This window comes from Psychrobacter sp. UBA5136 (assembly GCF_002414005.1).
GTDB lineage: Bacteria > Pseudomonadota > Gammaproteobacteria > Pseudomonadales > Moraxellaceae > Psychrobacter.
The window spans coordinates 1-55,858 of the sequence record NZ_DHYG01000011.1; the positions used below are offsets into that span (position 1 = coordinate 1).

Sequence of the window (55,858 nt, forward strand, 5' to 3'; positions counted from 1 at the left end):
TGCTTGCTGTGTGACTTTGTCACGTCAGAGGCTGCAAAAAATTCATCCCAGTAGCGCTGTGTTTATTTTGTAGTAAATCGACTACAGGAATAATTTTTAAAATAAGAATAATAAAGCGCGTGTTAAATATTCAATTTTAAAGTAATCGAATACATAAATTAGGAAGTGTCATGCGTAACAAAAAAGACCGAATTCGCCACGCCCTAGGGTTTGAGATTATAGGTCTGCTTATCTTTGCGCCGCTAGCAAGCCTAGTGTTTGGTTTTGAGCTACATCTGATGGGTATCATGGCACTGGCGGGCTCTATCGTCGCTACTTTTTGGAACTATTTTTACAATATTTTGTTTGACCGCGCCATGCTGAGGCTGCGCGGCGCCGTGCAAAAGACCGTAGCGATACGCGTGCTACACGCTGTTTTATTTGAAGGCGGGCTATTATTGCTATTTTTGCCCGTTATCGCGTGGTATTTGAATATTAGCTTGTGGCAAGCGTTTAAGATGGATATTGCGATGTCGACCTTTTATCTGACTTATGCCTTTGTTTATAATTGGGTTTATGACAAGGTGTTTCCTATTCCTAACAGTGATTAGACATTTATCATTAAAGTCGCATTTACATTCAAAGCGAACTTAGCAAGCTCTATTTACTAAGGCTAAATGGATTAGCACGTAGCAAATGCTTTAAAATTAAGGACTTAGATTGTTCTGTTAAAGCGGATAAATATTAAGGCGAAAAGTAGAAGCACAAAGGAGCGCAGTGATATGGCAATTTACGTAGATTTTATGCAAATAGAATTTAAAGGCTACAAATGGTGCCATATGCTCGCAGATACACTGCAAGAATTGCATGATTTTGCCGCATTGATTGAAGTGGATAAGCGTTTGTTTCACCGCAACGCCAGTTATCCGCATTATGATGTCACGGTGCAAATGCGCGAAACAGCGCTTGAGTATGGCGCCATCCCTGCCGATCGCAAGAAAATTATCGAATGTGCAAAAAAGCTAAAGGCGGAGTTAAATGCGCAAATAGCGCGGACGAAATCTGCCAAATAGGCTTTTTTTACTAAATATATCGTTATGCGTGGCTTTTTTTTCTGCCTTGATCCTTTAAGACAGCATTAGTACTTTAAGACTGCATTGATATTTTAAGATGCTATTTCAGGCGTTCTGTCAAATAATCCACCAGCAGTCGAATTTTTGGCGATAAATGACGATTGTGCGGATAAATTGCCCAAATGCCTTCTTCAGGCTCTCTATAATTGTCCAATACGCTCACCAGCGCACCGGACGCTAGATGTTTTTGTACGTAATAATCGGGCAGCTGCACGATACCCAAACCTTTTAGCGCGGCATCGACTAAGCTGTGACCACTGTTATATTGCACGCTACCAGAAACGCGCAGATTTTTTTCTGTATCAACGTTGCTGCTGTCTTCTATAAAGTGCCAATAATCACGCGTGCCAAGTAAGCAGTTATGTTGTTTCAAATCAGAGAGAGAATGCGGTATGCCATATTTTTTGAGATAAGCGGGCGCGGCGCAGACAAAATTGGTACGGCGGCTCAGCTTTTTTGCCATCATGGTTGAGTCGCTTAATTTGCCAATCCGAATCGCCAAATCATAGCCGCCTTCAACCAAGTCGAGCTTTTGATTGCTCAAAAAAGCCGTCACTTCGATCTCGCGGTACTGCACCATAAAATCATTGATAAGGGGCAATAATTGCTGCTCGCCATAGGTCACAGGCGCGGTCAGTTTAATCCTACCTTGCGGTTTTGCTTGTAAATTGCTCACTGCTTGCTCGGCAGCGCCCAAACCATCGAGGACACCGCGGCAATGCTGATAAAATACGCGGCCTTCTTCTGTTAGCGACACCTTACGCGTCGTACGATATAGCAGTTTAATATTAAGCCGCTGCTCTAAAGCGCTTATCTGCCGACTGACCTGCGCGGTAGAAATGCCCAGCTCCTTTGCCGCACGGGTAAAACTCTCGTATTCTGCCACATAGACGAATTCGCTAATGCCATCCCAGCGCATGATTATTACCACTGTGAAAAAGATATTTGCAAATATAGCATATTGTTATCACAGCAGAAACAACTATAATGGTAGTTATAAAATTAATGCTCTACAGACTGGCCAAATATAGACTGCTCAAACTAGCGCTTGCCTCTATCAAACAAGCACTATAAGCTAAATTGGCCTGAGCTTAATCGAAGATACAACTTATTAAAAGAGAAAATACTATGTCAGATAAATTTATCAAATCCAAAGCCGCCGTTGCGTGGGGCCCAAATCAGCCACTGTCTATCGAAGAAGTGGACGTTATGCTGCCAAAAAAAGGTGAAGTACTGGTAAAAATCGTTGCTAGCGGCGTTTGTCATACCGATGCGTTCACCTTATCTGGTGCAGATCCAGAAGGCGTCTTCCCAGCGATTTTAGGCCATGAAGGCGGCGGCATTGTCGAGCAAGTCGGCGAAGGCGTCACCAGCGTGCAAGTCGGCGACCATGTCATTCCTTTATACACGGCAGAGTGCGGCGTTTGTAAAATGTGCCGTTCAGGTAAAACCAACCTGTGCTCAGCGGTGCGTGAAACCCAAGGTAAAGGCTTAATGCCGGACGGTACGACACGTTTTTACAAAGATGGTGAGCCGATCTATCATTACATGGGCTGCTCAACCTTTTCTGAATATACGGTGTTGCCAGAGATTTCTTTAGCAAAAGTCAATAAAGAAGCGCCTTTAGAAGAAGTGTGCTTACTTGGTTGCGGCGTGACCACAGGTATGGGCGCGGTGATGAATACGGCAAAAGTTGAAGAAGGCGCAACGGTGGCTATCTTTGGTCTCGGCGGCATTGGACTGTCAGCAATTATTGGCGCGCAAATGGCAAAAGCTGGCCGTATCATTGCCATTGATATCAATGAGAGCAAGTTTGAGCTGGCCAAAAAATTGGGCGCAACTGACTGCATCAATCCAAAAAATTACGATAAGCCGATACAAGATGTCATCGTTGAATTGACCGATGGCGGCGTTGATTACTCGTTTGAATGTATCGGTAACGTCGATGTTATGCGCTCAGCGCTTGAATGCTGTCATAAAGGCTGGGGCGAGTCAATCATCATCGGTGTTGCTGGTGCTGGGCAAGAAATCTCAACCCGACCATTCCAATTAGTGACCGGTCGCGTTTGGAAAGGTTCAGCATTTGGCGGCGTCAAAGGTCGCAGCGAGCTACCAGCCTACGTTGAGCGTTACCTAGCGGGCGAAATTCCTTTGCAAGATTTCATTACCCACACCATGCCATTAGAAGATGTCAATGAAGCCTTTGATTTGATGCATAAAGGCGAGAGTATTCGCTCGGTGGTACATTTTGCCGAGTAATGTTTAGTTAAAATATCAAGTTTTAAAATAAAAATGCCGTTCTTAATGAGAGCGGCTTTTTTATTGTGAATTCTCTTTTAGTCTTTTTTAAAACTGTGCATGTCTTCTAAGATAGCGGTAAATCTATCGTATAACCAAGGCTCATTGTCATCGATCATTTGATTGTATAAATGCGGTCCTATGGTTTCGATAATGAAATCCAATAAGAACTTCGCTGGCAAATTGCCAATATCGACATCGAATTCATCATTCATATAACCCCGCAATTCCTCTAAGACGAGGGTTTCAGCTTCATCTGACAGCGTTAGCAATTTATCTTTACTCATTGACTCCAATCCTATTAGCAAAGCCTTATTCACTCTTGCATCGTTGCCAATTGCTCTAAAATACCGACGTAATTATCAACGCCTTGCGCGCCGCTCACCAAATACCGCTCATTAAAAATTATTGCTGGTACGCTTTGAATGCCCTGCTGCTGCCAGTGCCGCTCTTCTGCGCGCACCTCTTTAGCAAAACGCTGATCTTCTAAAACTGCTAGCGCCTCACTACGATCAAGTCCAACCTCGGCAGCGATATCGGCAAGAACGGTCTTATCTGAAAGATTGCGCCCATTGGTAAAGTGAGCGGCAAACAGCGCTTGCTTTAAGTCATGCATCGGTTTTTGTCCTTGCTGACCGGCCCAGTACAGCAGCTGATGCAGATTAAAGGTATTGTGCATCCGAAGTTCATCATTAAAGTTAAACTCAAAACCAACCTCCGCGCCTGAATCCGTGATTCTGGCGCGGCTCGCATCAGACTCTTCTTTACTTGAACCATATTTTTCTGTGATATGTTCACGCATGTTTTGACCAGTACTTGGCATGTTGCTGTTTAGCTCAAACGGATGCCAATGAATCTCATAAGGTGTGTCGGTTTGTTCAAGCGCTTGTGCCAACTGTTTATAGCCAACAACACACCAAGGACAAACGACATCGGAGACAATGTCTATACGCAGTGGTTTTTTCGAATTTTTCATGATTTTTTACCTAAGTTATGATTTATATTTTGGCTGAGCTGTCTGTTATTTTATATGGCAAATAAAGACATGCCTTTTTATCAATACTAGGATAAACAAAGAGCGATTACAACGTGCGCTCAGTTAACAATAAAACGTATCCGAAAAACGAATCTAAAATTACTGTCGGAAATATTCAAAATACAGCTTGGAAGACCTAATTTTGGTTAAAAAACTACACTGCAATGACTACAAAGTGAAAACAAAGCCGCGTTTTTGATAAGCCATAATGAAGTGATTGACGCATGTTCCAAAGCGTTTACCAATATCCTTTCACGATCAACTGCCAGCGAGAAGCCAGCATGTCTACCTTGACGTTAACGATTAATCAGCAGGATTATCAGCTCGATAATCTGGATCCGCGCACGACATTGCTTGATGTCTGTCGCCAACATCTGCAAATTACCGGTCCCAAAAAAGGCTGCGACCACGGTCAATGCGGCGCTTGTACCATGCTCATTAATGGGCGACGGGTCAATTCTTGTCTGGCCCTTGCGGTCATGCATGACGGTGATGAGATTACGACAATCGAAGGCATTGGCATGCCTGAGTCGCTCTCAGATTTGCAACAAGCTTTTAAAGACCACGATGCGTTTCAGTGTGGCTACTGTACGCCGGGGCAAATTTGTTCGGCAACGGCGCTAATAGAAGAAATCAAGCAAAATTGGCCAAGCTATGTGACCACCGATTTGCAAAACCCTGATGGCTTGCTGGTACAAGAAATCGCTGAGCGCATGAGTGGCAATATTTGTCGCTGCTCGGCTTATCCAAATATTGTTAATGCCATCTCGCAGGTTTTGGCAAAGGAAGTAAAAGACAAGGCCGCTGCTAAAGATATCACCACAAAAGGGTCAGATGTCACGGGAATATGGTCGCCGCCGCCCAGTGAAACCCAGCTTAGCAAGCCGTCACAAAACCAGCCGTCACCAAATAAAAACCATACCGCGCAAGCAGGAGGTCGCTCATGAAACGCTTTGACTACATTCGTGCTGAGGCGCCCGAGCAAGCCGCAACCTCTGCCAGTCCAAAGGAAGCAGCATTTATCGCTGGTGGCACCAATCTCTTAGATTTAATGAAGTACGAGATTGAAACCCCAACCAAACTGGTTGATGTGACCCGTCTTGAGCTTGAACAAGTCGAAACCACGGCTGACGGCGGATTACGTATCGGTACGCTGGTGACCAATAGCGATTTGGCCGCGCATCCTGAAGTGATTGCCAATTATCCGGTATTGTCTCGCGCTATTTTGGCGGGCGCTACTGGTCAGCTGCGCAACAAAGCCACGACTGGCGGTAACTTTTTGCAGCGGACGCGTTGCTACTACTTTTATCAAACCGATAGCCCATGCAATAAACGCGAGCCCGGTAGTGGCTGTCCAGCGATTAATGGTGAGAACCGTACCCTTGCTGTTCTAGGTACAAGTGATGCTTGTATTGCCCAGCACCCATCTGATATGGCGGTTGCCATGCGTTTGCTTGACGCCGTTATTGAGACCGTGAAAGCGGATGGTTCAACGCGCGCCATTCCTGTCAAAGATTTTTATTGTTTGCCAAAAGACACGCCGCATATTGAAAATGTCTTGGAGAGTGGCGAGCTTATCACCCATGTCGTTTTACCAGCACCCATTAAAGGCATGCATACCTATGACAAAGTCCGTGACCGCGCCTCTTACGCATTTGCCCTAGTATCCTGCGCGTCTGTCATAGAGGTGGATGATGAGAGTAATTTAGCGACCGTACGTTTGGCATTTGGCGGCATCGGGGTTATGCCGTGGCGTAATGAGGACGTTGAAGCATTACTAACAGGGACGGCGGGCGATGACGATACGATTAATCAGGCCGCAGAGTTATTATTAAAAGAGGCCAAAGGCCATGGTCAAAACGATTTTAAAATACCACTGACGCGTCGCCTACTTAAACAAGTTATTCAGCGCGCACTAGCGGGCGAGGGAGCATAATCATGTCATTATTGGATTCAGTAATTCCAGCAGAACCGACCAAAAAAGTGACCATGAATGAGCCTGTCGAGACCTTATTTAATAAAACGACAAGCAATTTGGTTGGCAAGCCCATTAACCGTGTTGACGGTTCGTTAAAGGTCAGCGGACAAGCGCCTTATTCGGCAGAGATTTATCGAGAAAATCAAGTTTATGGCGTTTTGGTTGGTGCAAAGATTGCCAAAGGACAAGTCGAAAATATTGATAGCAGTGCGTTAGATAACATTCCTGGCATCATCAAAGTGGTGACCGACCCCAAGCACTTTTTGCGAAACTCTCAGCAAGGCGGTGAGACCGAGGCGCCAACCCAAGGCGTAAGCGAGGTTTTTTATCATGGTCAGCCGATCGCTGTGGTGGTCGCTGAGACCTTTGAAGCGGCCACAGAAGGTGCAAATGCGCTGAATGTCACTTATAAAGATGAAACCGAAAAAGCGGCGTTAAACTTTACGCAAGAGCTTTCAAACGCGCATGAGATTAATGAGAAAGAAGGCGCCGATAAAAACGCCGTACATGGCGATCCTGAGCAAGGTTTGGCGGATTCAGAAGTGACCCTTGATCGCTTTTATCATACGCCAAGTCAAAGCAATTCGCCCATGGAGCCGCATGCTACTTTGGCGTATTGGGAAGATGACAAGCTCATCCTATACACTTCTAACCAAAAAGTTGCGTCTTGCAAACAGCAAGTCATGGATGCATTGGATCTAAACAAGGATCAAGTGCAATTAATCTCCTATTTTGTCGGTGGCGGTTTCGGTAGTAAGCTCGGTATTGCGCCCGAATCCATTGCCGCGGCTATTGCGGCAAAAGAGCTTGGTCGTCCGGTACTCATCAATATGACGCGCCCGCAAGTGATGGAGGCGACGGTTAGGCGTTCAAACACGCGGCAACGTATCGCCATTGGCTGTGATAAAGACGGCATTATCAACACCTTTATCCATGATACGACGAGCAGTAACTTGCCGGGAGAGGGGTTTTTTGAACCAACGGCGTTATCTACTCACTACCTGTATCGCGGTGAGAATCGCCGAGTTAGCTATAAAATGGTAGACATGAATTACGTGCTATCTGGCTCTATGCGCGCCCCCGGTGAGGGGGTAGGTATGATTGCGGTTGAATGTGCGATGGATGAATTGGCCACGCAACTGGATATCGATCCGCTTGAGCTGCGCCGCCGCAATGAGCCTGAGCAAGACCCCAGCAAAGAGATTCCGTTTTCAACGCGTCACTTGCTTGCCTGCCTAGAACAAGGCGCCAAGCAATTTGGTTGGGATAAGCGCAACCCCAAACCTGCCAGTCAATTGGAAGGCGACTGGTGGATAGGAATGGGTATGGCAGCGTCTGCTCGCGGTAACCAACTGGAAAAATCTGAAGCTCGCGCGACCTTGCAAGTCGATGATACAAAAGCGCTTGGCGTCAAAGCCGTCATTGAAACCGATATGACGGACATTGGAACTGGCTCTTATACGGTGTTATCTCAAGTGGCCGCTGATTTACTTGGCTTACCGATAGATCACATCGAGATGAAGTTGGGTGACAGTGCGTTTCCGCCTGCCGCAGGTTCAGGAGGCAGTAAAGGGGCGGCCAGCTCGGGTAGCGGCGTGTATCTTGCCTGTGAGCAATTGCGTGAGATGATTGCAGAAAAAGTCGGACTGTATCCTGACACCATTCAATTTGATAAAGGCCACATCAAGCAAGCAGGTGAGCATGATCCAAGTGTGACAGAAGCGGCTGTAGAAAAGGTTAAAGATAAAGCGACGGACTTAAAAAACCAAGTCTCTGATAAGACGGGCTTAGCACTACCTGAGTCGGCTACAGAAAAGTACGATTTTAGCAATTTTCAGTCTTATGCGTTGGCGGATATTATCGCTCAGTACGATGAGCAAAAAGTCAGCGCTAAAGGTCAAATCAAACCAGGTAAAAACGCTAAAAGTCACCGCCAAGCGTCTTTTGGGGCAAATTTTGCCGAAGTTGCTGTCCATAGAGTCACCGGCGAGGTTCGTCTTAAACGTATGACGGGCGCCTTTGCCGCTGGTCGTATTTTGAATCATAAAACCGCCACTTCGCAGTGCTACGGCGGCATGGTGTTTGGTATCGGCTCAGCCTTAATGGAAGAAGTCATCCATGATAAACGCGATGGCCGTATATGTAATCATGATCTCTCTGAGTATCATGTGCCGGTCAATGCCGATGTGCCGCAATTGGAGGTGATATTGGTAGAAGAAGACGACCCTTATACCAACCCGATGCATATTAAAGGTATAGGTGAAACGGCTATTTCGGGCGCCGCGGCGGCTATAGCCAATGCGATTTATAATGCGATCGGCGTACGGGTTTATGATTTCCCAATCACGCCTGATAAGCTGCTTTATGAGCTTCCAGAGTAGTTAGCTTAAAAAACAGGATAACGGACAATTAATATAAGAAACCCGCTAGCGGCTATTACTAGCGGGTTTTTAAACACTAAAAGTCCAGTAGCGCTGTATTATTTTATAGTGAATCGACTTAGAGATAAGAGGAATTATGAATCACGTTGCCGACATTCTTAAGCTTGCAGCCGAGGCGCAGCAGCAAAACATCGATGCCGTGCTAGCAACGGTGGTGCGTACTGAAGGCTCTGCCTATCGCCGCGCGGGCGCAATGATGCTTATCTGCGCGGATGGGCGTTCAGTGGGGATGATTAGCGGCGGCTGTCTTGAGCCGCACATAATCAAACGTGCTTTTTGGTTGACGCGTAATGGCGCAAACGTGCAGATTTATCAAACGGGTAATGATGAGGCGGACACAGATGATGACGTTGAAAATAGCGTAAATAAAAATGACGATTTAGACAACGAGTTAAATTTTGGTTTGGGCTGTAATGGACGCGTGCACGTATTATTTGAGCGTTTGACAGCTGCAATGCCGCTTTTAGAAACTTTCCGTCACGTTCGCCGTAGCCAGCAGCCAAAAATAATAGCAACGTTGATTCGCTCAAACGCTGATAAGGCTCATTTATCAATTGGACTGCGCCTAGATTTAGAAGATTCTATTGCCAACAAGAACATCCCTTCTATCAGCGACGACAACTTATCTAACCAACCCTTGATTGATAACTCGAGTGCTCCTACTCCTGAGATTAAAGCGATAATTACAGCGCTATCAACCTATCAAGTTTCTGATAAAAATTCCGAATACGCTGTGTTAGAAAACGATGATATAGCTACAGAATGGCTTATTCAGCGCCTGCAGCCACAACACCGTTTGCTTATTTGCGGCGCCGGCAATGATGTGATGCCGCTTGTGACCATGGCGAAATTGCAAGATTGGCATGTTACCGTTATCGATAGCCGCGCCCAATATGCCACGCGGCTGCGGTTTCCTCAAGCGGATGTCGTGATGCCCGTTTCATTAGACGAGACCGAAAAACTGCTTAAATTAAGTCATAATGCGGCAGTTGCTTTAATGTCGCACAGCTTAACCCAAGACCGCGCCCGTCTTGCGGTATTGCTAGAGCATCCGACCCATTATAAGTATCTTGGACAATTAGGGCCAAGTTATCGCACCGAGCGCTTAGTGAATGAGATTCGCGCTGTCAAAGACCATCCCGAACGCTTAAACGACGGTGTGAAAAAATTACATTATCCAATAGGCTACAAATTGGGCGGCGATGGCCCTGAAGCCTTAGCGCTTGGCATCATGGCCCAAATAAATGCTGTCATGCATGAGCAAACGCCGCCAGCTGATTTTTTAGCAAATAACGACAGCAGGCCAGCAGTGCTGAGCTGTGTATGAGAAAAAATACAGCGAGGTTAGACGGCAACAAAACCACAAAACAAAACTCCCATTTCAACCAGCAAAACTTTCAGCAAAACAACCATGCCGTCATTATTTTAGCCAGCGGGCTTAGTCGCCGCCTTGGAGAGACTAAGCAGCTGCTTTGCAAAGATGGCGAACCTTTGATTGGCTACATGCTAAAACTGGCAGCAAGCACAATTCCGCAAAGCATTATAATTGTCATCCCTGATAACGCTCCTGATATAAGCAATGCTATTGATAAAGTGGCCTTTTTACCTTCAATGGTTCAAATTGTTATAAATCCGGCTCCTAAAATGGGTATGGCTCATAGTCTAAGTTTGGCTATCGAAGCAATAACCAACCTTGCAAGCTCATCGATTGAGCGCATACTAATCATGGGCGTTGACCAAGTGTTATTGAATAAAAAACATTTAATGGCATTATTAGCAGGCAACCATGCCGTGGTGGCAAGTCGCTATGCAAAAGCTAATCACGGGCAGAAGGTAGAGAATAAGAACACGATTGAACAGCCCAAAAAAAATATCACCGGTATGCCATTAGTGATTGATTATCACCTACTCAAACAGTGGCAACCTACTTTAAGTGGAGATAAAGGCCTACGTCATCTAATCAGAGCGTTACCGCCGCATCAGCTGTCAGCGGTGATCAATCCTAAGCTCAGCTACGATATCGATACCCCAGAGCAGCTTGCTTATGCCAGACAACAGGGCTGGGTTGACGCTGCGCTGTGTGACAATGCATAGTTGCCGTATATGTATTTTAGCGAGAAGTTTTCTGCTTTAATATCGCACGGATTTTAAAGCAGAAAACTTCTCGGTTCTTTGATTTAGGTGTCAATCCAACCACGACGTATGGCAATATTGAGCGGTACATGCGTACACCTCGAGTAAAAAGAGCGGTAATAATGACTAAATCAAGGATGATGACATGGCGATCGAACGTTTTAAGCCAAAATGGATGGACGAAGAAATTAAGATGCTGCACGAGAGCGCATTAAAGTTTTTTAACAGCTGGGAGCAGCACGACGAGATGTGGCGTAAAAATGGCATGCTCGATCGTGAAGCATGGTTAAAAGCTGGCGAGGTAGGATTTTTATGCGCCTCAATGCCAGAGGAGTACGGCGGCGCGGGCGGTGACTTTCGCCATGAAGCGGCTCTTATTTATGCCCAAATGGAAGCCAATCAATCAGGCTTTGGTGGCTTTTTGCACTCCGGTATCGTCGCGCCTTATATCCTCCATCATGGTACGGAAGCGCAAAAGCAGGTGTGGCTACCTAAAATGGCGACTGGTGAGCTAATCGGGGCAATTGCCATGACGGAGCCGGGCACAGGCTCAGATTTGCAAAACATCAAAACCTACGCGGTCAAAGACGGCGACGATTATATTATCAATGGCTCAAAGACTTTTATTACCAATGGTCAATTGGCCAATTTGGTCATTGTTGCCTGTAAAACCGACAGAGAGCAGGGCGCCAAAGGCGTTTCTCTTATTGTCGTTGAAACAGACAACGCTCCAGGCTTCGAGCGCGGGAAAAAGCTTAAAAAGCTTGGTATGGCGGCGCAGGATACGTCTGAGCTATTTTTTAATGATATGCGCGTGCCGCAAGCCAATTTGCTAGGCACTGCCGAGGGTTTGGGCTTCACGCAATTGATGCAGGAGTTGCCGCAAGAGCGTTTGATCGTGGCACTGGTCGGAATTGGTGCTATGAAGTTGGCGCTTGATTTGACCATTGACTATACCAAAGAGCGCACCGCTTTTGGTAAGCCTATTTGGAGCTTCCAAAATACCCGCTTTAAATTGGCCGAATGTAACAGCCATTATATTGCTTCGAGCGCCCTTTGCGATGCGGCAATTGAAGCCTTAGTCGAAAAGAAGTTAACCGTACAGCACGCTGCTTTAATCAAATATTGGGTAACCGAAAAACAGTGCATCGTCATGGATGAGTGCGTGCAGTTATTTGGTGGTTATGGCTATATGATGGAATATCCGATTGCGCGGCTTTACGCTGATGCGCGGGTACAAAAAATCTACGGCGGTACTAATGAGATTATGAAAGAGCTAGCGTCACGCTTTATGTAGTGGCGGCTGGCTTTTTTATTATCAGCATTTCTCATTTACACAAATCTCTAAGACTATAAGGACATAGCATGTTTCAGACGGCTTATATTTATGACGCCATTCGTACCCCGCGCGGTAAAGGCAAAGCAGGCGGTAGCTTAAATCAAGTAACGCCCATTTGGCTGGTTCGCACCTTACTTAATGCCATGCAGCAGCGCAATGATTTAGATACCAGTCTGGTCGATGACGTGGTGCTCGGCTGCGTGACCCCAATCGGTGAGCAAGGTGCAGACATTGCTCGTATTGCGGTGCTTGATGCCGGCTGGCATGAAACCGTCGCTGGCGTGACCTTGTCGCGCTTTTGCGCCTCAGGGCTTGAGTCCATTAACTTGGCGGCAAGTAAAATCATGTCTGGCATGGAAGATATGGTGGTTGCAGGCGGGGTTGAATCGATGAGCCGCGTACCGATGGGTTCAGATGGCGGCGCGTGGGCAACCGATCCGCGCGTAAATGCCGCCACGGGATTTGCGCCGCAAGGGGTTGGTGCTGACACTATTGCGACCCTCGAAGGCTTTAGTCGTGCGGATGTCGATGCTTTTGCAACCAAATCGCATCAGCGTGCTGCTAACGCATGGGCTGCTGGCTACTACGATAATGCCGTGATACCTGTCTATGATTTAAATGGACGTTTGCTACTTGATAAAGACGAAACCATTCGTCCTGACACCACGGTTGATACGTTGACAGGATTGAAACCGTCTTTTGCTCAGCTTGGCGCGATGGGCTTTGATAGTGTTTTACTGGACAAATACACTAGTATTGAGCGTATCAATCACGTCCATCATGCGGGTAATTCTTCTGGTATCGTCGATGGCTCCGCGCTTTGCTTATTGGGTAGTGAGGAAGCTGGGGAAAAAGCAGGATTACGTCCACGCGCCAAAGTCATTATGGCCTCGGTCATCGGTTCTGAGCCGTCTATTATGCTGACTGGTCCGACGCCTGCTTGCCAAAAAGCGCTGAAAAAAGCCGGTATGAGCGCCGCCGATATTGACCTATGGGAGATTAACGAAGCCTTTGCGGCGATACCGATGAAAACGGCAAAAGATTTGGGCATCTCACTCGATAAAGTCAACGTCAATGGCGGCGCGATTGCCATGGGTCATCCATTAGGGGCAACCGGTGCGATGCTGCTCACTACCGTTCTTGAGGAGCTTGAGCGCCGCGACCTAAAAACGGCCATGATTAGCTTATGCGTTGGCGGTGGTATGGGCATCGCGACCATCATTGAGCGTGTTTAAGCTATTTGTAGAAAGTGATTAAATAAGACATTTGAATATAAAAAGGAAGAATAATGAGCATGGATTGCACCCAAATAATTAGTGAGTTAGCGCACTTTTCTGCTGAACGCGACAATGAAGGTATCGTGACCGTCACCATAGTTCAAACTGATCGAAAGATGAATGTGATTGATGATCATTTTAATCACTCGTTTGCTGCTTTAAGCGACGCTTTTATCAATGATAAATCGGCTACCGGTCTAATCATCACCTCGGGTAAAGACAGCTTTATCGCGGGCGCTGATATCGATCAGCTGGTCAATCTTCAAACCCATGAGCAAGTATTTGAGTTGGTTGAAAATCTAAAATCAAGTATGCGTCAGCTTGAAAAATGTGGCAAACCTATCGTTGCTGCCATGACTGGCACCGCGCTTGGCGGCGGCCTTGAGATAGCATTAGGCTGTCATTATCGACTGGCTATCGATGCGCCTAGTGCCAAGTTTGGCTTACCGGAAGTAAAGCTGGGATTATTGCCGGGCGGCGGCGGGACTCAGCGCTTGATGCGCCTCATCGGTATGCAAAAGTCGCTTGAGATGATGACCCAAGGTCAGATGGTCAGTGCCAGCCGTGCAAAGGAGCTGGGCTTTATCGATGCCCTTGCGAGTGATAAAGCGGATATGCTCAGCCAAGCTAAAGCATGGATTAACGCCCATCCTACCGCCCAGCAGCCGTGGGATGTCAAGGGTTTTAAAATCCCGGGTGGCAATGGCAACAATCCAAAAAATGCGCAAATGCTCTCCGTTGCCCCAGCGATGGCCTATCAAAAATCGCACGGCAACTATCCAGCGATTATTCATATTATGTCTTGCGTTTTTGAAGGCAGCTTACTTGATATCGATGCTGGGCTTGAAGTGGAGTCCAATTACTTCGTCGCTTGCGTACTGTCGCCAGAATCGAAAAATATGATTACCTCGATGTGGTCGCAGCTTAACCACATTAAAAAAGGCCAATCGCGTCCTAGCGGTTTTGAGCGCCAAAAAGTAAATAAGGTTGCGGTACTTGGTGCTGGCATGATGGGCGCGGGGATCGCTTACGTCGCCGCCAAAGCTGGTATTGATGTGGTGCTATTAGATACTAGCATCGAAAATGCCAATAAAGGTAAGCAGTATTCAGAAATGCTATTAGATAAAGTCATTAGTCGCGGCCGCTCAAACGACAGCAAAAAACAAGCGCTACTAAATAAAATTCAAACTACGACCGCTTATGATGACATTGAAGACTGCGATTTGGTCATTGAAGCAGTATTTGAAAACCGTGATATTAAAGCTAAGTGTACCGAGCAGGCCGAAGCAATTATCCCTGAGTCTGCCGTTTATGCGTCTAACACCTCGACCATTCCTATCACTAGCTTAGCGGTAGCAAGCAAACGCCCGACGCAATTTATCGGGCTGCATTTCTTCTCGCCCGTTGATAAGATGCCTTTGGTTGAAATTATCATGGGCGCGCAGACTGACGATGCCACTTTGGCCAAAGCCTTTGATTTTGTGCTGCAAATTAGCAAAACGCCAATCGTCGTCAATGACAGTCGCGGTTTTTATACCTCGCGCGTGTTTGGCACCTATGTATCAGAGGGTATTGCGATGTTAGGCGAGGGCGTGCATCCGCGCCGTATTGAAGTGGCAGGACTTAAAGCCGGTATGCCGATGCCACCACTGGCGCTAGAGGACGAAGTCGCGCTTGATTTGTCGATGCTGATTATGGCGCAGTCTAAAAAAGACACCCTTGCTGAAGGTAAAGACTGGGTCAGTCACCCAGCAGAGGCGGTGCTTACGACACTGGTCAAAGATCATGAGCGCTTGGGTAAAAAGGTTGGCAAAGGCTTTTATGATTATACGAAAAATGCTGAGGGTAAAGGTAACAAGCAGTTATGGCCCACGCTGACTGAACTATATCCTCCCGTTACTGAACAGCCCGATATGCAAGAATTAATTGACTGTCTGCTTTATATCCAAGCCAACGAGGCGGCGCGCTGCTATGAAGAAGGGGTTTTGCGTTCGGTTGCTGAAGCTAACGTCGGCTCCATCTTTGGTTGGGGCTTTGCCCCGCATCAAGGCGGCACTTTGCAATTTATCAATGCCACAGGTATCGAGCAGTTCGTTGAGCGTAGTTGCGAGCTTGCGGCAAAATATGGCACGCGTTTTGCGCCTGCCCAGATTTTGGTTGAAATGGCAAAAAAGGGCGAGGTGTTTACAGATGGTTAACAGCGCTCAAATACCACAAAATCCATTATCAAATATAACAAAAAATATAATGGCTGATTGCTTAAAGGGGCTAAAGGTAGTGGACCTCACGCGTAATCTACCCGGTCCATTTGCTACCAGATTACTTGCGGATTTGGGAGCAGAAATCATTAAGATTGAACCAAAAAATGGCGACCCGGGACGGGCGTTTGGTGAATTGTTCGAGGCTCTAAATCATGGCAAACACTGCGAGAAAGTTGATTTTCGCAGTGCAGAAGGTATCGACACTATCAAAGCTTATATCAAAGACGCCGACGTCATGCTTGATAGCTTTCGCCCTGAAGTACTGGCAGGTATGGGTTTAGATGCCGCTACTTTGCACGCCATCAACCCAAAGCTTGTCATAGTATCCATCACAGGATATGGCATCGCTGATGCTCTTAACGAGTCAGCCGCGCCTTGGACGGCTAAAGCGGGTCACGATATCAATTTTATGGCGATGAGTGGTACATTGGCACAATTAACAACCGCTTCAGGCGAGCAAGCCATGCCCAATATGCAGTTTGCCGATTTGGCAGGGGGCAGTGATACCGCGGTGATCGCCTTACTAGCAGCAGTATTTGCCGCCAAAAACACTGGGCGCGGACGCCATATTGCCGTTAGCATGACGCACAGCTTGTACCATCACTTAGTAATGCCAAAGGCCACGGCTAATATGATGCAGGATATCAGCGGTCGCTATCCAGCGCCGCAACAAGACTTTTTGGGCGGTATATTACCCTGCTATCGGTTATACAAAACCCAAGACGGTCGCCACATGGCAGTCGGTTCATTAGAGCTGAAGTTTTGGCAGCTATTATGCAGGACATTAGATTTGACTGAGTACGCCGATGCGCATTGGCAGCGCGGCTTTATGCCTCATACAGCTGCGAGTAAACTGGCTGAGCAAGCCATGACAGATAAGTTTGCCAGTCAAACCTTAACGCATTGGCAAGCTGTCTTTAGCGATGTTGATGCTTGCGTGACGCCCGTACTGACACTGGCAGAAGCACAAAAGCATCCGCTATTTGCCCATCAAGATAAGTATCAAGCAACGGCTGGCTGGCAAGTGCTTGCGGGGGCGTAACGTTATAATCAATCTACTATAAAAGACGGATTGCTGATTTAATTAACAAATCTAGGCCCCGAATCTAGGCCCCGAACCTAAGCCCCGAAGTTTTGAGTGCCCATACCAGCTCAACAAAGGCACGATTGTTGGTCAACGGCTCGCCATCGATGATAAGCACGTAACCTGAGCCGTCAATCCATAAAAATACAAAACTGGTTTCAGGAATCAGCAAATCAACTTGTTGAAAAAAAGAGATGGCTTGGCTCTCTACCGCCCAGCCGCGCTGTTTTTGGCGCAGCATAAAGCCTGAAAAGTCAGCCGCCGCAACGCTCAGCATATCCGCTTCTTCTTGGCTATAACCAATGCGTGCCAGACAAAAACCTTCATCAGTACCGATCGCCGCGCGGCGTTTACCAGATAAGCTTGAAACGACGTACGGTAAAAACTGGTCCAAAGGCAAATTCGGCGCTGGCAAAAATAGCGACAGCTTCTCAATCCAGCCGTGTTCTAAAAAGCTGTCTAACCATTCATCAGAATAGCGCTCGAGCCAATCGGCAGCCAGTAGCGTTTCATTGTGCGACAATAAATCTTGCAAGGATAACTGCTCAGGCGTCGGTTCACTTTGCGAGAATGCCTCAAAAATGCCGGCTGGGGTCAAGGTCAGATAGGTTTTATTAGCGTTTAGATAAGAGGACATAGCGGCTACCCGTTAGATGAATGTTTTATGATGCTATGAAAAAATAAGTAAGTTAGGCTCTAAGTATTTTGGACGTTCTGGGCATTTTTGGTTTGATCAAGTTGTTGCTGACAGTCATTCCAGCGCTCATCAAACTGCCAATCACTTTTACCCAAGCGAAACCAAACCAAGGAGAACGCCAGACGGTCGTGACGCGCGATACAATGGGCAAAAAACTCATTTTCTATTTGCTCTATAGTGTCAAAGTCTTGGTTATCACGCGCGAGCATCAAATCGCGGGTGATGTCCTTGGCGATTTCTTTAGCATCATCACTACTGATACGTAGCCGCTTGGTTTGCTCATTTAACGACGGCGATACCAGTACGCTCCAGCGCGTTGCTAGCATACTATTTTTTTGGATATAGCTTTTTTTATCGATACAATCGCGAAAGCCTTGCTCGATATGCGGCAGCATGCGCCCTTGTAAGCGGGTAAACATATTGGTGACATCATAAGGGATGTCATACCAGCAGCCATAAAAAAAGTCTGCAACTGCGCCTTGCAGCGGCTCTTTTTCGTTTAACAGTAGCGCAGCATTGATACGTTGCTCGTGAAAATGGCGATTGTTGGGTGCGATAAATATTTTACGTGAGTAAAGACGATACACACGCCGCGCCGCCATTTCACTTTCTTTGATGAGATCTAAATCAGACATAAGGGTGTCCTGTTAGTCATAGTCATTGTTATGTAAGTTCGCAATACAATCGATACGTTGATAGCCATGTGCTACTGGGATGAATTTTCCGTAGCCTCTGCGATAGCAGCAAGCAAGGAAAATTTACAACAGTAGCACTGTCGCGCTTTTAAAATAAATCGACTATAAATAACTACTATTAAATGAGTGCTATTAAACAAGTGCTATCAAACAATCACTGTGACTTAAATAAGATGCCGATGAATAATAAACCTGTCAGCTAAATTTAGCTCAGTAAAGTTTGCATCAAATCAATCATAAATTCCGCGTCTTCTTCGCTCATGGCTTCAAAACCTTGCGGCATACCAAGTTCGGCCAACGCTTCTTTACCGTCGTCATCGTTATGCAGATTCAAGATGGCATCCATCAAGATGTCTGTATCAGGAAAGCCCTCTTTAATAAGCAATACATGACTGATATCGGCCAAATCGCTTTCGATTAAGACGGCTAACTGCGCCTTGGTCAAGCGTGAAAAGCTGTGGAAAATCTCTGCCAAAAAGAACGCCGCTTGCGCTTCGCCTTTAATGACTTGGCGCGCCGCTGCTTGATACGTTTCAGTCACTGACCAATGAAGATCCGCTTCTTCTATATCAACCGCTTCAAGCAAGCGTAAACCAATTAATTTTACATCGCGGTTATCTGCCATCGCTATGGTAGCGCCAGCTTTGATATCCTCTAAGCGATTGATGTCGCTATTTGCTGCTGCCGTAATGACCATCTCATCAGATTTGCCGATAGGACGCGCAATCGCACGGTAGCCTTGTTCACGGATAAGGGTAGCCGCATCAAAGGGATTGGCATAAATAACCTGAATATCGCCTTGATTGATGATGTCTTCTTGTTCAGCATGCGAGGTAGGGATGTTTAGGTGCATGTTGAGATTGGCACGCTTTTGAATCAAGGTGTTAAACATGTGCCAGCCTGCAAAACGCTCCGGCGAAAAATCAGGGGCGATTAACATATTATGTGTCGTCATGATTTAGCCTTCCTCGTTTTGTTTTATTTGGGCATACTGAGCGATTGCCGCCTCAATTTTACTGCGCGACGGCTTACGGCGTACAGAGGTATAACCAACCGTTTCGCCGCGACGGACGTTTGGCACCACAGTCGCATAAACCCAATAATGGCTGCCATCTTTGCATAAGTTTTTCACATAGCCATGCCATTTTTGCCCAGCATTGGCGGTCGCCCACAAGTCTTTATAGGCGGCTTTTGGCATGTCAGGATGGCGCAAAATATAATGCTGCTTACCGATTAATTCATCGACGTCATAGCCGCTAATCTCGACAAAGGCATCATTGACATGCGTCAAAACGCCGTCTAGGTCGGTACGTGACACGATCAGCTTACCGTCAGGATAAGGGCGTTCGATACCGCTATCATAGATGGTGCGCGAGGTGCCATCATGATACGTCATGGTGATTTGCTCGGCTGGCACGTCAGGCTTAATGGCGTCGGGGAGTGGAGAACCCATTGTAATCTCCTTTATTTATCATTGGTGCGATAATTATTAAAGTGGTTAAAGCTATTAGAGTTTTTAAAGCTATTAAATACAGGCCGATCAACTTTAGGCAAATTCGGCGCGCTGAGTACTTGTTAAGTGTTCGGTAAACGTTTAGAAAACCTAATCACTCATTCAATATAAACAGTATGCAATACCTTAAATAATTTTTATAAGACATGCCGATAATTTTCATTTAAAGTGTTGTTTATCAAGTAGTTTGTAGCACTGCTGTCGCGTAAAGCCTTATCGGCCGAGAGTAGAAGTCATCGATTAGATAAGTTTTGCCAAGGCTTCTGATGCGCGTTTAATGTCTAAGAATATCAAGCCAAGCTTAGCGTTTGGTTTGGCCATAATGGTCAATACCGCTTCATCGCCTGATGAAGTCATAATCACGTAGCCTTTTTCGCCTTGGATCATGATACGGTCGATGCTGCCACGAGCCAATTCGCGACCTGCGCGGTCACCAAGTGACAATAAAGCGGCAGACATAGCGCCAACGCGGTCTTCATCAACGCCTGTTGGCAGCGCGGATGCAATCATAAGACCATCGTTCGAGATAAGGGCAGAAGCTTCCACATCGGCTGATGAGCTGTTTAGGTCTTCCAAGATTTGCTGGAATGAGTCTGTACGCATAACGATTTCTCTGTGACGAATGATTAAATAAAATGGATTAAACCGTGTTTAATACTGTCTTAAGTAGACAATAATAAGGGCGAGATTATAAACCCTTACTATTAGCATTGATATAGGAAGACCCCATTTATTATATAAATAAAATGTATATTTAACCTTTTATTCCTATTTCCCAACCGTTCATCGTAATGTTATTACAACTGATAAATAAAAGTTGGTTTTGTATGAAATATCTAGTATTTTTATTTTTCATTCAGGCGTTTTTACGGCACACTGTGGGTAGCAAGTAAGCATAAAAAATCGCTGTTTAAAGAAACAGTTTTGCACAAAATGGTTTTAAATTGCGCAAATAATAGGGGTTGTTTTTTTGACTAACGAGTTTTCACAGCAAGGTTATTGATAGATTATAATTAAAAAAAGTCTCTTATAACTTTTGATGATGGTGATATTTACTAGACTTATACAGCAAAAAAATGCTATATAGTTATGAGATAAAAATTGTTTGTGCTTCTGGGTTTAAGATTTAGAGACACATTCAGTTGGCTTCTAATCCCACTAGCTTCTATGTCCCACAAGGCCTAGAGGCGATTTCAGTCCCGCACTCGCGTTTTAAAATCCCATCGTTTGCGCTTAAGCGATAAAACGTCCGTGTGAATCAGCATGATTTCAATTTTTACCCTAAGGAACCTATATGAGTATCAGTCAGGCAATCGAAAAAGTCGAAGCACGTTACGCCCATCAACCTGAATTTATTCAGGCGGTAAAAGAAGTTGCAATCACTATTGCTCCGCTATACGACGCCCATCCCGAATACGATACGTTCAAAATATTTGAGCGCCTCGTTGAGCCTGACCGTGTTATCGCTTTTCGTATCAATTGGGAAAACGATAAAGGGGAAATACAGGTGAACCGCGGCTGGCGCGTGCAGTTCAATAACGCTTTAGGTCCTTATAAAGGAGGCGTCCGCTTCCATCCTACCGTTAACCAATCGGTACTTAAATTTTTAGGGTTTGAGCAAATTTTCAAAAACGCCTTAACGGGTTTGCCGATGGGCGGCGGTAAAGGTGGCGCTGATTTTGATCCTAAAGGCAAGTCTGACAGCGAAATCCGCCGTTTTTGCTACGCCTTTATGCGTGAGCTGCACCCATACGTCAGTAAAGACATCGATGTACCAGCAGGCGACATTGGCGTCGGTGGCCGCGAAGTCAGCTATATGTTTGCGATGTACAAAAACCTGACGCGTGAGCACGGCGGCGTCTTGACCGGTAAAGGCGTCGGTTTTGGTGGTAGCTTGATGCGTACCGAAGCAACGGGCTATGGCGCGGTTTATTTCTTAGAAAACATGCTAGCGGCGCAAAACGATAACATCAAAGGCAAAAAGGTGCTGATATCAGGCGCTGGTAACGTGTCACTTCACGCTGCTGAAAAAGCGCATATGCTGGGCGCAACGGTACTGACGGTATCTGACTCACAAGGTACGCTGTATGATAAAAACGGCATGGATCAAGAAAAAATTGATTGGCTAAAAGCGCAAAAAGCCCAAAGTAAGCCATTGTGTGATTATGTCGATGTATTCGGCGGTGAATGGTTGGCTAAGCAAAAACCTTGGCATATCAAAGGTGATATCGCGATTCCATCGGCGACCCAAAACGAAGTTGATGAAGACGATGCCAAACTAATGGTTGAAAACGGCATTAAATATATTGCCGAAGGCGCGAACATGCCATTGACCGCTGATGCGATTGATTATGTCCGTCTGCACCGTGTGCACTATGCACCAGGTAAAGCGGCTAACGCTGGCGGTGTGGCGGTTTCTGGTCTTGAGATGTCACAAAACTCAGTACGCCAATACAAAACCTTTGAGCAAGTCGATGAGCGCCTAAAAGCCATCATGAAAAATATCCATGACTGTGCTGCTGAGGCATCGGAAAACTATGGTCAAACGGACAATGGTTATATTGACTATATGACAGGTGCTAATATCGTGGGTTTTAAACGCGTTGCTGATGCCTTATGTGCTTATGGTATCTTGAACTAAAAATGTATTCACACTGAAGTTGTCTTTAATAGACCGCGCTTATCTGAAAGGATAGGCGCGTTTTTTTTGTTTTCAAACAATTTTGACTTCAAACAATGCTGATACATTAGGATACTTTTTTGCCGCACAGGTTTATCTCATCAACGTTATGATAAGGAACACTACTGAGCTAAATAAAAGCGACGTTAAATGAAAAACACTATAAATGAGGAGGTAATCTTATGAATAAAGTTCTAAAAAGCTTTCAGCTAACCACATTAGGTGCTTGCCTGACATTGGCTTTGACAACGGGTGTCATGAGTACAACTGCCAGTGCAGCCAGTAATGCAGACGAAGTACGCGCCGCTCAAGCAGCCAAAATTAGCTTAAAGCAAGCCATTACTATCGCCAGTAAAGCGGCTTCTGGTATTTTAATCAGCGCAGAGTTCGATGACGATGATAGCGATGCGGTAGACAAGGGCGGCGTCTATGAATTAGAATTCAGTACAGATAGCGTCAACTATGAAATCAAAGTAGATGCTGTTACTGGCAAGATTGTAAAAACAGAAACTGAGCGTCTAGATGGCGATGACATCAACGATTACCAAGTTCAAAAAAAAGCGAAAACCGATATTATGACGGCCATCAATAGCGCTGAAAAACAAACAGGCGGACGAATCTTAAAAATTGAATTTGAGAATGACCGTGATTATGCCAATCATACGGCGTATTATAAAGCCGACCTATTAAAAGGTAACCAGATTATCAGTATCAATGTGGACGCCAATACTGGCAAAACATTTGCCAATAAGTTTAAAAAATAGCAGTCATCTTTATAAAGGTAGTAAAAAGACATCAACTATATAGTTGATGTCTTTTTTTTGAACCATATTTATTCTAATTCCGGCCGTTGCCGTGCTTATCAATAAAGAGTTTGACCAGAAAAAGGGCTATATAAATCTTTATAAGCCCGTAAATTTTAATAATCTTACGCATACTCACTGTTTTTGTACGTTTATTCTTACGCAAGTGCGATAATATAAAAGCAACTCACTGTTGTATAATCAGTGCTGCTGGTTAAAATATTGGTTAATAATAACCGTTACCTAGCGTGGTTATATCAACAGCATATAAAAATAGCATTGAAAAATACTCACAGTATCCTCAAATCGGAAAGCCAAAGCCAAGCATGACAGGCAATAGGCGCGATTTTTAGTCAATACTGTTGGCAACTTTTATTCCTATTTGTTGATCTGATTGTTGGTTTGATATTTTTTGCATTATTCACCTACTTTATAAGGACGTCTTATGAAACGTCGTACTCTTTTAGCCTTCGCCGCCAGTACTGTATTACTTGCCGCTTGTAATCAGTCACCTACTACTGATACCGATACCAATGCGACCGATAGTGCGGCAGCTAGCGGTTCTGATTTGCTACAACGTATCAATAATGGTGGCACCATTAACGTCGGTACCGAGGGTACGTATCCGCCGTTTACCTATCATGATGAGAGCGGTAAGCTGACGGGCTATGACGTTGAAGTGACGCGTGCCGTAGCTGACAAACTAGGAGTGGATGTTGAATTTAAAGAAACCCAGTGGGATGCGATGCTTGCAGGACTTGATTCAAAACGTTTTGATATGGTGGCCAATCAGGTAAGTTTGACCACGCCTGAGCGCTTAGCAAAATACGATAAGTCGACCGAATATAGCTGGTCCGGCGCTGTGGTATTGGCGCCAACGGATGACAATCGTTATAGTTCTTGGGAGAACCTAAAAGGGCTACGTTCGGCACAGTCGCTTAGCAGTAACTATGGCGAGCTGGCAGAGCGCTATGAAGCAGAAATCGTTCCTGTCGATGGTATGGCGCAAGCAATCCAATTGGTCAAACAAGGCCGCGCTGACTTTACCATGAATGACAATCTTGCCGTATTGGATTATTTAAAGAAATTCCCAGACGCCAATCTTGAGATTAAACTGGTTGCGCCTGCCAGTGAGCAGACGGGTTCAGGCTTGGTATTGCTTAAAGGCAACGATGCGGTTGTAGAAAAATTAAATGCAGCGATGGCAGAGCTAAAAGCTGATGGGACGCTAACCAAACTTAGCGAAGAATTCTTTGGTGCTGATATAAGTCAACAAAAATAATGCTAGCTTCTATAACCTCAGTATTAACCGATTTATTAGCACTACTGCCATTTATGAGTGCTGATCGGGCGCATATTGTCATCAATTCGTTTTGGCCGATGCTCAAAGGCGGTATCTATTATTCGATACCGCTGGCATTGATATCATTTACGATTGGGATGGTTATTGCGCTGACGGTGGCGCTGATTCGTATCGTGCCGCGCGCTGGCTGGTTTCATGAGATTCTTTATCGGCTTGCCCGTATCTATGTGTCCGCCATTCGCGGCACGCCGATGCTGGTACAGCTGTTTATTATCTTTTATGGCTTGCCAAGCGTTGGTGTTAAGCTTGATCCATTTCCCTCAGCGATTATCGCCTTTTCATTGAATATCGGCGCTTATGCGTCAGAAACGGTGCGGGCGTCGATTTTATCGATCCCAAAGGGGCAGTGGGAAGCAGGCTCAACGGTTGGTTTGACGTATTTGCAAACCTTTCGCCATGTGATTTTGCCGCAAGCGCTTCGGGTATCAGTACCGCCCTTATCCAATACTTTTATCAGTTTGGTAAAAGACACCTCACTGGCGTCATTGGTGCTGGTCACTGAGCTGTTTAAACAGGCGCAAATCATCACCGCGCGTAACTATGAGTTTATGCTGGTTTACACTGAAGCGGCATTTATTTATTGGGGAATTTGTCTGTTTTTAACCTTTATTCAGGGCAAACTTGAGACCCGACTGGATCGTTATGTGGCAAAGTAATTTTTGCTAAAAATGTAGCCATTTACCTTGACGATTGTTTTTCTAATTAGCACTTTTCAATTAGCGTTTTTTAATTTGTAAGCGGAAACCTTTATGATTCAAGTCAACAATATTCACAAAGCCTTTGGTAGCAATCAAGTGCTCAAAGGCATCGACTTGTCCATCGAAAAAGGCAAGGTGGTGGTCATATTAGGACCGTCAGGGTCGGGAAAAACCACATTTTTGCGTTGTTTAAATGCGCTAGAGATTCCTGACCAAGGCGTTATCGCTTTTGATGATGGTAGCTTGACCGTCGATTTTGCCACCAAACCTAAAAAGAAAACCTTGCTCGCGCTACAACGTAAGTCGGGCATGGTGTTTCAGTCTTATAATTTGTTTCCGCATAAGTCGGCGATTGAGAATTTGATGCTTGGGCCGACGGTGGTGCAAGGACAAAGTAAAGCGCAAGCGCGCGAGCAAGCATTGGCGCTACTCGATAAAGTGGGGTTGTCGGATAAGGCAGATTTGTACCCATTCCAGTTATCTGGCGGTCAGCAGCAGCGTATTGGTATCGCCCGCGCGCTGGCGATTGAGCCGTCATTATTGTTATTTGACGAGCCAACCTCGGCGCTTGATCCCGAGTTGGTACAAGATGTCCTTGGAACGATGAAGCAGTTGGCATCTGAAGGTTGGACGATGGTGGTGGTGACCCATGAAATTAACTTTGCCCGTGACGTAGCAGATCATGTGGTGTTAATCGAGGATGGTCAAGTGGTCGAAGAGGGCAGCGCAAAGCAGCTATTTGAGGAATCAACGCATCCACGGACGCAAGCGTTTTTGCAGCGTATTGAAAGTTAAAAAAAGACCGGCTTTAACAAGTCGGTCTTTTTTATTTAACGCTCTTTTTTATTATCGGTCTTTTTTAGTACGTCTTCATTACACCTGCAATAAAAAATTGGTTAATAAACGCTTCGCCCCCTCGGTCGCAAACGACTCTGGGTGAAACTGCACGCCTTGAATGGGATAGTCGGTATGGGTAAGTCCCATAATCTCATCGCCTGCTAACGCTGCCTCTGTCAGGCTTAAATCATGATGCGCGTCATTGCTCACGACGGCGGTGACGGTTAAGCAATCTGGCAGGGTATCGGCTTTTACCATCAGCGAGTGATAGCGCATGATTTCTATCTCTTGCGGCAATCCTTGATAAACACCCGCATTATTGTGGCGAATGGCAGAGACTTTACCATGCATCGGCACGCTGGCTCGTACCACCTCACCGCCAAAGACATGGGCAATGCCCTGCATCCCCAAGCAAACGCCCAATAGCGGCGTCGTCTTGCCCATCACCTCAATCACTTCGGCACAAATACCAAAGTAAGTGGGATCATCAGGCGCACCAGGGCCGGGTGAGATGATAATGCGGTCAAGATTCATCGCTTGTACATCAGCCAAGGTAATCTCATTATTGCGTTTGACGATGACATTGGCTTCTTTAGCGCCGTCTTTATCATTGTCCAAGGTCTGCAAAATCTCGCCAATATATTGATAAAGGTTAAAAGTAAACGAGTCGTAGTTGTCGATAATTAAAACATTCATAAGTTATAGCTCTTTAGCAAAATATAATGTATTTAGGCGTTCATAAAGCTGTCTAAAACCACTTTCATGGCCGACAGCTTACGCTGAATTTCTAGATATTCATCAGCAGGATTTGAGTCATAAACATTGCCGCCGCAGGTTTGCGCATAGGCGGACTCGCCGTTGATAAATAAGCTACGAATAGGAATGGCAAAAATGCAATCGCCATTAAAATTAAATGAGCCCAGCGCGCCACCATAAGCACCGCGGCCGTCGGGTTCTAGCTCATTGATGACTTTGATTGCTTCAACCTTTGGTGCGCCCGATAAAGTGCCGGCAGGGAAGTTACTGGCAAGGGCGCTAAACATGTCCTCGTCAGGGTGCAAAATACCGACGATTTCAGAGGAAATGTGCTGCACGTGGGAGAAGCGTTTGATATCCATTAGGCTGCGCACCTTTACCGTACCAAACCTTGCAACACGGCCAATATCATTGCGATGCAAGTCGACCAGCATATTGTGCTCGGCAATCTCTTTGGCATCATTAAGTAGGGCCCGGGCAAGCTTACGGTCTTCTGCCACATCGACGCCGCGCTTGGCAGTGCCTGCCAGTGGATAGGTCTCCATCTCACCTTGACGCAAGCGAAACAGTAGCTCAGGCGAGGCGCCAATAATGCATTGCTGAGCAAATTTCATAAAATACATGTGCGGCGATGGATTGACGGCACGCAATTTTTCATAAATCGGCATCTTATCACCGCTGATGCGATATTTAGATTTAAAGCCAACCTCGCATTGAAAGATACGCCCAGAGATGATGTCTTCTTTGACTTGCAGCACCGCCTTGGCATGCTCCTCTTGGCTCATGCCATCACCCAAAAATTCAACCGTGGGCGCCTCAAAGCTTGGGATTGGCGCATCAAGTAAAGCTTTGATGTGCTCAATACGATTGTCTTGCTGCGCGGTTGGATAATAAAAATAGAAAATCTCTCCGGTCATCTTATCAAGCGTCAACCCATCTAAATACACACCAAATTTAAAGGGTTCAAAGTCGTCACTGGCTTTGGCGTTGAGGCTCGGCTCAAAAAAATTGACACTGTCATAACCCAAGTAACCGACCAAGCCGCCGCTTTGGTCGCGCGCAATGACGTGCTGCGGGGTAATTTTACGTAGCAGCTCGTAAGGGTTGTCAGTTTGATAGTGAGTGGTTTTAGCAGTTTTATTATCAGTGATAGCCAAAGTAGTACGGTCGATAGCGGCGATGGTCATAACCGGATCAAAACCAATGGCATGATGGCGCGCCATATGACCGTCCTCACCCAATGATTCGAGCAAATAACAGGTCTCAAAAGCGCGCTCGATACGTTTAAATAACGCAAAAAAATCAATATCTTGCGTAAGTTTAATACGCTGCGGCTTGCTAGGAATGTCAATAGCAGCAGGTTGGCTATGCTGAGAAATAGAAGCGGTCATAACAATGTCCAAAGTGATTCAAGTATTTATTTAAAAAAATAAGGCAGAATGAAATTACGCTTTTTGCACAATTAAGCGTTTTTTTTATGCTTGGTCGCTAGGCATATTTTCTCTATGAGTTTTAAGTAAGGCGCTAACATCATGACTTTGCATGGCTTTAGCGCCGCGCGACACAGTAGCGATACCGACGCCGAGCTGCTCAGATATCTCACGCTGGGTCACGCCGCGCTCTAATAAATCAAAAATACGAATACGATTGGCAATCTCAAATTGTTCTTTGTCGGTCAATAGCGCACGAAATAGCTCGTCGATAGCAGCGCTGTCACGACAATTTGCCAGATGGTTTAATAAACTGTGATAAGGATTGGTGTTCATAATATATAATCTTAGTGATGGCAGGATAATAAGCAAAATATTGGTTTGTTTCAGTATTCTAGTACGATAGTACAAGAAACACAAGTAAGATTATTAAATGTTTTTAAGCTAACCCAAATTATAAAGATACTGTGCGACTAGTAACAATTTTCCTTGCTTGCTGCTGTCGCAGGGGCTGCAAAAAATTTATGCTCTTTTTATAAAAAACTGCGCCAGCAATATAATTGCTAGCGCAGCTTTGAAAAGTAAGAATTTGAAAAGTAAGAAGTGACCTACTTAAATTATGGCTTATCGTTCTGGGCGAATAAACGGCATGTGGCGGTTCACATCTTTATAGAGTAAATATCTAAAGGGGCCAGGCCCGCCAGCGTAACAAGATTGCGGGCAAAACGCGCGCAGCCACATAAAATCACCCGCTTCAACTTCTACCCACTCGCCGTTTAAGTGATAAACCGCTTTACCTTCTAGGACATACAAACCATGTTCCATCACATGGGTTTCATCAAATGGAATCACGCCGCCTGGCTGAAAAGTAACGATATTCACATGCATGTCGTGCCGCATATCAGACTGCTCGGTAAACCTCGTGGTTTTCCATACGCCATTGGTGTCTGGCATCTCAATCGCTTCGACATCGTGATCGCTGGTGACAAATGCTTCTGGCGCATCAAGACCTTCTACAAATTGATAGGCTTTACGAATCCAGTGAAATTTAACGTGCTTATCACTATTGTTTTTTAGCGTCCATTTACAGGCTGGTGGTAAAAATACATAACTACCTGCTTCGAGATGATGCGGCACGCCTTCGATAGTGATGTCCATTTCGCCTTCAACGACAAACAATACCGCTTCTGCTTTGGTATCCAGCTCCGGCTTTTCGGAGCCGCCGTTTGGGGCGACTTCAACGATGTATTGTGAAAAGGTTTCTGCAAAACCGCTTAAAGGACGCGCAATCACCCACATGCGCATGCCTTCCCAAAACGGCAGGTAGCTAATCACAATATCGGTGAGTACCCGTTTAGGAATAATTGCATACGCTTCGGTGAAAATGGCACGATCGGATAGTAGCTGTGTTTGCGGCGGCAAGCCGCCAGTTGGGGCATAATAGGTATTTCTTGTTGACATTATTTATGTTCCTTAATGGATTTGTGCCGCGATAAATTTGTGTCTAAACGCAGGGAGCAACGGGTAAGTACCGTCGTTTGGCTGGGGTTTACATTTAAACCATTTAAACATCAATCAAGTGCGGCTTGATAGGCTAAGCGTGTTCATTTTCTATTTCAATATTCACTTGCCAATCATCAATAGTCAGCTCGTAGCAGTTATTACCCTCACCATTGATACGGTCAATGACTAAAAAATCAGAGTCGCGACCAAGGGCCAGTAGTGGATGATGCCAAACGTTGGCGTCGTACTGCACGCCTTGATGCGATTTGGCATGAAACACCGACAAATCAGCCGCAGAACGAGGCGGTTCGCCAGCTGGTGCAACGACAACAATATAATCCTGACCATTCATCGAAAAGAACGCCTGCGTGCCAAATGGATGATACTCCATTACCGATAAGGCGATGGGTAGCTCACGCTTTTTGGCGCGGAAGATACTGATGCCAACATCGCCACCGTCGAGCTTAGCCTCAGCAATCGCATGATGTCGACACGCGTAGCCTCGGTTAATAAAGTAGCAGTTTTCAGACGTCTGATCTTCTTTATCGTAGGGTTCAATCACCGTGCCATAAGGTGCAAATTCGGCCTTGGTTAAAGGCTTAGCGATGATTGTAGTAGTCATGATTTTACCTTTTAGTTAATGAGTATGGGTATTTATTTATTAAATTTAGCATTTCCTGCTTACATCCAGTTTGCGCTGTTGTCAGCCGTTGCCGGATGGTTTTCATACCAGTGTTTGGCAATTTCATCGCGGCGGCATATCCAGACATCTGGCTTACTGGTGATGTATTGCAAGAACTTTTTAAGGGCGGTGATGCGGCCCGCGCGGCCAATGATGCGGCAGTGCAAACCAATGGTCAGCATTTTGGGTTCGTTTTTACCATTTTTATCGCCTTCTTCGTATAACGTGTCAAAGCTGTCTTTTAAATACTGATAAAAGGGCTCAGCATTGGTAAAGCCGGGACTTGAGGCAAAGCGCATATCATTGGTCTCTAACGTGTAAGGAATAACTAGATGCGGCTTACGAGTGATTTTATCACCATCTTCTACCTTTACATTTAGCCAGTAGGGCAGCTCGTCAGCATAAGAGTCTGAATCATAGATATAACCGCCTTGTTCGGCGACCAGCTCACGCGTATTGGGGCTATCGCGGCCGGTATACCAACCAAGCGGCTGACGACCGAGCATACGCTCAAAGATTTCGGTGGCGCGGCGCACGTGTTCGCGTTCCGTTTCGCGGTACATGTATTGATAAGTAATCCAGCGCAGCCCGTGACTGGCAATTTCATGACCATCTTCTAACACGCGCTCGATAATATGCGGGGTTTTTTCAGCGGCGGCCGCGCAGGTAAAGGTTGTGATGGGTAAACCATACTCTTTAAAGGTATCTAATACGCGCCAAACGCCCACGCGGCTACCATACTCAAAGGCGGATTCGATAGACTGGTGACGGTTGTTAAATTCGGGCGTTCCTAATACGTCAGACAAAAAACGCTCTGATTGAGCATCGCCATGAATGACGCTATTTTCTGCACCTTCTTCAATGTTTAATACAAACTGTACGGCAATCTTTGCGCCGCCCGGCCAGTTGGCTTTTGGCGGGTTGCCAGCATAGCCTTTTAAGTCACGTAGGTAGGTGTCGTGATTAAAATCGCTGGTTATTTTTTTACTCATTTTTAATATATCCTAAATACAATAAAGCAAAACGAAGGTGAGCGTATCTATTTATTTACTTCTATCTACTTTTAGTCACTTAGCTACTTATAGCCCTGAAGCATAAGCGACGATTTGTTGGCGTTCTTCATCGGTCAATTGGGTAAGATTGCCTAATGGCATGTAGCCAGTTTGCACCGCCGTGACAATTTTGTCTTGATGGGTTTTTATATCTGCTGGCGTCTGCAAGATAATACCCAATGGCGGTGCTGCAAACCCTTGCTGGGTTGGCTTGGCCGCATGACAAGTTGTACACCGCGTATGCACGATATTCATAATCGCATCATCAGCTGAGGCGGTCACAGGCACAGCTTCGGCAGCCTTTTGATTGGCAGCGGCATCCGCTTCGATGGTAGCATTTTCAGTGGCACCATTCGGCTGTTTGGCAGCAGTACTAACGGCCGCACTCTCAGCAGCTGGCGGCGTGTTATCTGAGGTAGCCGTCTTAGCAGCGACAGGAGCAGCAGATAGTGGCTCAACAGATAGTGGCTCAACGGGGGCTGGACGCATCCAAATAATCAATAATACCGTCGCTAACGCCGGAATCCATAGGTACTTTGGCTTATTGTGACCCAAATGTTTTTGGTTAAAGTAATGCCGCACCGTTGCCGTGATAATACCGACAAATACCAACACCAACCAGCCGTGTGCGTGCGAATACATCATCGGATAGTGGTTACTAATCATGGTAAAAATGAGCGGTAAGGTAAAGTAATTATTCATCAAGGAGCGGTTTTTTGCTTGTAGCGCCAGATCTGCCACTTCCTTACCCGGCTTCACACCGCGGCGCACACAATCAACCAGCGCGCGCTGGGCAGGCATGATGCCAAAGAAGACGTTACCCGCCATCACTGTCCCTAAAATAGCACCAATATGGATAAATGAAGCGCGGTCACTAAACAGCTGATAAGAGCCCCAACAAGCAAGGATTAATAGGATAAAAATAATGCTGCTAAAAATCAGCGAGTTTTTACCAAGACGGCTACGAACAATCACCTCATAAAGAAAATAGCTGCCAAATAAAAATAATAAGCTGGTCGAAATAGCGCCGACGCTGCTACCAAAAGCCACTTTACTTGGGTCAATCAGATAAGCGGTCGCATTGGCGTAATAAACGATAGACAGCATCGCCATACCGGTCAGCCACGTGGTATAAGCTTCCCATTTAAACCAATGCAGGGTTTTTGGCATCTCTTCTGGTTCAAGTTTATATTTGGCAATTTCATAAAAGCCGCCGCCGTGCACCGCCCATAAGTCGCCTGAGATGCCTTTGTCCGCCTTCCACTGTGGCGGCTTACGCAAACTCATATCTAGCCAAACAAAGTAAAAGGACGCCCCAATCCAGGCCACGCCAGCGATGACGTGAAACCAGCGGAAAAATAAAGCGACCCAGTCGAGAAGATATGCACCCATGCGTGAATTGTCCTTTTTTGCAATGTTCTTACTTTTAATGTTTTTGTTCGGCGTTCTTTGTTTGGCTTTTTAGAGCGTTCTTTGATCAGCTTTTTTGCTCGTGCTCATTTTAAAAATATCAAGCTATGAGCCGCGATAAGTACTGTAGCCGTGGGCGCTTAGCAGTAACGGTATATGGTAGTGACCGCCGTCACTGATCATAAAGTCGATGACCACTTGCGGATAAAATGCCGTTAAGTTTTGCGCATCAAAATAGGCTTGGGTATCAAACGTTAAGGTATAACGGCCAACATCCAAGTGATATTTAGCGATATCGATACTGGTATCAAACTGCCAGCTGTCGATAGCCACGCGACCATCAGCATTGGTGACACTTTCGGCCAAAAATGAGGCTTCTCCGTCTGGCGTGAGACGATGTAAGGTGACTTTGATGTTTGCCGCAGGTTTACCAATATGCGTGTCTAAAATATGAGATGAGAGAGTCCCTGACATAATAATTCCTTTTATGTATCAAAAAATAAAAATAAGCAGCAGTTACCTTAAGCGGCGCCCAGCAGCTTTTGTAAGCGCAAACGGGTAATTTTATTTTGCTCAGCCGCCGCATTGCGCAGCTCGGTGTCACGATCGTTTGGCAGGCGCGCGAGCAATAAATCCAGCATTTCTTGCGCGCTCTTGCCCGTTGCAAAAACGATAAAGATAAAGCCAAATTTATCAAGATACTCTTGATTGCCTTTTGCCAGTGCTTCAATGACCTCCATATCAGCGTTATTGGCGCCAGATTGCTCATGGGCGGCGCTGTCTTGCGTGTTGCGGTATTTTTCTTTTAATGAGTCAACGTTGCCAATTTGTGGATGACCATCAAAAGCCTCAAGCAAATTGGCTTCTTCTATTTGCGCCTCTTGCCAAGCCTTGTCGCTACTGGCAAGCACGTCGTCTATATCGGTAAAAGGCCGAGCGCTTGCGACGCTATGCGCCCAGCTAGCACTGGTGCAGCAGGTCAATAGTTTTGAAGTGGCATCGGCTTGCGAGAGGGCGTTGAATTGCGCTAGTGATAAGCTCACAGTGACATCCTTTTCTTTTAAGTCTAAAGCGTTTGATGCTTAAATTGTAATGGCTGTTTTTTAGTGACTGTTGTTAACGGTTATTTTTAATGACTGTTTTTTAAAAGCTAGGTTGTTATTAATACGTTTTAATTACTCGTTATAATAGCGAAGCATCGTTTTTTTGGTGATAAAAACCATGCGCAGACGCACGCTAAAACAGTACCGAATGAGTGTTAATTGGTTTACTATGTCCCATTCTGCTTAAACCTGACCATTTGGTCAACAGTTTTGTGCAAAATATTTTTTACTGACTGGTTATATTTTCTACATATAAAAAATTAAATTGGCCTATTGGCCCAGTTATATGTTGCAATATGGCTACTTATTTTCCGTCCTATTTAATGGTTAATTTTATGACCCAACCTAATAAAACGTCCGCTTCTGATACCTCCGTTCATCGCAATCAGCAAGATATCCGCGCACAGAACCAAGCGGTGATTTTGGCGGCAGCAGAAGAGGAATTTGTCCTACAAAGCTATCGCGGTGCGACGATGCAAGGGATTGCTGATCGGGCAGGACTGCCAAAAGCCAATGTTCATTACTACTTTAAAAATAAAAAGAACCTCTACAAAGTGGTCTTGCGCTCTATTATTCAAGAATGGAATGATGGCTTGGTGACAATGACGGTCGATAGCGACCCAAAAACCGTGATAGAAAAATTTGTGCGCACCAAATTACACCAAGCGTTTGCCCACCCAAACCGTCATAAATTGTTTGCTTTAGAGGTCATCGGCGGCGCTCCGCATCTGCATGATTTTATGTCGACGACCATGAAAGAGTGGGCGCTTGATAAATCGCAAGTGATGAAAACCTGGCATGAGCAAGGCCGCATCGGTATCGCCGACCCCTTGCAACTATTGATTTTGATTTGGGCAACGACGCAGCGTTATGCAGAATTTGAAACAGAAATCGTTGGTCTGATGCAAAAAGACGCTTATGACAAGCAAGATGAAGCGCGCGCGGCTGATTTCTTGATACCGTTTATCCTGCGCGGCTGCGGACTTGAGTAGCGGATTTAAATAGCGCGCCAGTTTTGGGAGACTGGCGCAATGATCACTTATTCAACCAAGCCAGCTATCTTTTATAATGGCTGACCTTCAATCTCACTTTTAGACAACACGCGCGCAGGCTTTAGGCCATCTTCGACATGTTGATCAGAGGTATCAAACTCGACACCATAATTCTTTGGTAAGATCATATCGAGCATGATAGCAACGATACCTGACATGGTCACCGCTGAGCCAAAGATATTACGAAACAGCTGCGGCGTTTGCGCAAAGACGTCAGGAACAAACGCGATACCCATCGATAAGCCGAGCGAGGTCGCAATAATCAAAATATTACGGTGGGTAAAGTTCACCGTAGATAAGATGCGAATGCCTGCGGTTGCAACGGTTGCAAACATCAATAGCGTGACGCCACCAACGACGGGCTTTGGCAGTTGGGTAAAGATAGCGCCGAGAACAGGAAATAGCCCCATGGTAAATAGTATGGCGGCCACATAAAAACCAACGTAGCGGCTTGCGATACCCGTCATTTGAATCACACCGTTATTTTGGCTAAAGGTAGTCACAGGAAAGGTGTTAAATACCGCGGCAATCCACGAATTGACGCCATCACCTAGCACGCCGCCTTTGATACGTTTTTCGTAGACAGGACCTTGAATGGGTTCGCCTGAAATCATCGAGGTGGCGGTCAAATCCCCTGCCGTCTCAATACTGGTGATGATATACATAAAGGCAATCGGGATAAACGCTTGCCAATCAAAGCTTAAACCGTATTTAAAGGGCACAGGTACGGTAAATAAGGGCGCTTCAGAGACTAAAGAGAAGTCAATACGGCCCATAAACATCGCTGCAATTAAGCCGAGCATCAAACCGATAAAAATAGCGCTTGAGCGAATCACTTTATTATTGACGATACTAATCAGCACCACACTGACCAGCACACCACCGCCCAATAGTAAGTTCTCCATACTACCAAAGTTTTCGGCCCCAACCCCGCCTGCCAAATCCGTCAGGCCCGTTTTGGTTAAAGACAGACCAATGGTGACAATGACACAGCCGGTGACGATAGGGCTCATCAAGGATTTAAGCTTGGTAATAAACTGGCTTAAAAATATCTCAACAAAGGCGCCAAAAAAAGAAACTCCCAAGATGACAGAGAGAATGTCTTCAGGACTGCCGCCTTTATTTTTTACCACAAAACCTGCAGCAAGGACGGCGGCTAAAAAACCAAAACTGGTGCCTTGTAATGCCATCAGCCCAGAGCCGACGGGCCCTACTTTGCGAGTCTGAATAAAGGTGGCGACCCCTGATACCATCAACGACATGCTAATAAGGTAGGGGATGTGTTCGCCCAAACCCAAAGCGCCGCCAATGATGAGGGAAGGCGTAATAATCCCAACGAAAGCGGCAAGTACATGCTGTACCGCGCCTAAAAATGCTTTTGCAGGGGCGGGACGGTCATGCAGCCCATATAATAAATCAGGGTTTCCTTGAGTCATTTCACTCATTTTGGCTTTCTCCTAAAGTGACTTTTAGTCCAATCTCTGTAGGTAGTCTTCAACAGCGTAGTAAAGGAAATAACTTGAGAATAAAGACTTTTATTTGAGCATAAAGGCCCTTAGTTTTCTCTTGTCCTGCACCTTATCTGTCAAACCATTTATTACCAGTTATCCAACAGAGAGTCGCACTGGTCCGTGTGCTAATAAATAAAAGCAGCTCACCATTATTTATTAATATTGCCAAACATCGTAGTTTAAAACCTGACTAAATAGTCAGCTATCTAAGGGTATAGCGAAAGCCTTGCTTATTGCAATGTTTTTTTTGCGATTAAGAAGGTTATTTATCCCATCATCACGCTTTAAACGAGCGCTAGCATACATATTGCAAATAAAATAATGGCTGACGCTAAGCGTTTAAAAACAGTCACTCAAAGACATCTCTTAACCTTTGTGCTTTTGCCCATTTCGCCAAAATAAATTTCTCACTTTATTTATTGCCAAATTGTTAATACTTCGTTATTATGCCTGTCATAATTCAAATGCTAATCATTATCATTAGTATTAATCATGTCATTCGTATGCGAATTTTTTGCTTTAGCAAAAGCTATAAATCAGAAAATGATAATGGTCTTCCAGAAAGAGTAAGAAAGCAAAATCCCGAACCCTCTTTTTAAAGTGGCGCTTAGATCCTTCAATCCCATAGTAAGTAAAGTGAGTGTGTTATGCGTGAAATAAAGTCAGCAACGTTTTCTAATCAATTGACGGTCTTATCAGTGGCAGTTTCAGCCGTTCTGTGGTCACAGCTGGCCGTGGCGGCAGAGGACTTGCCGAGTACCACCTTACAAACCATCACCGTAACTGCCAATGGCTCGGTACGTGAAAAGGTACAAGAAGATGGCGTTGATGTCGAAGACTATACCCCAGCGCAGCAAGCAAGTCATTTGAGCGATTTTTTAAACGTGGTGCCAGGCGTTACCATCGGTGGTACGTCATCGGTCAACCAGCGCATTCGTATTCGTGGTCTTGAAGATAGCAACCTAAAAGTCACCATTGATGGCGCGCGCCAAGAAGGTAAATTGTTCTACCATATGGGCGATATTACCATTGATCCCGATTTGCTTAAGCAAGCAGAGGTAGCGGTGGGCAACAATTCTGTCACGCTTGGCAATGATGCCATCGGCGGCGCAGTCGCTTTTACCACCGTTGATGCAGCGGATTTACTCAAACCTGGTCAAAAGATTGGTGCCAAGCTAAAAGCCGGTTATGCCAGTAATAACGATGAGCTACTGACGTCAGCCACCGTTTATGGCGCACCAACTGATAATGTCGATTTATTGGCCTATTATGGCAAGCGTGATACCAGCTCAGGTGAAGATGGTAGTGGCCGCGAGTTGTTTGAAGACAGTGAAAGCGAGAGCATCTTATTAAAAGCCGGCGCTTATGTCGGCGATGATCATCATTTTGGTGCCAGTTTTAGCCGTACGGATAAAGAAGGGACTTTCCCATTCCGCCCAGATTTTCCAAGTCTTGGCGATGATCCAATCCCACAAAAAGTAAAGCGCGATACCTATACGCTTGATTATAACTTTAACCCAACAAGCTCGCTGGTTGACGTCGATACGACGGTTTATCAAACCGAAACACAAATTTCGCGTGATAACGACTCAAAAACATCGCCAGGCTATGATTGGAATGCAAAAGTAAAAACCACGGGCGGAAAAGTTGAAAACACCAGCCTGATTGATGCAACCTCAGGACGCCATAAACTGATTGCAGGGCTAGAGCACTATAAAAAGCAGTCAGATTATAGCGCTCTCGATCGTAATACAAAACTGCCAGTATCAGGTACTGATGAAGCCAAAAACACCTCAGTATATTTAGAAGACCAGTGGCAAATGGGCAAGTTTAGCCTAACGCCAGGTGTGCGTTATGACCGCTATGAAGCGCCAGATTTTGTTGCTGGTGGTAAAACCTATGATAATGTCGTTGGTGCGCTAGCAGCCAGCTATGAGATTGCGCCGCGCACGCAAGTGTTTGCCAGCTATACCCAACTGTTTAATGGCCCAGATTTAAGCCAAGCGATTTTCAATCGAAATGGTGCTGGTACTTATGTCAATAAAGACTTAAAAGCTGAAGAAGGTGACAATACTGAAGTTGGTATCGTGACCACATTGCGCGATCTCACTACGCCTAATGATGCGCTACAATTAAGCGGTAAATATTTTGAAACCAATATCGAAAACTATATTGAATACGTGCGTAGTGGTGGTAGCCATACAGGCCTAGATTGTGTAACCGGCACGATAGGCGGTAGCTGTCAAGGTGCCATCAACAAAGATGAAGATTATAAAATCAAAGGTGTTGAGCTTGCCGCTGATTATAAAATGAATAACTTTAGTATGGGGTTAAGCTACGCTCATGCTCGTAGTAAAGGTAAGGATACTGGCAAGACCATTTACTCACAAACGGGTACTGGATCAGATACGGGTGATAAATACATGGTCAATTTGGCCTATCAGCCAACCGATACCACTGAGCTTGGCTGGCGCAGCACCTATGTAGCTGCTATCACGCTAGACACGGCAGAAAAAGGCGAATTTACAAAACCAAGCTATGATGTGCATGATATCTTTATGAGCTATTCACCAACACAAGTGGAAGGTCTAAAAGCCACGGTTGGGGTATACAATATCTTTGATGAAACGTATGCCAGTCATGCATCAAGATTCGATCCGTTAAAAGATGCCAGTACTGACTTTGAGCCGGGCCGTAATATCAAAGCTTCTTTAAGCTATCAGTTTTAAGTCTGCATTTATTTCCTAGTAGCAAAAAAGCCAGCTTTTTATAAAAAAGAGCTGGCTTTTTTATCGCCCTTTTTTGGCGCTTATGCTTGCTTTTTAAAAGCCGCGCTTTGGCTGTAACACCATTAACCCTATATATTCATACAGAATTAGCACTCATGACTTCATTTTCATCGACCTCATTTTCATTTAACCTGCGCCGTATTTGTCTTTGGATCCACCGTTATACTGGGCTTGTGATGGCAGGCTTTTTAATCATGGCTGGCATTACTGGCTCGTTGTTGGCATTTCATGACGAGCTAGATGATGTGTTTAATTATAAATTGGCGCACATCGAGCGGCAAGATACACCGCAGCTACCTATTGCAGCGCTGCACGATAGGGTAATTAGCGCCTATCCAGAGTACAATTTTTCTAGTATGCCAACGTCATTAGAAGCGGATAAATCTGCGGTGTTTTTGGTAGATAGAGTTCGAGATCAAGCGACCAAAAACCCGCCTAAAGCACCGTTTCAAGAGGTATATGTCAATCCTTATAACGGCGATATTGTAGGTACCCGTGATAAAGACGCGTGGGCATGGCGCAATACCATGTGGAAGGTATTTTGGTTACACCGTGATTTATTGCTTGGCGATATCGGCAAGTTGCTACTAGGCGTGATAGCGCTTATTTGGACGATTAATTGCTTTATTGGCTTTTACCTGACTTTTCCTAGAGCGGTTAATAACAAAAAAGCGCTGCAAAAAACTATGCTTGAAAATGGGTTTAAAAATGGGCCTAAAAAACGCACGTCCTTGTTTAAGCGCTGGCTACCGGCGTGGAAAATCCGCCGCAAAACCAATACCTTTAAGCTCAATTATGATTTGCATCATGCCTTTGGTTTATGGTTGTGGCTGATGCTATTTGTCATTGCTTGGTCGAGTGTCGGCTTTAATTTAAAATCGGTGTATCAGCCGATTATGCAGGCAGTAGTTGGATTTGAAGGCAGAGAAGGTAAGGGAAAGGAGAAGTCACATATAACAGATAAATCAAGCACGCAGGATAGAGCAGATGTTGCGCCAGTTATCAACTCAACTGCTGCGGTTAATAAAGCCAATAGCATTGCTTATTTAAGCAGACAGGCAGAGATTGCCGCGCAAAATAATGGGGTAACGGTACAGCAGTCACTGAGTATACGCTGGGTCGCGGAAGAAGGGCAATGGCAAATGCGCTTTAAAACCGATAAAGATATCGGCACTCACGGTGGTGCTTCGACTATCACAGTGGATGCGGCGACTGGTAACATTGCAAAGGTTAGTTTCGGTTATCAAAGCGCATTTGGTAATAAGATCGATCAATGGTTCTCAACCTTACACATGGGGCATATTGGTCACGGTATCGCTCATTTACTTTATCAAATATTTTTAGCACTGATAGGATTGGCCGTGGCTATTTTGTCCGCTACAGGTGTTTATTTATGGGTCAAAGGTCGTCAAAGTCGCTTAAAGCAAAAACAGAAATTGACGGTTAAAAAAGACTGTTCAAAGCGGCTACTTAATACCTAAACTGTATCGACAATCACAGGTCGCCCTTCGTGGGTCAGTACGGTAACGTCAACATTGTATAGCTCTTTCATGGTCTCGTGCGTGAGGACATCAACGGGTGCGCCGGTTGCTAGGACGCGACCTTCTTTCATCGTCACCACCGTATCAGCAAATTGCGCGGCTTGATTGATATCATGCAAGACTATCACCACGGTTTTTTGCTCGCTATGGCTCAATTCGCGCAGCTCACGCATCAGACGCCCTGCATGATACATATCCAGATTATTGAGCGGTTCATCAAGGAGTAGATACGGCGTATCTTGACAGACAATCATTGCAATCAGCACGCGTTGGCGCTGACCGCCAGAGAGCGTTGATAAAAAGCGCTCGGCTAATGGTTCAAGCTCAAAGCGCTCGATAATGGTTTGTACTTTTTGCTCGTCAGCAGCGGTTGGTTGCCCTTGATGATAAGGATAGCGCCCAAACATCAGCAGCTCATGCACGCGCAGTCGCCCTTGTACTTGATTGTCTTGCCCAAGCATTGCGACTGTTTTAGACAGCGTGCGCGCAGGGCAACTGACAATATCACGCTCCTCATTACCTACAGCAAAACTGACTTGCCCAGATTGCAGGGGCTGCAAGCGTGCCATCACTGAAAACAGCGTTGATTTACCCGCACCATTTGGCCCTATTAAAGCAATCACTTGCGAGGGCGGCAAAGACAGAGTAATGTCGTGCAGGATTTGCTGTTTGCCAATATGGTGGGAGAGATTATTTATTTTAATCATAGCAATTCTTGTATTTAGCAAAGTGTTAAACTGTAGCGTTTTAAAAGGTCATCATTAACGGCGATAGGTCATAAATATCAGTAATAAAAATACCAAGCCGCCCGCCAGTTCGATCACTACTGACAATACGCCTGCCATGCCGAGCACTTGCTCAAATATGGTTTGGCCGAGTACCAAGCAAATCATCGCCACTAGGCTAACCAATACCAGGCGCTCACTATGATACATATGCCGCGCGATGCGATTGGTCAGGGCGCAGACCAGTAAACCAAAAAAGGTAACTGGCCCTACCAAAGCGGTCGCCGTCGCAACCAATACTGCAATAATCGTTAATAGCCCAAAAGCGAGGCGTTGATAATGGATGCCAAGGTTAATTGCTTGTGATTTGCCCAGCATTAAGACATCGCATTGATAACGCCAGCGCCAAATAAACAGTGCACTAACGACACAAATAACGAAGCTAATGCCAAGGAGCTGCGGATTGACGGTATTAAACTGCGCGTAACTGGCCGATTGTACGACCACAAAATCATCAGGGTTAATCAGCCGTGCAACGAGCGCCGATAAGCTGCGAAACAACACACCAAAGATAACGCCTACCAGTATCAGCCGCGTCAAATCCTGACTGCTTTTTGAAAATAACACGCGAAATAATAGTAACGAGGCGCCAAACATGAGGAAGATTTCGAGGGTAAATTTGACGATAGGATTGATACTGGTGAAACTAATGGCGCCCAAAAAGAATACCAATAAGCTCTGCAATAACACATATAGCGAGTCAAAGCCCAATAGCGATGGCGTCAAAATAGGGTTATGCGTTAGAGTTTGAAACAGTAGCGTTGATACGCCAATTGCATAGCCGACAACCATCAGCGCCAGCAGTTTTTTACCACGAAGGGGCAAAGCAAAATCCCAATGGCCGTTGACGTTAATCGTCAAAAATAGCGTCATCGAGATTAATAATATGATGGCGGCAATGGATTTTGGATGACCAGCAATAAATGTCCAAAGCTGAGCCAATCGGCTTTGGTTAGAAGTATCTGCATGGCTGTTGTCTTGTAAAGTGCCATTTTTAGGAATACGCTTTTCTGCCGAGCCAGTTTTTCCAGAATGCAGCTTAGACGGTGAGAACATGAATAAATCCTATAGTGCCAAGCTTATCTAGTAAGACAAAAAAGTTAAGAAAAAAGATGGCAATGTTTAAATAACCATGTTTAGTGAGCAGAATTATTGCTCAGCAGGCGCGCGTAATAGTAGCCATAAAAACAGTACGGTGCCGACCACACCAAAAACCGTCGCAACAGGCACTTCAAAAGGATAGCGAATAGAGCGCCCGATAATATCGCAAAGCAGGACAGCTGATGCGCCTAAAAGCGCGACTGCGGGCAAGCTGCGACGTAATTTATCGCCCATGATGCGGCTAACGATATTGGGTACAACCAAGCCAATAAAAGGAATCATACCAACCGTTACGACGACGACAGCACTCATCATCGCTACCATGCCAACGCCAAGCCACGTTACTTGCCGTTTACTAATCCCCAAGTTTAGCGCGATATTGTCGCCCAAACCAACGATGGTCAGTTTATCGGCGATAATATAGGCCAGCACGCACAGTGCGCCCGTCAACCACAACAGCTCATAACGGCCTGCTAATACCGAAGAGAAATCACCAAATTGCCAAACGCTAAGCATCTGTAGCGATTCCGTTTGATAGGCGATAAAGGTCGTTACCGCCTCGATAATACCGCCAAAGACAATACCAATCAGCGGAATCATCAAAAAATCCGTCGGTGGTACGCGATGTATCAGCAGCATAAACAGCATCATGCCGCCTACTGCGGCAAGGGTCGCGACGCCCATTTTGACCAGCAGCGCACTAGCGGGAAACAATAAGCTGACGACCAGTAAACCCAGCGCTGCGCTTTGGGTTGCGCCGACCATCGATGGCTCAACGAAGCGGTTTTTTAGCACCACTTGAATAATCATGCCTGCCACTGCCATCGCCACACCCGTCAAAATAATGGCAATCGTACGCGGTAGGCGACTGATCAATAACAGTGAGCTATCAGAGTTGGCGCTTTGACTGACCAGACTTTGCAGGATACCTGACCACGAAAAATCTGCCACCCCAATCGATAAACTTAACAACACCAACAGCCCCATAATCATGAGGCTAGCGGTATTGATAAGCCAAGGCGGTATGGCGGCGCGGCGCTGTTTGTCGCGGACGTAGCGGCTACCACTACTTGCTCGCTGCTGCCAGCTTGATGGCGCAGCGGGCAGAGCAGAGCTGGATTTAACGCTGGCTTGAGCACGAGGTGAAAATAACGACATAGCGGCTACTGGCTTACAAATAAAGTATGAAAATTGTCATGAGCAGCAACGGTTATAAACAACAGTTGCTTGCATAGCGATAGGATTTATTTTGCCTTAGCAAAAGCGTTTTTAATCGTCGTTAAATCTTGTATCCACTGATAATAACCACCAAAGGCAAGGTAAGAGTCTGGGCTTAGATACACCACTTGGTCTTTATTCCACGCCGTGGTTTGCGCGACCAATGGATTGTCTAGCACGGCTTTGGCACCAGCGCCATCTTCACCAATCGCGGCGCTGCGATCGACGACAAATAACCAGTCAGGATTGGTTTTTTGTATGTATTCAAATGAGATTGGCTGACCGTGACGCGCATCCGTTATTTGGTCATCTGCCATTGGAATATCTAACACACCGTGAATAAAGCCGTAGCGCGACTTATCACCATAGGCTGACAGCTTATTGCCGTTAACCATGACCACCAAGCCTTTACCTTTATTGTCTTTTGTTAAGGCTTTTGTCTCATCAATAAGCGCGTCGATATTGCCTTGCAATTTTAACGCTTGATCGCTTTTACCAAATAAAGCTCCCAAATCGTGCAAACGCTGCTTGCTTGATTCGTAGATATTTGCCGTATCAATACTCATATCGAGCGTTGGCGCGATACTTGATAGCTCGTTGTATTTTTCTGCCATACGCGAACCGATCAAAATAGCTTGCGGCTGCATCGCGTTTAAAGCCTCAAGGTCTGGCTCAAATACCGTACCAACTTCTTTAGGATCAGGGTGTACTTTAGATTGTAAATTATCTAGGTGCAGCCCACTTGGCATACCGTCAACCGCCACGTCGAGCGCCGCCAAGTCTTGCATCAAAGTCATGTCATAAACGACCAATGGTGATGGGTTCATCGCCAAGTCAACCTTGCCTTTTACCGTATCCACAGCAATGGTTGCAACAGAAACGTTGTCATTTTCAGCAACGTTTGAAGCGGCATCGGCCGTTTGGTTTTCAGCTTTGGTTTCGTTTATCTCATTATCACTCGAGTCAGGCGAGCTACAACCTGCTAGGCCAACACTGGCGATGAGCGCTGTCATCATGGCAGCTAATAATGGACGTTTAAAAAGTGGGCTGGCAGTACGATTAGAACATGAAGTAGTAGACATAAATAACTCGGTATATCAAAGGTTTGGTTGGTATTATTATAAAAATGATAAAGAAAACGGCGGAACAATGAATAAGCAAGCGCGGGTTTATAAGCAGCGTTTGACGTTAACTTGCTTTTTTAACATAACAAAACAACTGTCATAATAAAGTAATTGAGACTTATTATCAATATTAATGATAATGGTTTTTATTAAGCACTTTTTGTTTTTGAAACGACTTTGCTTAAGAGCTTTGCTCAAGAACTTTGCTTAAGAGCGTTATCTAAGATGGGCGGTAAAAAAATAGAGGAGTTAAACATTTACTATTGATAATAGTTATCGTTTGCATTATTATCAACGCCATTCTATGACGGTTAAATGTTAGGGTGTTATGAGTTCAACGGATTTAGACGCGCCACCACTCAGATTGGTACTTATCGCTACCATTTTAGTGGTTGGGCTACACGTGCTGACAGCAATCGCTTTAGTGGTAATCAAGGCGCCTGCACCTAAAGTTGAGCTTGCAAAAGAAACGCCGCCGCTTGAGATTCAAATGGTCACATTACCTGCTAAGCCTGCCGTAAAGGTGGCCGAGCGTGTGGTCGCTGAGGTAGAAGAAACCCCAGAACCTAAATCTGAACCTAAACCTAAACCTGAGCCCACTCCTAAGCCTAAGCCGGAACCACAACAAAAAGTGGAAGCGGTTACGCAAGAAGATCCAGTGGTAAAAGAGGAAAAGCCAACGGTTCAAAAAGAAACGCCGCCACAAAAGCAGCCTATAAAAGAACCACCCGTAAAGAAAAAAATAGAAGACAAACCAGCAAAGCAAAAACAAATAGATGCTGATAAAACAGCCGCTGACGAGCAGCGCCGTATGATAGCCGCGCAGGCAGAAAAAGCCGCACAAAAAGCGCAAGCGCAGGCAAGAGCTATGCAAGAAGCAAACGCGCAAGCTGCCCGTGAGGCGCAAGCACAGGCAGACGCCAACGCTGCAAAAGAAGCTGCAAAAGAAGCCGCGCAAAAAGCAGCACGAGCAAAGGCTGAAAGAGAAGCAGAGGCCGCTGCCCGAGCAGAGGCTGATGCCAAAGCTGCGGCGGCAGCGAGTAATGAGCCCGTCAACTTTACTGCCAGCGCCGCCAACTGGGCGTCGGCGCCAAACTTTAGCTTTCCTGATCGCGCCGCTCGCCGAGCCCGTTCAGGCGATACGCTCAACGTGGTGCTGGTGTTGAGAGTGAATAAACAAGGCGGTATTGATAGCGTGCGTGTTGCCCAGTCATCTGGAAATGCGCTGTTAGATAAAGAAGCGCAGCGCCAAGTACGCTCAGGGAAATTTAAGCCCTTTACCAAAAACGGCGTACCAGTGGTCGGTAATGTCACCCTACCAATCGCTTATGCGGTTCCGTAGATATATAACAATAGAGATATATACAGGTATATAGCAACTAGGTGTGACAAAGAAATACGCCAATAAGTATTTGAAATGTAATAAATATTTAAAATATGCCGAGCTGCAAATCATAAAATGACAAGTAACGACATCCCACTTTAAGGAATCTGATATGGATTTTACAACCTACTGGCAATATAGCGACACGGTAACCAGAACCTTATTCTTTTTGCTCATCGCTTTATCTGTCGCCTCTTGGGTGACTGGTATCATCCGCATCCTACAAAGCCGCAAATTGGCGGCTAGCGTTGCCGATGATTTGAGTGCGCAGATTCATAGTAAACAGGCAAGTTTGGTTGAGAGCGATGCCGCGTCAAGGCGTTTGGTGATTGAGCAGACGTTGCTTCAGCATATCGGTCGCTACCGTTTTGCCAGTGAGCGCGGATTGCCGATACTGGGCACCACAGCCGCAATTGCGCCATTTATTGGTTTGTTTGGTACGGTTTGGGGAATTTTTCATGCACTGCATAACATCGGTACCACTGGCCAAGCGGGATTAGGCCAAGTAGCGGGACCCGTCGGTGAAGCCCTTATTATGACGGGTTTGGGGATTGCCGTTGCCATTCCAGCGGTGGTATTTTATAACCTTGCGGTGCGTATCAATCGCCGCGTGATGTATCACGCCAATGATAGAGCGCATGATTTATTGGCGCAATCTAGCGAGCTTGCCTCTTTCAAGCAAGCGCCAGCCCAAAACTCAGCAGCTCAGCAAGCCACGACTGCTACTCAAGCGCAGTTAACAAAAAATGCAAATACAGACAAGCAAGCGGTGCAATCATCTGAGCATTATCATAAATCCGCGCCATCGCAGTTGTAATGACTCTTCAGTAGAGAAAAATAAGGCAAAAAGCAACGCGAAAACCAGTTAAAAGCACGAGCAGCAAAGACGACAACCAACGGTATTGAGAACAATTATGGCATTTCAATTGGGTGATGATGACAGTCAAAGCATGAATGAGATGAACCTTATTCCGCTTATCGATATCATGCTGGTATTGATGATTATCTTTTTATTGACGGCGACCGTACTGAATCCAACGGTGCCATTGGATCTGCCAAAGACCAGCGCCGCGGTCAATGAAACGCCGCCAGAGGCCATTCAAATTAGTATCGATAAAGATGCAGGTTTATTTTGGGATGATGAGCCTATCAGCATGGAAGCACTAGACACGCGTCTGCAAGCGGAGTCGGCGAGCGGTAAAGATCCTTCTATCCAATTGCGAGCAGACAAAGAAGGCAAGTACGATACCGTCGCACAAGTATTGGCGGCTGCCAGTCAAGCGGGGTTAACTAAGATTGCGTTTGTTAACGAATAACGCGCAGATAAATGAGCATTAAAAATGAATCAGTGGTTAAGAGTAACTGCTAAAACAATAAGCTACCAAGATAAACCAGCAGGCTTAGCAATAAGAAAATAATCAAGACAATAAGAAGAATAATTACAATAATAAAATTTCTCTCCCGCCTCGCTTGGGCAACCTTGCGAGGTTATCTTTTTTTAGTAGCCCTTAACCTAAGTCAGTAGATTATATAACAGCTACCAACTAGAGCGATTACCAACCATAACCAAACGGACGATAACCATAGCCTAAACGCGGTCCATAACCAAACGGATAGGGCGAGCGCAGATAATCGAGGTCACGCTGGCGGATATAATAGTAGCGCCCCTGCGCGTAGGCTTCTTCAAGCTTTTCGATGCCTTCGAGCGGACAAACCGGCTGCCAATCATAGCCTTCGCGGCCTAATTTATAGGCATTGAGCTCGGTACAATAGTTTTTCAGTCCTTGCTGTCGTCCTTGCTCCCACAATACGCGGTTTGGCGTTGCCCCAACGATGCTTGCACATTGATTGGTATAGTTGCCAAAGTAAGCACCCGAACGCCCGTGAAGTCCATCGACATAGCCGACTTCCTGCCAATTGCTGTTTTGGCACTGTTCAGGCGTTAGACTTTGCGTGGTTGCGCAGCCCGATAAGGTAAATAAGGCCGCGCCTATCAGAGAAATAGTCAGTTCAGATTTACTCATAACTTTACCGCCACATTTGCTCACCAATGCAGCGGTCGATGAGTTTTGCTTAAGAAGATAATTCATAATAAACCTGCGCGCGTTTAAAATTATGGTTTATCATAGCACTTTTTTACACGGCCAATTTTTTGCATCTTGTTGTTAAATGAGGCGCTTTCTGTACTAAGTATTTGATATGCCACTATAAATAATAAGGCGGCGATAAGTGTCAGCTTTGCTTAGTATTTAGCTATTTATAAACGATAGCTTTTGCCTACGCTTAATTTTTGCTTGATTTTTAAAGGTTTGCGCTCATTATAAGCAGCTAGGTATGAGAGGGTTTATAAAAGCGGTTTATATAAACACGCTTACAAGTTATTAACCCTGTTTTCATGGTTAGCACTACATTAATTTTGTTAAAAGGTCAGACGGTTATGGGCATGTGGATTGCGATTGCCATTGTACTATTCGTATTAGGGAGTATGATGGCGCTCAAACCTAGCGGTATCGACCAGCGCTTGGATAAGCTGCGCATGACGGCGCGCCGTTTACAGCTCAATCCAAAGCTGGTCACTTGCCCAGATTGGGTAAAGGGTAAAGACAACGAATATGGCCGCGGCATGATTGGACAATATGGTTTGGTACTCGATAATGTAAAGCTGCCCTTAACGCGCTATCAGGTGATAGATGGACAATGGCGCCCCATAAGCGATGTCAATAGTAGTGATAACAATAGTAGCGATGACAATAGCTTGCCAATTCAAGCCAATTTTAGTTTAGATAAAGAGCCTTTAGCGCTGCCAGCTAGCATCGAGCCTTTTGTAAAAGCGTTATCGATTAAGTCAAATAGTATTGTTATTTACTGGGAAGATATCGCTTATGTACGCCCCGCGACCAATCCTGCTTATAAGCAACAAGCGATTGAAAGCGACTTACTAATACTAAAAGAAAAGCTTGAGAAATGGGCGCTGCAGATGCAGAAGTCGCCATAAAAATCGCGGCAAGCTAGTAAATTATTTTTTCGTCTCCATTAAAAGGTATTATGCAAGCGCTTTTGGCAAACTCTCAGTCATTTTAAGTTGACAGTTTAACGCCTAGCAGTGTAACGTCTTTATAACTGTACTTATGCGTTACGGTTATTGTTTGTTTGTTTTATAACCGTTTTTATCGGCAGTCCTTACTACAATAATTCGCTGAGCCATTATAACTAACTATTATAAATTGCCATGCTGCCAAATTTAACCTTATTTTATTTTACTTATTATGGTGTCGTCACTTATGGCAAAAACCTCAACCAAAAAAAGCCCAGCCACGGCAAAAGACCAACCCAAAGGCAAGTCTTTGGTGATTGTAGAATCACCCGCCAAGGCCAAAACGATTAACAAGTACTTGGGCGATGATTTTATTGTCCGCTCAAGTATTGGTCATGTCCGTGATTTGCCTGTGGGCGCAAGCAAAAGTACGAAGAAGCCAGCCGCAAGCAAAAAAGATGACAGTCTGAGCAAAGAAGAGAAAACCCAGCAAGCATTGGTACGGCGCATGGGCGTCGACCCTGAGCACGATTGGGCGGCAGTCTATGAAGTATTGCCAAATAAAACCAAGGTTATTAAAGAGCTGAAAGCCTTAGCCAAGGATGCCGATAAAATCTATCTGGCAACGGATATGGATAGAGAAGGGGAAGCGATTGCTTGGCACCTAAAAGAAGTCATCGGCGGCCCAGACAGCAAATATGAGCGCGTGGTCTTTAACGAGATTACCAAATCTGCGATTCAAAATGCTTTTAAGCAGCCATCAAAGCTCGATATCGACCGCGTCAATGCCCAGCAAGCGCGGCGCTTTTTAGACCGCGTGGTTGGCTTTATGGTGTCGCCGCTACTGTGGCAAAAAGTGGCTCGCGGTTTATCAGCAGGTCGCGTGCAGTCGGTTGCTATGCGTTTGGTCGTCGAGCGTGAGCATGAAATCCGCGCCTTTATCCCAGAAGAGTACTGGCAAATTCATGCTGACACCCACGTTGCTAATAGCAAAACCAAAAAATCTACAGACGCCGAGCAAGATGCGATTCGCTTAGAGGCAACCAAACAAGGCGGTAAAACGCTTAAATTGGTAAACAAAGAACAGACCGATAAAGTCCTAGAAGTGCTAAAAGCAAGCGACTTTGTCGTCAAAGAGCGTGAAGAAAAGCCCACGCAGTCACGCCCAAGTGCGCCGTTTATCACCTCGACTTTGCAACAAGCAGCCAGCACGCGGCTGGGCTTTTCGGTTAAAAAAACCATGATTTTGGCGCAGCGTCTATACGAAGCCGGTCACATCACTTATATGCGTACTGATTCGACCTTTTTATCTGGCGATGCGCTTGCTGCCGGGCGTGGTTATATCGAAGACAACTATGGCGATAAATACGTGCCAGAAAAGCCGAATTTCTATGGCAATAAGCAAGGCGCACAAGAGGCGCATGAGGCGATTCGTCCATCTAACGTCAATATGAAATCAACGCAGCTAAAAGGCGTTGAGCGTGATGCTATCCGTCTGTATGAGCTGATTTGGCGTCAGTTTGTTGCTTGTCAGATGACGCCTGCAAAATACTTATCCGTGAATTTATTTGTTGCGGCAAGCGATGTTGAACTAAAAGCGCGCGGCCGTACCTTAGTATTTGATGGCTTTACTAAAGTCATGCCACCAGCGAAGTCCGACGATACTTTGCTTCCAGATGTTAAAAAAGGCGATAAATTAACGCTTGATAAGCTTGATCCGAGCCAACACTTTACCAAGCCGCCACCGCGTTATACCGAAGCAAGTCTGGTGAAAGAGCTTGAGAAAAAAGGCATTGGTCGTCCATCAACTTATGCTTCTATCATCTCAACCATTCAAGATCGCGGCTATGTAAAGCTTGAGAATAAGCGCTTATTTGCCGAAAAAATGGGCGATATCGTCACCGATAGATTGACCGCAAGTTTCCCAGATTTGATGGATTACACCTTTACTGCTGCATTAGAAGACAAGCTTGACCACGTTGCTGAAGGCGATACCGACTGGAAAGATGTCCTCGATAATTTCTATGGCGACTTTAAAAAGACCCTTGATCGCGCCAAAGAAAAAGACGGCATGCGCCCAAATGATCCGACCGATGTGCCAGACGTGCACTGCGATATTTGCGATCGTCCGATGCAGCTGCGTACGGGTTCAACGGGTGTGTTCTTAGGTTGTACGGGTTATAACTTGCCGCCAAAAGAGCGCTGTAAGGGCACCAAAAACTTAATGCCAGTTGAAGCGTTTGCCAATCTTGATGATGGCGACAGCGATGATGAAGCAGCCGAAGTCAAAGATTTGATGGAGAAAAAGCGCTGCCCGAAATGCGGTACGGCGATGAATGGCTATATCGTCGATGGTGGGCTTAAGCTGCATATCTGCGGTAATAACCCGGATTGCGACGGCTATATCCTAGAAGAAGGTAAGTTTGAGGTACCGGGTTCAGATGCGCCAACCATCGACTGTGACAAATGTGATGGGCAAATGGAGCTAAAGACGGGGCGTTTTGGGCCATACTTTGCATGTCAGAAATGTGATAACACCCGTAAAGTGCTTAAAACGGGTGAAGCAGCGCCGCCGCGTATGGAGCCAATTCATATGCCGGAGCTAAAATCAACCAAGCATGATGATTACTTTATCCTACGTGAAGGGGCGGCTGGGATGTTCTTAGCGGCGTCTAAATTCCCAAAAGTCCGCGAAACCCGTCCGCCAAAGCTGGCTGAGCTACGCGACATCAAAGATAAAATGGAAGATAAATTCCAGTATTTGTTTGAAGGTCCAGATGAAGATCCTGATGGCAATCCAACGATTTTGCGCTGGTCACGCAAGAAAAAGGAGCAGTATATCGGCTCTGAGAAAAACGGTAAGGCCACGCGTTGGGGCCTGTATTGGCGTAACGGCGAGTGGGTAGAAGAGTAACGGCGTCCGCCTTATGGCTTAAAACTATCGATAATGTTAAGCTGCAAAAAAGCCTCTTAGGTCATCTAAGAGGCTTTTTTATGCTATAAACTTTTACGAAACCAACAGCATTTAACTTTTAGCACTATTGATTAAACCTTATTAGGTCTTTTCTGATTAAACCTTAGGTCTTTTCGATAATACCACAGGCGACGCGCTCGCCTGAATTACCAGCTGGCTGGCTCTTATAGTCGTCAGTACCGCTATGCACGATAAAGGCTCGACGGTTAACGCTATATTTACCGACATCAGCGGTAGAGATTTTCTTGTTCACATAATTAATGGTTGCCACGCCATTAGCATCGGCGGTTAAGTTTGGTAAATCGCCTGCATGACCATTCATGTCATCAGGATGAGAGTGGGGCTTGTTGTCTGGGTTAAAGTGACCGCCTGCCGCTTTACCCATATTGGCACAGCTACCCGTCTCATGAATATGCAGAGCCACAGTTTTGCCGGGCTGCAAGTTCATAAGCTTACCGTAAACTTGGACGCCGCCATTAACCGGGCGCAAGAAAATCTGTCCCACTTCGCTTTTATTACCAGTAACCGCTTTAATGGTTGATTTTAGCGCTGGTTGATTGACAGGATTGCCCGTGTGCATTTGACCTTCTACCGTTTGGCAGCCAGTCATCGCTAGAGCAGAACCACATAATAGGGCACTTGCAAGCATCGTCTTACTCATTATTATCTCCATTTGTATGTAATCGTTATGATGAACTTCTGTGTTCATGATTTTATTTAAATGCTCGAACTTTATTTTTAAAACGCTTTTTCAAACTTTGCTTTTCAAACATTGTTTAATGTCGCAATCAGTATAGCCAAGGATTAAACATAACTATTCATCAAATGCGCAACAATCCGTGAATAAATGTAAATAACGTATGGGTTTGAAAATCGTTTATGGGGTTTTCTTTAATTCGTTTTGCCAAACTAAAGTTTCGCCTGTTGCCGTCTTTTGCAATAAATTATAGCGAGGCATATCGGTCTGATTGTCAGCTGTGGAGGCTATTGGTTGTGAAGGTTGCAAACTTAACGTTAGCTGACTGCTGCTATCACGCATTAAATCAAACAAAGCGGACTCGATTCTATTGCCTGTCTCACCGCAGCCCATTACAGTGCTGATGATGGTGCCGACTTTGAAAGTATTATCATTGAGTAAAAAATAGGGCGCACGCGAGCCGTTACAGCCTGAGCTAAAGGATGCGTATTGATTGTTAGGCCAACTCTCAAAGCTCGCTGAAATAGGATGATCAGGATGATAAAAATTGCCCAAAGATTTTCTAGTTAATTCCCCTTTTTCATCGTAAGTATTACTGACAGCGCTGACCAGCTGCCAATCGTAGCGCTCCAATAACTCGTTAGTAATGGGCAATCCAGTGGGAGCGGCTAATGCTTTAGGTGAACCTATAAAAATTAAGCGATTACCGTTTTCGATATTAAGTGCCAAACGTTTAGGGGCTGCTTGTATGGCGACTGGCGCTGATTGTGATGTTAAATGCGAAGCTGGCAATAACTCAAAATTAAGCCTAACAGGTGCGTACTTAACAAATAACGATTGAATACTATTATCCTCTCTAATTGCAGTATCAGTATTATTGTCGTTATGACAAGTTGTGGGAACTTTAGCAAGATGAGAATAATAGGGATAAGGCGGCGCGGACAGCGCATGAAAATCCATTCTATACTGCTCACAGCCTTGGTAAAGACTGATGGAACTAGGTGCTACTTGTAAGATAATCGGTGCAAAATTATTTATATCGACAGTTTTACCGTTTTGATTAATCACTTGTGCCAACTGCCAATCATAGTGAGCTACCCATTGCATTACTTGTGATTCTTTAATTACTATCTCGTCAGTAAAGTTAGATTTATCTTTAGTAATAGGTGCGTTGACGATAGTGGTCTGCTGGGTACTATCCAATGGCGCAGACTGGCAGCCCATTAACGCCACTGCTACAGACAAGCTGATAATAGTTAATGAGCGCTTTATAGTTGGCAGGAGCATTGTAAAATCCTTTTTAAAAAATATGAAAATGAATAGGAGCTAAGATATTTTCTTTACTTCGTTTTTCCAAATGAGTGTTTCGCCAGAATCGAGTTCTTGGGTTAGCAAGTAATAAGGTAAGCTTGGAGCATCGCTATTGATATTTGGCAATTGTCGTAAGGTCAATTGGCTTTTGCTTAACTGTTCAAGCTCACGAATTTTATCTTCAGCAGCTTCACGTTTGGGACTACAGCCCATCATTGTTTGGGGGCTTGAACCGATTAATAATTTACTGTCAGGCGTTAAAATGTAAGGACCACCAACGCCATTACAATCAGAGCTAAAGCCAACATGATGTTCATCGTTATATACTGGATAACCAAAATAGGCAGTCACTGGAAAATCTGGACGACTAAGCTCAACAATGGTTTTTTTATTGCTATCGACCGCACTTACCAATCGCCATTGATATTCTTTTAGAAACTCATAAGTAATGGGCAGCCCAGTTACTGGTCGTAGGGTCTTAAGTGTACCTTCAAATATGAGCTGCTTGTCCTGAACATTTAATGCCAATTCATAAGGTTTAGGCTTTATTGAAGTAAGTTTATTCAACAAGGAAAAATATTTCGATGTTGTTTGCGTTGATGGTGGAATGATTCTAAGGTTAAAACGTCCTCTACCATACTCAGGAAATAGTTGTTCTAAATACTGAAGGATATTGCTCGCTGCTTGTTTATTGGTTATTAAGCAAGAGGGCGGTGTGATAGTTGTTACACCGTATGAGCTGTAAGTGTAATCTTGATAACCATCATGGTTTAAGCGGTAGCGTTGGCAGTCGTATTTAAATACTAGATTGCTAGGTCGCACGTCCAGCATTAACGGCGGTATGGAATCGACATCATTAACAATACCTTGATTGTCTATCCAGCGCACCAATTTCCAATCAAAGCGATTGATACTTTCAATATTTATCACTTGCTCAGATAGCATTGGAGCAGAAGTTCTAGAGCCAGTCACTATTGAGTTAGCGGGTGTAGAACTATCTTTTGCAATATTGGACTGACAACCTATTAACGCTGCCGGAAAAGAGATAGCGAGCAATAAGGATAGAGTTAAGCGGTTTAAAATCAGGTGGTTTAACATTATGGCTATTACCAAATAAACATTTGTCTAAAATATAATACCAAACCCAAAATATATA

The 55,858-nt window shown here is 45.3% G+C and carries 51 protein-coding genes; 25 read left to right on the forward strand and 26 right to left on the reverse strand.

What is annotated here, in order from left to right; genetic code table 11:
• Positions 1-170: 170 nt before the first annotated feature.
• Entirely contained in the window at positions 171-590 is a 420-nt protein-coding gene (locus B4240_RS01480; protein WP_296236449.1) for a PACE efflux transporter, read from the forward strand.
• A 171-nt stretch (positions 591-761) separates the two neighbouring features.
• Positions 762-1,052, forward strand: a complete 291-nt coding sequence (locus B4240_RS01485; RefSeq protein WP_296236450.1) for a DUF4031 domain-containing protein — start codon at positions 762-764, stop codon at positions 1,050-1,052.
• Between the two features lie 100 nt (positions 1,053-1,152).
• On the opposite strand, the gene B4240_RS01490 is transcribed toward B4240_RS01485, so the two are convergent.
• Positions 1,153-2,031: a LysR family transcriptional regulator gene (locus B4240_RS01490; protein ID WP_296236451.1), complete on the reverse strand. Its 879-nt coding sequence runs from the start codon at positions 2,029-2,031 to the stop codon at positions 1,153-1,155.
• A gap of 209 nt (positions 2,032-2,240) precedes the next feature.
• Between B4240_RS01490 and B4240_RS01495 the strand changes: the two genes are divergently transcribed.
• Complete coding sequence (locus B4240_RS01495; RefSeq protein ID WP_296236452.1) at positions 2,241-3,371, forward strand: S-(hydroxymethyl)glutathione dehydrogenase/class III alcohol dehydrogenase; 1,131 nt, start codon at positions 2,241-2,243, stop codon at positions 3,369-3,371.
• A gap of 77 nt (positions 3,372-3,448) precedes the next feature.
• On the opposite strand, the gene B4240_RS01500 is transcribed toward B4240_RS01495, so the two are convergent.
• The gene (locus B4240_RS01500; protein WP_296236453.1) at positions 3,449-3,697 is read right to left on the reverse strand and encodes a DUF2164 domain-containing protein; all 249 of its coding nucleotides are present in this window, start codon (positions 3,695-3,697) and stop codon (positions 3,449-3,451) included.
• A gap of 29 nt (positions 3,698-3,726) precedes the next feature.
• Positions 3,727-4,386 carry a DsbA family oxidoreductase gene (locus B4240_RS01505; RefSeq protein WP_296236454.1) on the reverse strand — a complete coding sequence of 220 codons (660 nt, stop codon included), beginning with the start codon at positions 4,384-4,386 and terminating at the stop codon, positions 3,727-3,729.
• A gap of 341 nt (positions 4,387-4,727) precedes the next feature.
• Between B4240_RS01505 and B4240_RS01510 the strand changes: the two genes are divergently transcribed.
• The 9 genes from B4240_RS01510 (at position 4,728) to B4240_RS01550 (ending at position 16,917) form a co-directional block, all read left to right on the forward strand.
• Positions 4,728-5,393, forward strand: coding sequence for a 2Fe-2S iron-sulfur cluster-binding protein (locus B4240_RS01510; protein ID WP_296236455.1), 666 nt, complete (start codon positions 4,728-4,730; stop codon positions 5,391-5,393).
• Entirely contained in the window at positions 5,390-6,382 is a 993-nt protein-coding gene (locus B4240_RS01515; protein ID WP_296236456.1) for an FAD binding domain-containing protein, read from the forward strand. The genes B4240_RS01510 and B4240_RS01515 overlap by 4 nt, the downstream gene beginning before the upstream one ends.
• A gap of 2 nt (positions 6,383-6,384) precedes the next feature.
• Positions 6,385-8,805, forward strand: coding sequence for a xanthine dehydrogenase family protein molybdopterin-binding subunit (locus tag B4240_RS01520; RefSeq protein WP_296236457.1), 2,421 nt, complete (start codon positions 6,385-6,387; stop codon positions 8,803-8,805).
• Between the two features lie 136 nt (positions 8,806-8,941).
• Positions 8,942-10,192: an XdhC family protein gene (locus tag B4240_RS01525; RefSeq protein ID WP_296236458.1), complete on the forward strand. Its 1,251-nt coding sequence runs from the start codon at positions 8,942-8,944 to the stop codon at positions 10,190-10,192.
• Positions 10,189-10,959: a nucleotidyltransferase family protein gene (locus B4240_RS01530; protein WP_296236459.1), complete on the forward strand. Its 771-nt coding sequence runs from the start codon at positions 10,189-10,191 to the stop codon at positions 10,957-10,959. The genes B4240_RS01525 and B4240_RS01530 overlap by 4 nt, the downstream gene beginning before the upstream one ends.
• A gap of 184 nt (positions 10,960-11,143) precedes the next feature.
• Positions 11,144-12,295, forward strand: coding sequence for an acyl-CoA dehydrogenase family protein (locus B4240_RS01535; protein WP_296236460.1), 1,152 nt, complete (start codon positions 11,144-11,146; stop codon positions 12,293-12,295).
• A 68-nt stretch (positions 12,296-12,363) separates the two neighbouring features.
• Positions 12,364-13,572: an acetyl-CoA C-acetyltransferase gene (locus B4240_RS01540; RefSeq protein ID WP_296236461.1), complete on the forward strand. Its 1,209-nt coding sequence runs from the start codon at positions 12,364-12,366 to the stop codon at positions 13,570-13,572.
• Between the two features lie 53 nt (positions 13,573-13,625).
• Positions 13,626-15,812 carry a 3-hydroxyacyl-CoA dehydrogenase NAD-binding domain-containing protein gene (locus tag B4240_RS01545; protein WP_296236462.1) on the forward strand — a complete coding sequence of 729 codons (2,187 nt, stop codon included), beginning with the start codon at positions 13,626-13,628 and terminating at the stop codon, positions 15,810-15,812.
• 49 nt (positions 15,813-15,861) lie between these two features.
• Complete coding sequence (locus B4240_RS01550; RefSeq protein ID WP_414707070.1) at positions 15,862-16,917, forward strand: CaiB/BaiF CoA transferase family protein; 1,056 nt, start codon at positions 15,862-15,864, stop codon at positions 16,915-16,917.
• A 64-nt stretch (positions 16,918-16,981) separates the two neighbouring features.
• Here B4240_RS01550 and B4240_RS01555 read toward each other — a convergent pair whose 3' ends face one another.
• The 5 genes from B4240_RS01555 to B4240_RS01575 form a co-directional block, all read right to left on the reverse strand.
• Complete coding sequence (locus B4240_RS01555) at positions 16,982-17,596, reverse strand: hypothetical protein (protein WP_296236464.1); 615 nt, start codon at positions 17,594-17,596, stop codon at positions 16,982-16,984.
• A 59-nt stretch (positions 17,597-17,655) separates the two neighbouring features.
• A complete protein-coding gene (locus tag B4240_RS01560) occupies positions 17,656-18,291 on the reverse strand; it encodes a hypothetical protein (RefSeq protein WP_296236466.1) in 636 nt (211 codons plus the stop codon).
• Between the two features lie 265 nt (positions 18,292-18,556).
• Positions 18,557-19,306, reverse strand: a complete 750-nt coding sequence (locus B4240_RS01565) for a PhnD/SsuA/transferrin family substrate-binding protein (protein WP_296236467.1) — start codon at positions 19,304-19,306, stop codon at positions 18,557-18,559.
• A gap of 3 nt (positions 19,307-19,309) precedes the next feature.
• Positions 19,310-19,804 (reverse strand): PAS domain-containing protein, encoded by a 495-nt coding sequence (locus tag B4240_RS01570; protein ID WP_296236468.1) that lies wholly within the window; start codon positions 19,802-19,804, stop codon positions 19,310-19,312.
• A 300-nt stretch (positions 19,805-20,104) separates the two neighbouring features.
• A complete protein-coding gene (locus B4240_RS01575) occupies positions 20,105-20,467 on the reverse strand; it encodes a roadblock/LC7 domain-containing protein (RefSeq protein ID WP_010201036.1) in 363 nt (120 codons plus the stop codon).
• A gap of 691 nt (positions 20,468-21,158) precedes the next feature.
• On the opposite strand from B4240_RS01575, the gene gdhA reads away from it, so the two are divergent.
• The 5 genes from gdhA (at position 21,159) to B4240_RS01600 (ending at position 26,203) form a co-directional block, all read left to right on the forward strand.
• Entirely contained in the window at positions 21,159-22,505 is a 1,347-nt protein-coding gene (gene gdhA / locus B4240_RS01580; RefSeq protein WP_296236469.1) for an NADP-specific glutamate dehydrogenase, read from the forward strand.
• A 221-nt stretch (positions 22,506-22,726) separates the two neighbouring features.
• Positions 22,727-23,308, forward strand: a complete 582-nt coding sequence (locus B4240_RS01585; protein WP_296236470.1) for a PepSY domain-containing protein — start codon at positions 22,727-22,729, stop codon at positions 23,306-23,308.
• A gap of 484 nt (positions 23,309-23,792) precedes the next feature.
• Complete coding sequence (locus B4240_RS01590; protein WP_296236471.1) at positions 23,793-24,629, forward strand: amino acid ABC transporter substrate-binding protein; 837 nt, start codon at positions 23,793-23,795, stop codon at positions 24,627-24,629.
• Between the two features lie 53 nt (positions 24,630-24,682).
• Positions 24,683-25,366 carry an amino acid ABC transporter permease gene (locus tag B4240_RS01595; protein WP_414707071.1) on the forward strand — a complete coding sequence of 228 codons (684 nt, stop codon included), beginning with the start codon at positions 24,683-24,685 and terminating at the stop codon, positions 25,364-25,366.
• Between the two features lie 93 nt (positions 25,367-25,459).
• The gene (locus B4240_RS01600; RefSeq protein ID WP_296236473.1) at positions 25,460-26,203 is read left to right on the forward strand and encodes an amino acid ABC transporter ATP-binding protein; all 744 of its coding nucleotides are present in this window, start codon (positions 25,460-25,462) and stop codon (positions 26,201-26,203) included.
• 78 nt (positions 26,204-26,281) lie between these two features.
• Here the strand turns inward: B4240_RS01600 and B4240_RS01605 are convergent, their stop codons facing one another.
• From B4240_RS01605 to uraD, 9 genes are all read right to left on the reverse strand, one after another.
• Positions 26,282-26,941 (reverse strand): anthranilate synthase component II, encoded by a 660-nt coding sequence (locus tag B4240_RS01605; RefSeq protein WP_296236474.1) that lies wholly within the window; start codon positions 26,939-26,941, stop codon positions 26,282-26,284.
• Between the two features lie 32 nt (positions 26,942-26,973).
• Positions 26,974-28,392 (reverse strand): anthranilate synthase component I family protein, encoded by a 1,419-nt coding sequence (locus tag B4240_RS01610; protein ID WP_296236475.1) that lies wholly within the window; start codon positions 28,390-28,392, stop codon positions 26,974-26,976.
• Between the two features lie 84 nt (positions 28,393-28,476).
• Positions 28,477-28,767 (reverse strand): Trp family transcriptional regulator, encoded by a 291-nt coding sequence (locus tag B4240_RS01615; protein WP_296236476.1) that lies wholly within the window; start codon positions 28,765-28,767, stop codon positions 28,477-28,479.
• 288 nt (positions 28,768-29,055) lie between these two features.
• Positions 29,056-29,892, reverse strand: coding sequence for a bifunctional allantoicase/(S)-ureidoglycine aminohydrolase (locus B4240_RS01620; protein WP_296236477.1), 837 nt, complete (start codon positions 29,890-29,892; stop codon positions 29,056-29,058).
• Positions 29,893-30,025: 133 nt separating this feature from the next.
• Positions 30,026-30,556, reverse strand: a complete 531-nt coding sequence (locus tag B4240_RS01625) for an ureidoglycolate lyase (protein ID WP_296236478.1) — start codon at positions 30,554-30,556, stop codon at positions 30,026-30,028.
• Between the two features lie 59 nt (positions 30,557-30,615).
• Positions 30,616-31,608 (reverse strand): allantoinase PuuE, encoded by a 993-nt coding sequence (gene puuE, locus B4240_RS01630; RefSeq protein WP_296236479.1) that lies wholly within the window; start codon positions 31,606-31,608, stop codon positions 30,616-30,618.
• An 87-nt stretch (positions 31,609-31,695) separates the two neighbouring features.
• Positions 31,696-33,060, reverse strand: coding sequence for a urate hydroxylase PuuD (locus tag B4240_RS01635; RefSeq protein ID WP_296236480.1), 1,365 nt, complete (start codon positions 33,058-33,060; stop codon positions 31,696-31,698).
• 123 nt (positions 33,061-33,183) lie between these two features.
• Positions 33,184-33,552, reverse strand: coding sequence for a hydroxyisourate hydrolase (gene uraH / locus B4240_RS01640; protein ID WP_296236481.1), 369 nt, complete (start codon positions 33,550-33,552; stop codon positions 33,184-33,186).
• A 47-nt stretch (positions 33,553-33,599) separates the two neighbouring features.
• On the reverse strand, positions 33,600-34,121 hold the full coding sequence (gene uraD / locus B4240_RS01645) for a 2-oxo-4-hydroxy-4-carboxy-5-ureidoimidazoline decarboxylase (protein ID WP_296236482.1): 522 nt from the start codon (positions 34,119-34,121) through the stop codon (positions 33,600-33,602).
• A gap of 395 nt (positions 34,122-34,516) precedes the next feature.
• Between uraD and B4240_RS01650 the strand changes: the two genes are divergently transcribed.
• The gene (locus B4240_RS01650; protein ID WP_296236483.1) at positions 34,517-35,173 is read left to right on the forward strand and encodes a TetR/AcrR family transcriptional regulator; all 657 of its coding nucleotides are present in this window, start codon (positions 34,517-34,519) and stop codon (positions 35,171-35,173) included.
• A gap of 71 nt (positions 35,174-35,244) precedes the next feature.
• Here B4240_RS01650 and B4240_RS01655 read toward each other — a convergent pair whose 3' ends face one another.
• A complete protein-coding gene (locus B4240_RS01655) occupies positions 35,245-36,678 on the reverse strand; it encodes a uracil-xanthine permease family protein (protein WP_296236484.1) in 1,434 nt (477 codons plus the stop codon).
• A 713-nt stretch (positions 36,679-37,391) separates the two neighbouring features.
• Between B4240_RS01655 and B4240_RS01660 the strand changes: the two genes are divergently transcribed.
• Entirely contained in the window at positions 37,392-39,473 is a 2,082-nt protein-coding gene (locus B4240_RS01660) for a TonB-dependent receptor domain-containing protein (RefSeq protein ID WP_296236485.1), read from the forward strand.
• Positions 39,474-39,628: 155 nt separating this feature from the next.
• Positions 39,629-41,014 (forward strand): PepSY-associated TM helix domain-containing protein, encoded by a 1,386-nt coding sequence (locus B4240_RS01665; protein ID WP_296236486.1) that lies wholly within the window; start codon positions 39,629-39,631, stop codon positions 41,012-41,014.
• On the opposite strand, the gene B4240_RS01670 is transcribed toward B4240_RS01665, so the two are convergent.
• From B4240_RS01670 to B4240_RS01685, 4 genes are all read right to left on the reverse strand, one after another.
• Positions 41,011-41,781, reverse strand: a complete 771-nt coding sequence (locus tag B4240_RS01670; protein WP_296236487.1) for an ABC transporter ATP-binding protein — start codon at positions 41,779-41,781, stop codon at positions 41,011-41,013. The genes B4240_RS01665 and B4240_RS01670 overlap by 4 nt on opposite strands.
• Before the next feature lie 54 nt (positions 41,782-41,835).
• Positions 41,836-42,915, reverse strand: a complete 1,080-nt coding sequence (locus B4240_RS01675) for an iron chelate uptake ABC transporter family permease subunit (RefSeq protein ID WP_296236488.1) — start codon at positions 42,913-42,915, stop codon at positions 41,836-41,838.
• A gap of 93 nt (positions 42,916-43,008) precedes the next feature.
• Complete coding sequence (locus B4240_RS01680; protein ID WP_296236489.1) at positions 43,009-44,118, reverse strand: ABC transporter permease; 1,110 nt, start codon at positions 44,116-44,118, stop codon at positions 43,009-43,011.
• Between the two features lie 86 nt (positions 44,119-44,204).
• The gene (locus B4240_RS01685; protein WP_296236490.1) at positions 44,205-45,260 is read right to left on the reverse strand and encodes a siderophore ABC transporter substrate-binding protein; all 1,056 of its coding nucleotides are present in this window, start codon (positions 45,258-45,260) and stop codon (positions 44,205-44,207) included.
• 370 nt (positions 45,261-45,630) lie between these two features.
• Between B4240_RS01685 and B4240_RS01690 the strand changes: the two genes are divergently transcribed.
• The 3 genes from B4240_RS01690 (at position 45,631) to B4240_RS01700 (ending at position 48,002) form a co-directional block, all read left to right on the forward strand.
• The gene (locus tag B4240_RS01690; RefSeq protein WP_296236491.1) at positions 45,631-46,644 is read left to right on the forward strand and encodes an energy transducer TonB; all 1,014 of its coding nucleotides are present in this window, start codon (positions 45,631-45,633) and stop codon (positions 46,642-46,644) included.
• Between the two features lie 154 nt (positions 46,645-46,798).
• Positions 46,799-47,503: a MotA/TolQ/ExbB proton channel family protein gene (locus B4240_RS01695; protein ID WP_296236492.1), complete on the forward strand. Its 705-nt coding sequence runs from the start codon at positions 46,799-46,801 to the stop codon at positions 47,501-47,503.
• A 97-nt stretch (positions 47,504-47,600) separates the two neighbouring features.
• Complete coding sequence (locus B4240_RS01700; protein ID WP_296236493.1) at positions 47,601-48,002, forward strand: ExbD/TolR family protein; 402 nt, start codon at positions 47,601-47,603, stop codon at positions 48,000-48,002.
• 237 nt (positions 48,003-48,239) lie between these two features.
• Here the strand turns inward: B4240_RS01700 and B4240_RS01705 are convergent, their stop codons facing one another.
• Positions 48,240-48,776: a DUF2799 domain-containing protein gene (locus tag B4240_RS01705; RefSeq protein ID WP_296236495.1), complete on the reverse strand. Its 537-nt coding sequence runs from the start codon at positions 48,774-48,776 to the stop codon at positions 48,240-48,242.
• A gap of 347 nt (positions 48,777-49,123) precedes the next feature.
• Between B4240_RS01705 and B4240_RS01710 the strand changes: the two genes are divergently transcribed.
• Both B4240_RS01710 and topA read left to right on the forward strand, forming a co-directional pair.
• Positions 49,124-49,681, forward strand: a complete 558-nt coding sequence (locus B4240_RS01710; protein WP_296236503.1) for a hypothetical protein — start codon at positions 49,124-49,126, stop codon at positions 49,679-49,681.
• 286 nt (positions 49,682-49,967) lie between these two features.
• Entirely contained in the window at positions 49,968-52,634 is a 2,667-nt protein-coding gene (gene topA, locus B4240_RS01715) for a type I DNA topoisomerase (protein WP_296236504.1), read from the forward strand.
• 163 nt (positions 52,635-52,797) lie between these two features.
• Here topA and B4240_RS01720 read toward each other — a convergent pair whose 3' ends face one another.
• The 3 genes from B4240_RS01720 to B4240_RS01730 all read right to left on the reverse strand — a co-directional run bounded on the left by B4240_RS01720 (position 52,798) and on the right by B4240_RS01730 (position 55,632).
• Positions 52,798-53,355, reverse strand: coding sequence for a superoxide dismutase family protein (locus B4240_RS01720; protein ID WP_296236505.1), 558 nt, complete (start codon positions 53,353-53,355; stop codon positions 52,798-52,800).
• 216 nt (positions 53,356-53,571) lie between these two features.
• On the reverse strand, positions 53,572-54,678 hold the full coding sequence (locus B4240_RS01725; RefSeq protein WP_296236506.1) for an META domain-containing protein: 1,107 nt from the start codon (positions 54,676-54,678) through the stop codon (positions 53,572-53,574).
• Positions 54,679-54,717: 39 nt separating this feature from the next.
• Positions 54,718-55,632: an META domain-containing protein gene (locus tag B4240_RS01730; protein ID WP_296236507.1), complete on the reverse strand. Its 915-nt coding sequence runs from the start codon at positions 55,630-55,632 to the stop codon at positions 54,718-54,720.
• Positions 55,633-55,858: the final 226 nt, after the last annotated feature.

Bases quoted from the DNA above. Each gene is read 5' to 3' on its own strand.
- B4240_RS01600 (WP_296236473.1), top strand. From the start codon at position 25,460: ATGATTCAAGTCAACAATATTCACAAAGCCTTTGGTAGCAATCAAGTG.
- B4240_RS01510 (WP_296236455.1), top strand. From the start codon at position 4,728: ATGTCTACCTTGACGTTAACGATTAATCAGCAGGATTATCAGCTCGAT.
- B4240_RS01680 (WP_296236489.1), bottom strand. From the start codon at position 44,118: ATGTCGTTATTTTCACCTCGTGCTCAAGCCAGCGTTAAATCCAGCTCT.
- B4240_RS01620 (WP_296236477.1), bottom strand. From the start codon at position 29,892: ATGTCAACAAGAAATACCTATTATGCCCCAACTGGCGGCTTGCCGCCG.
- B4240_RS01705 (WP_296236495.1), bottom strand. From the start codon at position 48,776: ATGAATTATCTTCTTAAGCAAAACTCATCGACCGCTGCATTGGTGAGC.
- B4240_RS01590 (WP_296236471.1), top strand. From the start codon at position 23,793: ATGAAACGTCGTACTCTTTTAGCCTTCGCCGCCAGTACTGTATTACTT.
- B4240_RS01635 (WP_296236480.1), bottom strand. From the start codon at position 33,060: ATGGGTGCATATCTTCTCGACTGGGTCGCTTTATTTTTCCGCTGGTTT.
- B4240_RS01500 (WP_296236453.1), bottom strand. From the start codon at position 3,697: ATGAGTAAAGATAAATTGCTAACGCTGTCAGATGAAGCTGAAACCCTC.
- B4240_RS01540 (WP_296236461.1), top strand. From the start codon at position 12,364: ATGTTTCAGACGGCTTATATTTATGACGCCATTCGTACCCCGCGCGGT.
- B4240_RS01550 (WP_414707070.1), top strand. From the start codon at position 15,862: ATGGCTGATTGCTTAAAGGGGCTAAAGGTAGTGGACCTCACGCGTAAT.
- B4240_RS01520 (WP_296236457.1), top strand. From the start codon at position 6,385: ATGTCATTATTGGATTCAGTAATTCCAGCAGAACCGACCAAAAAAGTG.
- B4240_RS01615 (WP_296236476.1), bottom strand. From the start codon at position 28,767: ATGAACACCAATCCTTATCACAGTTTATTAAACCATCTGGCAAATTGT.
- puuE (WP_296236479.1), bottom strand. From the start codon at position 31,608: ATGAGTAAAAAAATAACCAGCGATTTTAATCACGACACCTACCTACGT.
- B4240_RS01605 (WP_296236474.1), bottom strand. From the start codon at position 26,941: ATGAATGTTTTAATTATCGACAACTACGACTCGTTTACTTTTAACCTT.
- B4240_RS01665 (WP_296236486.1), top strand. From the start codon at position 39,629: ATGACTTCATTTTCATCGACCTCATTTTCATTTAACCTGCGCCGTATT.
- B4240_RS01660 (WP_296236485.1), top strand. From the start codon at position 37,392: ATGCGTGAAATAAAGTCAGCAACGTTTTCTAATCAATTGACGGTCTTA.
- B4240_RS01685 (WP_296236490.1), bottom strand. From the start codon at position 45,260: ATGTCTACTACTTCATGTTCTAATCGTACTGCCAGCCCACTTTTTAAA.
- B4240_RS01625 (WP_296236478.1), bottom strand. From the start codon at position 30,556: ATGACTACTACAATCATCGCTAAGCCTTTAACCAAGGCCGAATTTGCA.
- B4240_RS01555 (WP_296236464.1), bottom strand. From the start codon at position 17,596: ATGTCCTCTTATCTAAACGCTAATAAAACCTATCTGACCTTGACCCCA.
- B4240_RS01535 (WP_296236460.1), top strand. From the start codon at position 11,144: ATGGCGATCGAACGTTTTAAGCCAAAATGGATGGACGAAGAAATTAAG.
- B4240_RS01560 (WP_296236466.1), bottom strand. From the start codon at position 18,291: ATGTCTGATTTAGATCTCATCAAAGAAAGTGAAATGGCGGCGCGGCGT.
- B4240_RS01575 (WP_010201036.1), bottom strand. From the start codon at position 20,467: ATGCGTACAGACTCATTCCAGCAAATCTTGGAAGACCTAAACAGCTCA.
- B4240_RS01515 (WP_296236456.1), top strand. From the start codon at position 5,390: ATGAAACGCTTTGACTACATTCGTGCTGAGGCGCCCGAGCAAGCCGCA.
- B4240_RS01570 (WP_296236468.1), bottom strand. From the start codon at position 19,804: ATGGGTTCTCCACTCCCCGACGCCATTAAGCCTGACGTGCCAGCCGAG.
- B4240_RS01695 (WP_296236492.1), top strand. From the start codon at position 46,799: ATGGATTTTACAACCTACTGGCAATATAGCGACACGGTAACCAGAACC.
- B4240_RS01495 (WP_296236452.1), top strand. From the start codon at position 2,241: ATGTCAGATAAATTTATCAAATCCAAAGCCGCCGTTGCGTGGGGCCCA.
- gdhA (WP_296236469.1), top strand. From the start codon at position 21,159: ATGAGTATCAGTCAGGCAATCGAAAAAGTCGAAGCACGTTACGCCCAT.
- B4240_RS01655 (WP_296236484.1), bottom strand. From the start codon at position 36,678: ATGAGTGAAATGACTCAAGGAAACCCTGATTTATTATATGGGCTGCAT.
- B4240_RS01545 (WP_296236462.1), top strand. From the start codon at position 13,626: ATGAGCATGGATTGCACCCAAATAATTAGTGAGTTAGCGCACTTTTCT.
- B4240_RS01565 (WP_296236467.1), bottom strand. From the start codon at position 19,306: ATGACGACACATAATATGTTAATCGCCCCTGATTTTTCGCCGGAGCGT.
- B4240_RS01670 (WP_296236487.1), bottom strand. From the start codon at position 41,781: ATGATTAAAATAAATAATCTCTCCCACCATATTGGCAAACAGCAAATC.
- B4240_RS01485 (WP_296236450.1), top strand. From the start codon at position 762: ATGGCAATTTACGTAGATTTTATGCAAATAGAATTTAAAGGCTACAAA.
- B4240_RS01585 (WP_296236470.1), top strand. From the start codon at position 22,727: ATGAATAAAGTTCTAAAAAGCTTTCAGCTAACCACATTAGGTGCTTGC.
- B4240_RS01650 (WP_296236483.1), top strand. From the start codon at position 34,517: ATGACCCAACCTAATAAAACGTCCGCTTCTGATACCTCCGTTCATCGC.
- B4240_RS01675 (WP_296236488.1), bottom strand. From the start codon at position 42,915: ATGTTCTCACCGTCTAAGCTGCATTCTGGAAAAACTGGCTCGGCAGAA.
- B4240_RS01720 (WP_296236505.1), bottom strand. From the start codon at position 53,355: ATGAGTAAGACGATGCTTGCAAGTGCCCTATTATGTGGTTCTGCTCTA.
- B4240_RS01595 (WP_414707071.1), top strand. From the start codon at position 24,683: ATGAGTGCTGATCGGGCGCATATTGTCATCAATTCGTTTTGGCCGATG.
- B4240_RS01725 (WP_296236506.1), bottom strand. From the start codon at position 54,678: ATGCTCCTGCCAACTATAAAGCGCTCATTAACTATTATCAGCTTGTCT.
- B4240_RS01490 (WP_296236451.1), bottom strand. From the start codon at position 2,031: ATGCGCTGGGATGGCATTAGCGAATTCGTCTATGTGGCAGAATACGAG.
- B4240_RS01610 (WP_296236475.1), bottom strand. From the start codon at position 28,392: ATGACCGCTTCTATTTCTCAGCATAGCCAACCTGCTGCTATTGACATT.
- B4240_RS01690 (WP_296236491.1), top strand. From the start codon at position 45,631: ATGAGTTCAACGGATTTAGACGCGCCACCACTCAGATTGGTACTTATC.
- B4240_RS01505 (WP_296236454.1), bottom strand. From the start codon at position 4,386: ATGAAAAATTCGAAAAAACCACTGCGTATAGACATTGTCTCCGATGTC.
- uraH (WP_296236481.1), bottom strand. From the start codon at position 33,552: ATGTCAGGGACTCTCTCATCTCATATTTTAGACACGCATATTGGTAAA.
- B4240_RS01480 (WP_296236449.1), top strand. From the start codon at position 171: ATGCGTAACAAAAAAGACCGAATTCGCCACGCCCTAGGGTTTGAGATT.
- B4240_RS01710 (WP_296236503.1), top strand. From the start codon at position 49,124: ATGGGCATGTGGATTGCGATTGCCATTGTACTATTCGTATTAGGGAGT.
- B4240_RS01700 (WP_296236493.1), top strand. From the start codon at position 47,601: ATGGCATTTCAATTGGGTGATGATGACAGTCAAAGCATGAATGAGATG.
- B4240_RS01525 (WP_296236458.1), top strand. From the start codon at position 8,942: ATGAATCACGTTGCCGACATTCTTAAGCTTGCAGCCGAGGCGCAGCAG.
- topA (WP_296236504.1), top strand. From the start codon at position 49,968: ATGGCAAAAACCTCAACCAAAAAAAGCCCAGCCACGGCAAAAGACCAA.
- B4240_RS01530 (WP_296236459.1), top strand. From the start codon at position 10,189: ATGAGAAAAAATACAGCGAGGTTAGACGGCAACAAAACCACAAAACAA.